44 protein-coding genes (2 of these 44 running past the window's edge) are annotated in these 57,671 nt (G+C 62.4%); 18 read left to right on the top strand and 26 right to left on the bottom strand.

Annotated features, from left to right (window positions below):
* Positions 1-274: the final stretch of an NAD(P)H-dependent flavin oxidoreductase gene (locus AB4Y44_RS01050; RefSeq protein ID WP_368698456.1), read on the top strand. It extends 692 nt beyond the left edge of the window; the window shows 274 of its 966 coding nt (coding positions 693-966); its start codon lies beyond the left edge, outside the window; its stop codon occupies positions 272-274.
* Positions 275-293: 19 nt separating this feature from the next.
* Here the strand turns inward: AB4Y44_RS01050 and AB4Y44_RS01055 are convergent, their stop codons facing one another.
* The 3 genes from AB4Y44_RS01055 to AB4Y44_RS01065 form a co-directional block, all read right to left on the bottom strand.
* Positions 294-1,268: a LysR family transcriptional regulator gene (locus AB4Y44_RS01055; RefSeq protein WP_368698457.1), complete on the bottom strand. Its 975-nt coding sequence runs from the start codon at positions 1,266-1,268 to the stop codon at positions 294-296.
* A 185-nt stretch (positions 1,269-1,453) separates the two neighbouring features.
* On the bottom strand, positions 1,454-2,551 hold the full coding sequence (locus AB4Y44_RS01060) for a porin (protein WP_342919545.1): 1,098 nt from the start codon (positions 2,549-2,551) through the stop codon (positions 1,454-1,456).
* Positions 2,552-3,085: 534 nt separating this feature from the next.
* A complete protein-coding gene (locus AB4Y44_RS01065; RefSeq protein ID WP_368698458.1) occupies positions 3,086-3,544 on the bottom strand; it encodes a hypothetical protein in 459 nt (152 codons plus the stop codon).
* A gap of 687 nt (positions 3,545-4,231) precedes the next feature.
* On the opposite strand from AB4Y44_RS01065, the gene AB4Y44_RS01070 reads away from it, so the two are divergent.
* Positions 4,232-5,278: a bile acid:sodium symporter family protein gene (locus AB4Y44_RS01070; RefSeq protein WP_342919547.1), complete on the top strand. Its 1,047-nt coding sequence runs from the start codon at positions 4,232-4,234 to the stop codon at positions 5,276-5,278.
* A 240-nt stretch (positions 5,279-5,518) separates the two neighbouring features.
* Positions 5,519-7,366, top strand: a complete 1,848-nt coding sequence (locus AB4Y44_RS01075) for an EAL domain-containing protein (protein ID WP_368698459.1) — start codon at positions 5,519-5,521, stop codon at positions 7,364-7,366.
* Between the two features lie 107 nt (positions 7,367-7,473).
* On the opposite strand, the gene AB4Y44_RS01080 is transcribed toward AB4Y44_RS01075, so the two are convergent.
* The gene (locus tag AB4Y44_RS01080; protein ID WP_035512102.1) at positions 7,474-7,629 is read right to left on the bottom strand and encodes a DUF3309 family protein; all 156 of its coding nucleotides are present in this window, start codon (positions 7,627-7,629) and stop codon (positions 7,474-7,476) included.
* 229 nt (positions 7,630-7,858) lie between these two features.
* On the opposite strand from AB4Y44_RS01080, the gene AB4Y44_RS01085 reads away from it, so the two are divergent.
* The 7 genes from AB4Y44_RS01085 (at position 7,859) to AB4Y44_RS01115 (ending at position 17,280) form a co-directional block, all read left to right on the top strand.
* On the top strand, positions 7,859-8,914 hold the full coding sequence (locus tag AB4Y44_RS01085; protein WP_368698460.1) for a LacI family DNA-binding transcriptional regulator: 1,056 nt from the start codon (positions 7,859-7,861) through the stop codon (positions 8,912-8,914).
* A gap of 73 nt (positions 8,915-8,987) precedes the next feature.
* Entirely contained in the window at positions 8,988-10,322 is a 1,335-nt protein-coding gene (locus AB4Y44_RS01090; protein ID WP_368698461.1) for an AGE family epimerase/isomerase, read from the top strand.
* A 16-nt stretch (positions 10,323-10,338) separates the two neighbouring features.
* Positions 10,339-11,322 (top strand): carbohydrate kinase, encoded by a 984-nt coding sequence (locus tag AB4Y44_RS01095; protein ID WP_368698462.1) that lies wholly within the window; start codon positions 10,339-10,341, stop codon positions 11,320-11,322.
* 210 nt (positions 11,323-11,532) lie between these two features.
* On the top strand, positions 11,533-11,754 hold the full coding sequence (locus AB4Y44_RS01100) for a hypothetical protein (RefSeq protein WP_342919553.1): 222 nt from the start codon (positions 11,533-11,535) through the stop codon (positions 11,752-11,754).
* A gap of 219 nt (positions 11,755-11,973) precedes the next feature.
* Positions 11,974-12,219: a hypothetical protein gene (locus AB4Y44_RS01105; RefSeq protein ID WP_342919554.1), complete on the top strand. Its 246-nt coding sequence runs from the start codon at positions 11,974-11,976 to the stop codon at positions 12,217-12,219.
* A 312-nt stretch (positions 12,220-12,531) separates the two neighbouring features.
* Positions 12,532-13,398 (top strand): ion channel, encoded by an 867-nt coding sequence (locus AB4Y44_RS01110; RefSeq protein WP_368698551.1) that lies wholly within the window; start codon positions 12,532-12,534, stop codon positions 13,396-13,398.
* Positions 13,399-13,656: 258 nt separating this feature from the next.
* Entirely contained in the window at positions 13,657-17,280 is a 3,624-nt protein-coding gene (locus tag AB4Y44_RS01115) for an indolepyruvate ferredoxin oxidoreductase family protein (protein WP_368698463.1), read from the top strand.
* 62 nt (positions 17,281-17,342) lie between these two features.
* Here AB4Y44_RS01115 and AB4Y44_RS01120 read toward each other — a convergent pair whose 3' ends face one another.
* Together AB4Y44_RS01120 and AB4Y44_RS01125 are read right to left on the bottom strand one after the other, a co-directional pair.
* The gene (locus AB4Y44_RS01120) at positions 17,343-18,044 is read right to left on the bottom strand and encodes a copper homeostasis protein CutC (RefSeq protein WP_368698464.1); all 702 of its coding nucleotides are present in this window, start codon (positions 18,042-18,044) and stop codon (positions 17,343-17,345) included.
* Between the two features lie 48 nt (positions 18,045-18,092).
* The gene (locus tag AB4Y44_RS01125; RefSeq protein WP_368698465.1) at positions 18,093-19,358 is read right to left on the bottom strand and encodes an EAL domain-containing protein; all 1,266 of its coding nucleotides are present in this window, start codon (positions 19,356-19,358) and stop codon (positions 18,093-18,095) included.
* A gap of 518 nt (positions 19,359-19,876) precedes the next feature.
* Here AB4Y44_RS01125 and AB4Y44_RS01130 point away from each other — a divergent pair.
* Positions 19,877-21,544, top strand: a complete 1,668-nt coding sequence (locus AB4Y44_RS01130; RefSeq protein ID WP_342919558.1) for a Na+/H+ antiporter — start codon at positions 19,877-19,879, stop codon at positions 21,542-21,544.
* A gap of 88 nt (positions 21,545-21,632) precedes the next feature.
* Here AB4Y44_RS01130 and AB4Y44_RS01135 read toward each other — a convergent pair whose 3' ends face one another.
* The 6 genes from AB4Y44_RS01135 to AB4Y44_RS01160 form a co-directional block, all read right to left on the bottom strand.
* Positions 21,633-22,937, bottom strand: coding sequence for a solute carrier family 23 protein (locus AB4Y44_RS01135; RefSeq protein ID WP_368698466.1), 1,305 nt, complete (start codon positions 22,935-22,937; stop codon positions 21,633-21,635).
* Positions 22,938-23,307: 370 nt separating this feature from the next.
* A complete protein-coding gene (locus AB4Y44_RS01140) occupies positions 23,308-23,931 on the bottom strand; it encodes a DUF2239 family protein (RefSeq protein ID WP_368698467.1) in 624 nt (207 codons plus the stop codon).
* Between the two features lie 90 nt (positions 23,932-24,021).
* A complete protein-coding gene (locus tag AB4Y44_RS01145) occupies positions 24,022-25,536 on the bottom strand; it encodes a diguanylate cyclase (RefSeq protein WP_368698468.1) in 1,515 nt (504 codons plus the stop codon).
* Positions 25,537-25,787: 251 nt separating this feature from the next.
* Positions 25,788-26,567 carry a putative DNA-binding domain-containing protein gene (locus AB4Y44_RS01150; RefSeq protein ID WP_368698469.1) on the bottom strand — a complete coding sequence of 260 codons (780 nt, stop codon included), beginning with the start codon at positions 26,565-26,567 and terminating at the stop codon, positions 25,788-25,790.
* On the bottom strand, positions 26,564-27,412 hold the full coding sequence (locus AB4Y44_RS01155; RefSeq protein WP_368698470.1) for a DUF692 family multinuclear iron-containing protein: 849 nt from the start codon (positions 27,410-27,412) through the stop codon (positions 26,564-26,566). The genes AB4Y44_RS01150 and AB4Y44_RS01155 overlap by 4 nt, the downstream gene beginning before the upstream one ends.
* 40 nt (positions 27,413-27,452) lie before the next feature.
* Complete coding sequence (locus AB4Y44_RS01160; protein ID WP_342919564.1) at positions 27,453-27,707, bottom strand: DUF2282 domain-containing protein; 255 nt, start codon at positions 27,705-27,707, stop codon at positions 27,453-27,455.
* A gap of 274 nt (positions 27,708-27,981) precedes the next feature.
* On the opposite strand from AB4Y44_RS01160, the gene AB4Y44_RS01165 reads away from it, so the two are divergent.
* The gene (locus AB4Y44_RS01165) at positions 27,982-28,290 is read left to right on the top strand and encodes a DUF4148 domain-containing protein (RefSeq protein ID WP_368698471.1); all 309 of its coding nucleotides are present in this window, start codon (positions 27,982-27,984) and stop codon (positions 28,288-28,290) included.
* Between the two features lie 273 nt (positions 28,291-28,563).
* Here AB4Y44_RS01165 and AB4Y44_RS01170 read toward each other — a convergent pair whose 3' ends face one another.
* Entirely contained in the window at positions 28,564-28,857 is a 294-nt protein-coding gene (locus AB4Y44_RS01170; RefSeq protein ID WP_342919566.1) for a hypothetical protein, read from the bottom strand.
* Between the two features lie 159 nt (positions 28,858-29,016).
* On the opposite strand from AB4Y44_RS01170, the gene AB4Y44_RS01175 reads away from it, so the two are divergent.
* A complete protein-coding gene (locus AB4Y44_RS01175) occupies positions 29,017-29,463 on the top strand; it encodes an SRPBCC family protein (RefSeq protein WP_133185444.1) in 447 nt (148 codons plus the stop codon).
* A 46-nt stretch (positions 29,464-29,509) separates the two neighbouring features.
* On the opposite strand, the gene ggt is transcribed toward AB4Y44_RS01175, so the two are convergent.
* The 7 genes from ggt to AB4Y44_RS01210 all read right to left on the bottom strand — a co-directional run bounded on the left by ggt (position 29,510) and on the right by AB4Y44_RS01210 (position 35,196).
* Entirely contained in the window at positions 29,510-31,102 is a 1,593-nt protein-coding gene (gene ggt / locus AB4Y44_RS01180; RefSeq protein WP_368698472.1) for a gamma-glutamyltransferase, read from the bottom strand.
* Between the two features lie 69 nt (positions 31,103-31,171).
* Entirely contained in the window at positions 31,172-31,972 is an 801-nt protein-coding gene (locus AB4Y44_RS01185; protein ID WP_133185447.1) for an amino acid ABC transporter ATP-binding protein, read from the bottom strand.
* Between the two features lies 1 nt (position 31,973).
* Entirely contained in the window at positions 31,974-32,741 is a 768-nt protein-coding gene (locus AB4Y44_RS01190) for an amino acid ABC transporter permease (RefSeq protein WP_042265588.1), read from the bottom strand.
* Between the two features lie 15 nt (positions 32,742-32,756).
* Positions 32,757-33,575, bottom strand: coding sequence for an ABC transporter substrate-binding protein (locus AB4Y44_RS01195; protein ID WP_342919569.1), 819 nt, complete (start codon positions 33,573-33,575; stop codon positions 32,757-32,759).
* A gap of 62 nt (positions 33,576-33,637) precedes the next feature.
* The gene (locus tag AB4Y44_RS01200) at positions 33,638-34,321 is read right to left on the bottom strand and encodes a GntR family transcriptional regulator (protein ID WP_368698473.1); all 684 of its coding nucleotides are present in this window, start codon (positions 34,319-34,321) and stop codon (positions 33,638-33,640) included.
* 202 nt (positions 34,322-34,523) lie between these two features.
* Positions 34,524-34,748: a SymE family type I addiction module toxin gene (locus tag AB4Y44_RS01205; protein ID WP_368698474.1), complete on the bottom strand. Its 225-nt coding sequence runs from the start codon at positions 34,746-34,748 to the stop codon at positions 34,524-34,526.
* A gap of 94 nt (positions 34,749-34,842) precedes the next feature.
* A complete protein-coding gene (locus AB4Y44_RS01210; protein WP_368698475.1) occupies positions 34,843-35,196 on the bottom strand; it encodes a helix-turn-helix domain-containing protein in 354 nt (117 codons plus the stop codon).
* 1,633 nt (positions 35,197-36,829) lie between these two features.
* Between AB4Y44_RS01210 and AB4Y44_RS01215 the strand changes: the two genes are divergently transcribed.
* The 5 genes from AB4Y44_RS01215 to AB4Y44_RS01235 all read left to right on the top strand — a co-directional run bounded on the left by AB4Y44_RS01215 (position 36,830) and on the right by AB4Y44_RS01235 (position 45,163).
* Positions 36,830-38,194 carry a tyrosine-type recombinase/integrase gene (locus tag AB4Y44_RS01215; RefSeq protein WP_368698476.1) on the top strand — a complete coding sequence of 455 codons (1,365 nt, stop codon included), beginning with the start codon at positions 36,830-36,832 and terminating at the stop codon, positions 38,192-38,194.
* A gap of 72 nt (positions 38,195-38,266) precedes the next feature.
* Positions 38,267-39,691, top strand: a complete 1,425-nt coding sequence (locus AB4Y44_RS01220; protein ID WP_368698477.1) for a tyrosine-type recombinase/integrase — start codon at positions 38,267-38,269, stop codon at positions 39,689-39,691.
* Between the two features lie 382 nt (positions 39,692-40,073).
* Positions 40,074-41,000, top strand: coding sequence for a DUF4007 family protein (locus AB4Y44_RS01225; protein WP_368698478.1), 927 nt, complete (start codon positions 40,074-40,076; stop codon positions 40,998-41,000).
* On the top strand, positions 40,993-44,328 hold the full coding sequence (locus AB4Y44_RS01230) for an ATP-binding protein (RefSeq protein ID WP_368698479.1): 3,336 nt from the start codon (positions 40,993-40,995) through the stop codon (positions 44,326-44,328). Before AB4Y44_RS01225 ends, AB4Y44_RS01230 begins: the two co-directional genes overlap by 8 nt.
* The gene (locus AB4Y44_RS01235; RefSeq protein ID WP_368698480.1) at positions 44,321-45,163 is read left to right on the top strand and encodes a hypothetical protein; all 843 of its coding nucleotides are present in this window, start codon (positions 44,321-44,323) and stop codon (positions 45,161-45,163) included. The genes AB4Y44_RS01230 and AB4Y44_RS01235 overlap by 8 nt, the downstream gene beginning before the upstream one ends.
* Position 45,164: 1 nt before the next feature.
* Here the strand turns inward: AB4Y44_RS01235 and AB4Y44_RS01240 are convergent, their stop codons facing one another.
* The 6 genes in view from AB4Y44_RS01240 to AB4Y44_RS01265 are tightly spaced (at most 53 nt apart) and all read right to left on the bottom strand, a layout consistent with a single transcriptional unit that may run on beyond the window.
* Positions 45,165-46,247, bottom strand: a complete 1,083-nt coding sequence (locus AB4Y44_RS01240) for a hypothetical protein (RefSeq protein ID WP_368698481.1) — start codon at positions 46,245-46,247, stop codon at positions 45,165-45,167.
* Positions 46,248-46,250: 3 nt separating this feature from the next.
* Positions 46,251-48,020 carry an ATP-binding protein gene (locus AB4Y44_RS01245; RefSeq protein ID WP_368698482.1) on the bottom strand — a complete coding sequence of 590 codons (1,770 nt, stop codon included), beginning with the start codon at positions 48,018-48,020 and terminating at the stop codon, positions 46,251-46,253.
* A gap of 8 nt (positions 48,021-48,028) precedes the next feature.
* On the bottom strand, positions 48,029-49,600 hold the full coding sequence (locus tag AB4Y44_RS01250) for a DEAD/DEAH box helicase (protein ID WP_368698483.1): 1,572 nt from the start codon (positions 49,598-49,600) through the stop codon (positions 48,029-48,031).
* A gap of 53 nt (positions 49,601-49,653) precedes the next feature.
* Positions 49,654-55,062, bottom strand: a complete 5,409-nt coding sequence (locus tag AB4Y44_RS01255) for an FtsK/SpoIIIE domain-containing protein (RefSeq protein ID WP_368698484.1) — start codon at positions 55,060-55,062, stop codon at positions 49,654-49,656.
* Positions 55,056-56,609 (bottom strand): hypothetical protein, encoded by a 1,554-nt coding sequence (locus tag AB4Y44_RS01260; protein ID WP_368698485.1) that lies wholly within the window; start codon positions 56,607-56,609, stop codon positions 55,056-55,058. Before AB4Y44_RS01260 ends, AB4Y44_RS01255 begins: the two co-directional genes overlap by 7 nt.
* Positions 56,606-57,671 carry the 3' portion of a hypothetical protein gene (locus AB4Y44_RS01265; protein WP_368698486.1) on the bottom strand. The gene runs 842 nt beyond the window's last position, so only the last 1,066 of its 1,908 coding nucleotides appear in the window; the start codon falls outside the window, past its right edge; the stop codon is at positions 56,606-56,608. Before AB4Y44_RS01265 ends, AB4Y44_RS01260 begins: the two co-directional genes overlap by 4 nt.

Here is a 57,671-nt window from a genome sequence, read left to right on the forward strand (position 1 = left end):
TATCGTCTACACGAACCTCTTCACGGGCGTGCACGGCAATTACATTCGCGAGAGCATCGTGAACGCCGGGCTCGATCCCGATGCGCTGCCCGAGTCGGACAAGTCGAAGATGGATTTCGGCGCGGGCACCTCGAAGGCGAAGGCCTGGAAAGACGTGTGGGGCGCGGGCCAGGCCGTGGGCCTGATGGACGACGTGCCTTCCGTGGCGGATCTCGTGGCGCGCTTGAAGCACGAGTACGAGGCGACGAAGGCACGGCTCGGCGTGGGCCGCTGAGCGCGAGGCGCGCCCGGCTTCAGCTCCGGGCAGACGCAGTCCGTCCGGCATCGGCATTGAGCGCCGCCGCGCGGATCGCCTCCACGCCCGGCCACAGTTCGCGCTCCGAAAAACGCGCGGCCAGGAAATCGACGAACGAGCGCACCTTCGCCGAGAGATGGCGGCGGCTCGCGTACACGGCGTAGATCGGCAGCTCGCGCGGCGGCAGTGCGTCGACGAGCAGCGGCACGAGACGCCCTTCGGCGATATCGTCGCCCACCACCTCGGTGCCGAGCATCGACAGCCCGCCGCCTTGCAGCACCACCACGCGTAGCGCTTCCAGGTGATTGACGATGAGGTTGCCGCCCGGCTTGGGCTTCACGCCGCCCGCGCCCTCCGCGAACGGCGCGAGTTCCTGGGCCGAGGCCCCCGCGTACTGAACGAAGTTGTGCCGCGCGAGATCGGCCACGCTTTTCGGCGCGCCGTGGCGGCGCAGGTACTCGGGCGAGGCGCACAGCACGATGTGCGCGGTGGCGAGCGGCCGCGCGATCAGCGAAGACGACTTGAGCCCCGACGGCGCGGCGCGGATCGCCACGTCGAAGCCCTCGTCGATCAGCTCGACCACGCGGTCGGACAACGTGATGTCGACGGTCACCTGAGGAAAGCCGGCGGCGTAGTCGGCGACCGCACCCATCACATGACGCAGCCCGAACGCCGTGAGCGACGACACGCGCAGCCGCCCCTGCGGCACCACGCTCGCCGCGCCCACCGCCTGGCCGGCCTCGTCGAGTTCGGTGAGCGCCTGGGCCACGCGCTCGTAGTACTCGCGCCCCGCCTCGGTGGGCGCGACGCGGCGCGTGGTGCGGTTCAACAGGCGCGCGCCGAGCTGCTGCTCCAGGTGCATCACATGCTTGCTCGCCATCGCGGCGGACATGTTCATGCGCTCGGCCGCCGCGACGAAGCTGCCCGCCTCCACCACCTGGCGAAACACTTTCATGCTGACTAGGGTATCCATTGCGGGGCCTTCAACTCGAACATAAATAAACGGGAATCAATCGACGATATTTTCCTCGTTTTATCAAATGCGGGTGTTGAAAAGCGCAGGCGCGCTTTGGATCAGGCGGTCCGAAAAGCAAAAACCCCGCGCTGCGTGCAGCGCGGGGTTTTCGCGTCGAACTTCGAGCTGACAGGCTGCGCCGCTTAGAACTTCGCGCGCATGCCCACGCCGTAGGTCTGGCCGCTCGACATGTTGTCGAAGTGGTCGTACATGTACGCAGCGTAGATATCGGTGCGCTTGGAGAGCGGATAGTCGTAGCCGATCGCCGCCGTCTGGCGCGTCTGGTTCAGGCCGCCGCCGTCACGCGAGTACGCATACGAGGCCATGACCGTGCCCGGGCCGGCCGGGACCGTCACGCCGCCCTGGGCCGTGTTGACGTGCCAGCTGCCCACCTGCTGCCAGTTCGCCGTGTACATGTACTGGCCGAAGAACTTCACGTACTTGAGGTCGTACGAGAGGCCGACCTGCGCCACGCCCTGGCTCTTCAGGCCGATGATGGTCGTGTCGCCGCTCACGATGCTGCCGATGTCGCCCGGCGTGTTGTTGAAGTTCACGTACTGGTAGACCGCCGTGGCCGCGAACGGGCCATGGAAGTACAGACCCTGCACGCTCCACTTCTTCGAGCCGTTCTGGCCGGCCTGGTTGCCGAACGCATACATGGCCGAACCCGAGAGGCCGTTGAAGTTGGGCGTCGAATACTGCACGGCGTTGTTCCAGCCCGAGTCGCCCACCACACCCTGGTCGGTCGTGTAGGTCGGGAACGTCGAGAGGCCGAGGTACACGTGGTACACCATCGGCGAGAAGGTGTACGAATCGATGAACGGGTTGAAGAGAATCGTCGAGACGAACAGCTGCGTCGTCAGGCGCCCCGCCGTGACCGTGCCGTACGGCGATTCGAGGCCGACGTACGCGTTGCGCGCGAAGAACGTGTCGCCCGCGAAGCGGCCGAACTGGCCGTTCTGCGCGCGGAAGAAGCTTTCCAGCGTGAAGATCGCCTTGTAGCCGCCGCCCAGATCTTCCGATCCCTTCATGCCCCAGTACGACGTGGACATGCCCCCGCCGCCCACGTTCCAGGCGGTCTGGCCGCCCGGAAATTTCGTCGCCCCGACCCACTCGTCGACCTGGCCGTAGAGCTGGACGCTCGACTGCGCAAACGCCGACGACGACGCGGCGGCAAGAACAGCGGCGAGCGCGCTCGCCTTCAGGGTAGTGCGCAGCGCGCGGCTGACCGTTGTATTCATGGGTTCTCCAGTCTTTGTCAAAAAAGGGTGTCGGGCGGCTGAGGCGCTCGTGCAAAGCTTTATTTTTTCGTCGTTCGCAGGCGTGGCCGTTCTGGGCGGATCCATCTTTGCGGACCATTTTTATGGTCAAAAATAACCGGTGTTATTGCCGGTATATCGGGCGCATTAGTTTGCCGCCGTTAGAACCTGGTTTGCCGCTGTCGACGCCGCTTCGCGTTGCGCCGCGTCACGATGAATCGCAGCCCGCCGGTCCGCGCCTAGCGGGCCGCTGCCGCACGCGCGGGGCTGCGAATGACGCGCCGCCGAAACGAAAGCGAGATTTGAGACGAAAGGGTTCTGCACGACGAGAGATTTCCAAAAAAGTGTGGTATCCACGCGTCAGTTTTCGCGGCGTGGACGAACGCACCTTGTTTTGGACGTGTTTCGGCGCCGCTATCAGGTCAGTGCCTGAAGCGAATCCTCAAGAGAATCCAATGAAGAAAGCGGGAAAAAGCGTGCAGGGGAAGAAAACAAAAGCGGGCCGCGAGGCAGCGCTCAATTACGGTAAGGCGAAGGCATGGGCGGACGCGGCACCTCGCCGCCGTTGCGCGGGAAGGGCCGGTAGGTGCCGCCGCGCTCCTCGTTGTAGCGCGCGACGTCTTCGCGAATCGAGCCCGCGCGCACCGGCGAGTCGGCCGGCGGATGCGGCACCGGGCGTGATTCCGCGCTCACGGGCGTGATGGGATTGCCGCCACGATAGCCGCCGTAGCCGCCGAACGGCGTGCCATAGCTGTAGTCGCGATGGGGAGCCTGCTGCTGGACCTGACCTTGCCACTGGTTCGGCGCACGGTTGCCGCCGCGCTCATACCGGCCGCCCTGGTCGGCCACGCGCATGGGCGAAGCGGCACCAGCGTACGCGGCGGGGCCACGGCCGCGTTCAGGGCCACCGTGGTAGCCGCCGCCCCACGCCATGCCGCCGCCGCGCGGGGCGGGTATCGAGTGCATGGCGGGCATGGAAGGCGCGCGCGCAAAGCCGCCGCCCCCGCCGTGCCCTGGAAAACCGGGCTGAGCATGGGCGAGCGCAACGAGGGCCGCTAATCCAGCCCCCAAGCCCCACTGTCCCAGTTTTGACAACCCTACGTGCATTGTGACGTTTCACCTGCCCGACATTTGCGCCTGGCACCCGCCACTCGGGCCATGGCGGGCCAGTCCCGGGACGCTCGCCGCGCGAGCGCGTAACGATTGCCGCCACAACGGTCCGGGCGTCCCTTTGACGGTAATTTATGGGTGTGCCGAATGGGTGTCGAGCCAAAAGATGTTATGCCGCCCGAAGGGTTGTAACACCATGTTACTGCTGGGTTTTCCGGCTCCGGGCACACCCTGGGAAGGCCGCCTGGCAAGGCTCTCCGGGTGGGTCTGGGAACGGTTCGTTTTATGCCTGATTCACGTCTGAAGATTTGAAGAATGCGCGGAGTCCTGACGACTTTTGCGGCCCGGGAATACCCCTCGCACGTCGATGAGGAATCCGGCATAAAGGGGCATTGATGCTGGCAATACATGCGTATCCTTCATTAATCAATGCTTCAAATGAATTTGCTTTTTCAATCGGCTTGCGCCGACAATAGACGTCCCGATTCACCCGTTGCACGCACATCGATCTGCGCGCAGCCAGGCGCCCAGGCGCGCACTTGAGATTGTCCGATGGCCCGTCCGAAATTCCTGCCCGATAACTTCACCCTTTGCCTCGTCGGCACGGTGATTCTTGCGAGCCTGTTCCCGGTGCACGGCCAGGCCGCCACGGGTTTCAACTGGCTCACCAACGTGGCCGTTGGCCTGCTGTTCTTCCTGCACGGCGCCAAGCTCTCGCGCGACGCGATCGTCGCTGGAGCTACGCACTGGCGGCTGCACATCGTCGTGCTGCTCAGCACCTTCGTGCTCTTTCCGGCGCTGGGCCTCGCGCTCAAGCCCGTGCTTTCGCCGCTCGTCACCCCGGCGCTCTACGCGGGCGTGCTGTTCCTCTGCACGCTGCCTTCCACGGTGCAGTCGTCGATCGCCTTCACCTCGATCGCGCGCGGCAACGTGCCCGCCGCCGTTTGCAGCGCTTCGGCGTCGAGCCTGATCGGCATCTTCGTCACGCCCGCGCTCGTGAGCCTGATCGTCACGAACCAGAGCGCGAGCGGCGGCTCGGCCTGGCACACCGTATGGAACATCGTGCTGCAACTGCTCGTGCCGTTCGTGGCGGGCCAGCTGCTGCGCCCCGTCATCGGCCGCTGGATCGAGCGCAACAAGGGCGTGCTCAAGTTCGTCGATCAGGGCTCGATCCTGCTCGTGGTGTTCGGCGCGTTTTCCGAGGCCGTGAACGAAGGGCTCTGGCATCACATTCCGCTCACCGCGCTCGGCGGCCTGCTCGTGGTGAACGCCGTGCTGCTCGCGCTCGCGCTCGGCATCACGATGTTCACGAGCAAGAAGCTCGGCTTCTCGCGCGCCGACCAGATCACCATCATTTTCTGCGGCTCGAAGAAGAGCCTCGCGGCCGGCGTGCCGATGGCGAAGGTCATCTTCGCCTCAAACGCCGTGGGCGCGGTCGTGCTGCCGCTCATGCTGTTCCACCAGATCCAGTTGATGGTGTGCGCGGCGCTCGCCCAGCGCTGGGGCGCCCGCGACATGAGCGCCGAGCGCGCCGCCAGCGCGGGCGACGAATCGCGCGCCGGCGCGAGCGAGCGCGCCGCCGCCGCGGCGCGTCGCTGAGCGTCGCTCAATACATCTCAATACGGCATGCTGGGCGGCGAGAAGCCGCCGCCCAGCTGCAGCCAATGCCGCGGCTAGTGCCCCGTCTCCCCCTCCCCCGCCTGCCTTCCCTCCCCGCGTCACGCGCGCATCCGCCGCACGCCCAAAGATTGGGCATCGCGACGCTGTCACCAAAATTTCATTTAATTCATCCGATGATATGCCGTTAAGTTCATCGTCTTCGCCCGTTCCGGCCTGTCCATGTCTGCTCCCGCGCCACTCCTGCACGCGGCGCCCGGCGTCGGGGCGCTGATCGCCCAGCGCCAGCTGCGCGCCGTCTTCCAGCCCATCGTCGATTTCGAGGGTGGCGCGATCCTCGGCTACGAGGGCCTCATTCGCGGGCCGGCCGGCTCGCCGCTCGAAACGCCCGCCGCCCTCTTCGCGCGCGCCGGTGACGAACAGTGCACCGCCGCGCTCGAACGCGCAGCCGCCCGCACCTGCATCGAAACGTTCGCGAAACTCGACTGCCCCGGCAAGCTGTTCCTCAATTTCAGCGCCGACGCGCTGCGCCAGCTCACCGCCGACGGCGACGCCGCGCTCGCCCTCTTCGACGGCCCGATCGACCCCACGCGCGTCGTGATCGAGCTCACCGAGCAAAGCGCCATCCACGACCTGCGCAATTTTTCGCCCGTCGTCGAGACGCTGCGCGCGGCCGGCGCCCAGTTCGCGCTCGACGACTACGGCACGGCCAACGCCAGCCTCAACCTCTGGGTGCAGTTGCAGCCCGATGTCGTGAAGATCGACCGCTTCTTCATCCACGACATCGCCAGCGACGCGCTCAAGTTCGAAGCCGTGCGCGCCGTGCAGCATTTCGCGCAGGCGAGCGGCACACGGCTCGTGGCGGAAGGCATCGAGAACGCGGCCGACCTGATCGTGCTGCGCGACATGGGCATCGACTGCGGCCAGGGCTTTTTCTTCGGCCGCCCCAACGTGGAGCCGCTGCGCGTGCTTGCCCGCGAAGCGCGCGAGGCGATTCGCGCGGACCATATCGCCGTGTTCCCCGAGGCCACGCGCAGCGCCGCCACGCAGCCCGCGGGCGGCGGCGCCCCCGCCAGCAAGATGCTCGTGCGCGCGCCCGCGCTGCCGCGCCAGGCGACCAACAACGACGTGCTCGAACTGTTCAACGGCCAACCCGAGCTGCACGCGGTGGCCGTGGTGGAAGACGAAGCGCCTGTCGCGCTCATCAACCGGCGCGCGTTCATGGACCGCTATGCGCTGCCGTATCACCGCGAGCTGTTCGGCAAGAAGCCCTGCCTGCAATTCGCCAACGCGAAGCCGGTGCTGATCGAGCAGTCGATGACGGTCGAGCAGATGGCGACGCTGCTCGTCAGCGACGACCAGCGCTATCTCGCCGATGGCTTCGTCATCACCGATAACGGCCGCTACGCCGGACTCGGCACCGGCGAGAGCCTCGTGCGCGCCGTAACGGAGGTGCGCATCCAGGCGGCGCGCTACGCCAATCCGCTCACCTTCCTGCCGGGCAATATCCCCATCAGCTCGCATATCGAGCGTCTGCTGTCGCACGACGCGGGCTTTCACGCGTGCTATGTCGACCTGAACCAGTTCAAGCCCTTCAACGACCAGTACGGCTACTGGCAGGGCGACGAGGTGCTGAAGTTCGCGGCGACGGTGCTCGCCGATGCCTGCGACCCCACGCGCGACTTCCTCGGCCACGTGGGCGGCGACGACTTCCTGATCCTGTTCCAGAGCGAGACGTGGCGCGAGCGCGCGCGCCAGGCGATCGAAACGTTCAACGAGGGCGCGCAGCGCTTCTACGCACCGGGCGACCGCCTCGCGGGCGGCATTCACGGCGAGGATCGCCACGGCAACGCCACCTTCTTCACCTTCGTGACCCTGGCGATCGGCTGCGTGCACATCGCGCCGGGCGAAGGCGCGCAGCACAGCAGCGACGCCATCGCCTCGCTCGCGGCCCTCGCCAAGCGCCGCGCGAAACAGGAAGCGAGCGGGCTAGTCGTGATCGACGGCAGCGCGAGCGCCAACCTCGTGCCCACGCTCGCCTCGACACCAGGCGAAGCCGGCTGGTCATAGCGGCCTGCCCCTCCCCTGCGGCAGCCCGGAATGTGAACGGGCCGGCCGCGCGGCTCATGCCGCGCGCCGGCCCGTTTTGCTTTCGCCGCTGTGCTGCTGCACCGTCGCTAGATCGTCCCCATCAAGACCAGCACGACCACCACGACGACGATGATGCCGAGCGTGCCCGAAGGCGCGTAACCCCACGAGCGGCTATGTGGCCACGCCGGGAACGCGCCTATGAGCAGCAGGATCAGAATGACCAGAAGCAGGGTGCCGAGCATGATGCCTCCGTAAGTCGACTGTTAGTGTCCGGCTTTCCGCAACCGTCGTGCCCGCGCGCGTTTAGTCAATTTTACTAAACACAAATGTTTGCGTTTATTTCATTGTTTACTGGTATTTACCTGGAATTCGAGGCGTAGATTCGGGTTTTTCGGACAGATTTTTACTATACAATCGCCGCACACCTGACCACACCCGGAACGCTCACCGCGCCACCGCCAGCCAGGAATCATGGGGACAACCATTCGTGACGTCGCGCAAGCCGCCAACGTGTCGATCGGCACGGTGTCGCGCGCGTTGAAGAACCAGCCGGGCCTGTCCGAGGCCACTCGCGAGCGCATCGTCGAGGTCGCGCGCACGCTCGGCTATGACTGCGCGCAACTGCGTCCGCGCATTCGCCGGCTCACCTTCCTGCTCCATCGCCAGCACAACAACTTCGCGGCCAGCCCGTTCTTCTCGCACGTGCTGCACGGCGTGGAAGACGCCTGTCGCGAACACGGCATCGTGCCCGCGCTGCTCACCGCCGGCCCCGCCGACGACACCATCCAGCAGTTGCGCCTGCACGCGCCCGACGCCATCGCCGTGGCCGGCTTCGTCGAGCCGGAAATGCTCGCCGCGCTCGTCGCGCTGCAACGCCCGCTCGTGCTGATCGACCTGTGGGCGGCTGGTCTGCGCTCGGTGAACATCGACAACGCGGCGGGCGCCGCGCTCGCCATGCAGCATCTGTTCGAGCTGGGACGGCGGCGCATCGCATTCATCGGCGGCTCGCTCGCGCACTACAGCATCGCGCAGCGCGCGCTCGGCTACCGGCGCGCGTTCTTCGAGGCGGGCCTGTTGTTCGACCCGTCGCTCGAAACGACGATCGACGGCGGGCTCGATCCCGACACGGGCGCGTCGCTCGCCATGCAGCGCTTGATCGACGCGGCGCGCGCCGCCTCGCGCCCGCCGCCCGACGCGCTCTTCGCCTACAACGACGCCGCCGCGCTCGCGGCCATGCGCGTGTGCCTCGCCAATGGCCTGCGCGTGCCCGAAGACATCGCCATCATCGGTTTCGACGATATCGCGGGCGCCACGCACGCCACGCCGCCGCTCTCGACGATCGCCGTCGACAAGGAAGCACTCGGGCGGCGCGGTGTCGAGCTGCTGCTCGAAGAGACGCCTGCCGCGAGCGAAATCCGTTTGCCGGTGCAGCTCGTCGCGCGTGCCAGCACGCTGGGTGCGGCGGCATCGAATCTCGTTGCCGCGCACGCCGTTCATCATGCTGCAAGCGCACCGCAGAGCGCCTGACGCGCGCCGTCGAAACACGCCGAACACACATCGAAATTACGCTGAAGCCACGTCCAGGACAGAAGAGAAAGCCATGACGATGACCGCCGACACCGCCACCTCCGCCACCACACAACCCGTCGCCGTACCGGGCGTCGCGAGCTTTCGCGACCGCGGCTTCCTGCTCGGCCACGTGCAGGACACGCTGCGCTTTTACGCGCCGAACGTGCTCGATCCCTCGGGCGGCTTCTTCCACTACTTCCGCGACGACGGCTCGATCTACAACGCGCACTCGCGGCACCTCGTGAGCAGTTGCCGCTACGTCTTCAACTATGCGATGGCGTATCGCGAGTTCGGCGATCCGCAGCATCTCGAATACGCGCGCCACGGCCTGCAGTTCCTGCGCGAGGGCCACTGGGACCCGCATCTGCAGGGCTACGACTGGGAGCTCGACTGGCGCGACGGCAAGAAGCGCGTGCTCGACGCCACGCGCCACTGCTACGGCCTCGCGTTCGTGCTGCTCGCTTACGCGCATGCGGCGATGGCCGGCATCGAGGAAGCGCGGCCGATGATCGGCGCGACCTTCGATCTGATGGAACATCGCTTCTGGGACGGCGCGGCGGGCCTCTACGCCGACGAGGCGAGCGCCGACTGGATCGTCTCGGGCTATCGCGGCCAGAACGCCAACATGCACACGACCGAGGCGCTGCTCGCGGCCTACGAGGCGACGGGCCACCTCGTCTATCTCGACCGCGCCGAGCGCGTGGCCTCGAACATCACGCTACGCCAGGCGAAGCTTTCGCAAGGGCTCGTGTGGGAGCACTTTCACGCGGACTGGTCGGTCGACTGGCACTACAACGAGGAAGACAGCTCGAACATCTTCCGCCCGTGGGGCTTCCAGCCGGGCCATCAAACGGAGTGGGCGAAGCTGCTCTTGCTGCTCGAACGCCACCGGCCGCTGCCCTGGCTGCTGCCGCGCGCGATCGAACTGTTCGACGCCGCCATGGCGCACGCCTGGGACAACGATCACGGCGGTCTCTACTACGGCTTCGGCCCGGACGGCACCGTGTGCGATCACGACAAGTACTTCTGGGTGCAGGCGGAAACCTTCGCCACGGCGGCGCTGCTCGGCAAGCGCACCGGCAACGAGCGCTTCTGGGACTGGTACGACGAAATCTGGCGCTACAGCTGGGCAAATTTCGTCGATCATCGTTACGGTGCGTGGTATCGCATCCTCACCTGCGACAACCGCAAGTACAGTGACGAGAAGAGCCCCGCCGGCAAGACCGACTATCACACGATGGGCGCGTGCTACGAAGCGCTGAACGCGCTGCCCGGACGCGGCATGGCGCCGGTCGTGGGCCGCGAGGAAGCGACCGCCGCCTTTGGTGGCGCGAACGACATGACGGGCACGAGCGGCCAGAACTAGAGAGAGGAACACGACGATGAGCACCTGCAGCACCGGCCCGGACTTTTCGTCCGGCTTCCCGGCCTTCATCTCGGCCGGCGACATCCTCACCGATCTCGTGCGCACCCCCGCGCCCGAGGGCACGCCGCACACGTCGCAGCCCGGCGCACCGGGCATGGACTCGCACTGGCGCGCGCACCCTGGCGGCGCGGGCTGGAACGTCGCGCGCGCGGTCGCGCGCCTCGGGCTGCCCACCGCGAGCGTGGGCGCGCTCGGCGTAGACAACTTCTCGGACGAACTCTGGAACGCGAGCGTGGCCGCCGGACTCGACATGCGCTTCATGCAGCGCGTGGAGCGCGCGCCGCTGCTCGCGATCGTGCATCAGACGCATCCGCCCGCGTACTACTTCATCGGCGACAACAGCGCCGACCTCGCCTTCGATCCCGCGAAGCTGCCCGAAGGCTGGCGCGCGCACGCCAAATGGGCGCACTTCGGCTGCATCAGCCTCGTGCGACAGCCGCTCGGCGAAACGCTCGCCACGCTCGCCGCCGAGCTGCGCGCGGCCGGCGTGAAGATCAGCTTCGATCCGAACTACCGCAACCTCATGGCGCACGGCTACGAGCCGATCCTGCGCCGCATGGCCGCGCTCGCCGATCTCATCAAGGTCTCCGACGAAGACCTGCGCATGCTGTTCGCCGGCAAGAGCGAGGCCGAAGCCATCGACGCCATGCGCGCGCTCAATCCGGCCGCCACGCTGCTCGTCACGCGCGGCGCGCAGGCGGCCACGCTCCATGTGGGCAACGAGGTGATCGAGGCGGCGCCGCCGCGCGTCGAAGTGGCCGATACGGTGGGCGCCGGCGACGCGTCGATCGGCGGCCTGCTGTTCAGCCTCATGAGCGCGCCGCAACGCAGCTGGCGCCAGCATCTCGCCTTCGCACTCGCCGCGGGCGCGGCCGCGTGCCGCCGGCCCGGCGCGCATTCGCCGACACTCGACGAAGTCGTCGCGCTGCTCGCCGACTGAAGGCGCACGCGGCGCGCAGTCCGGCGCACCGTCTGGACACCGCGCGGCGCTGACACGAAAGCGCCGCGCAGCCGTAATATGCGTGTCCCGCAGCCGCGCGGGCAACGTGCTAGCATGGAATCTCCCTCTTGTTGCGGGTCAGGCGCGACGCTTGCGCGCCTTCATCCACGTGACCCGTCGAGGGGAGTTTCCTTCCACGAGGAGCACGCTATGGAAGACGTCAGCTACACCAAGGGGATCTACACGGCCGTCGCCTCAGTGCGGTCCATGAACGCCGGCCAGTACCAGGGCCTGGTCTCCCTGGCGCGCGACGACGGCGAGGAACTCGAAAACGCGGTGTACGAAGTCGAAGCCGCATCGGGCACGCCGGAAGAGGCTCTCGAAGAAGCCAAGGCGCTGGCGCATCGCATACTCGGCGAGCTCGAACTGTAAGTCGTCGCGGTGTGCCCGGTGCCCGCTCAGGGACTGCCGGCAGCGCTGCATGAGACGGGGTGCTCTGCATGGGGCCAGAGTAAGGGCTGTGCATGGCCCCGGAGTCAGTGCTGAAACCCTAACTCCGGCCGACAGCTAAAGCGCCAACTCTGGTCGACAGCTGTGCATGGGACCAGAGTAAGCGCTCAAGCGCCAACTCTGGTCGACAGGAGGTTAGCCATGTCCGAACAGCTCTTTCTATACGGCGTCTACGCCATCCACGTGCATCCGCTCGAACTGCAGGGCGCTCGCTGGGACGCCGAGTATCAGATCACGCATCGCGACAAGGCCGTGCAGACGTGGGTCACGGTCGGCGGCAACGCGGGCTTCGAGGCGCCCACGCAAGCCGTGGACGCGGCGCGCCGCCAGGCCATCGCCGATATCGAACACGGCGCGGGCATTCCGAAGCCGCACGGGTTTCCGTAAGCCTTTCGTTCGACGCCGCTCCTGCCGCGTCTCACTCCTGATCTCGTCGCGCCAACCGTGCGCCTTGCCAGCGCGCGTTGGCGCGTGCCCGCTTGTCCTGTCCCTGCGGCATTGCTACGCTCTTCTCCTTACTTCAGATCCGCAGGGACCATCATGACGTCCGAGACGCCGGAGCGCTTCGCCAACCAGGAAGCGGCCCAGCAAGCCGAATTGGCATCCGGGGCTTCTCCGGGCGTGGACGTGGACGCCTGCAAGGCCGAAACGCCCGCGGGGCCCAGGCAAAAAGCCAGACGCGGCACGCCGCGCAAGCTGATGATCGGCACGCGCGAGGTGCTCGTCTACGGCATGCCGCAGTCCTGGGACGACTTCTATCACACGGCGCTCACCATGCGCTGGCCCACCTTCTTTGCCTCGCTCGCGGCCCTCTTCCTGCTCATGAACGGCGTGTTCGCGTGCCTCTACCAGCTCGGCGCCGCGCCCATCGCAAACCAATACCCGACGGGCTTTCTCGGCGCGTTCTTCTTCAGCGTGGAAACGCTCGCCACCGTCGGCTACGGCGACATGCATCCGCAAACGCTCTACGCGCATATCGTCGCCACGCTGGAAATCTTCGTCGGCATGTCGGGCATCGCGTTGGCGACCGGCCTCGTGTTCGCGCGCTTCTCGCGGCCGCGCGCGAAGATCATGTTCGCGAGCCAGGTGGTAGTGCATCCCATCGAAGGCCGCATGACGCTGATGGCGCGCGCCGCCAACGCCCGCCAGAACGTGATCGCCGAAGCGGGCGCGAAGCTGCGGCTGATCCGCATCGAAACCTCGTCGGACGGCTTTCGCGCGCGGCGCATCCACGATCTCAAGCTCGTGCGCGACCAGCATCCGCTCTTCACGCTGGGCTGGAATCTCATGCACGTGATCGACGAGTCGAGCCCGCTCTATGGCGTCACACCCGAGATGCTGGCCGAGCAGCACGGCACGCTGCACGTCGTGATCGAGGGCTCCGACGAATCGACCGCGCAGACCATGCAGGCACGCTTTAGCTGGTCGGACCGGCAGATCCGCTGGGACTACCGCTACGTCGACCTGATGAGCGACGCGGACGGCGTGAGCACGATGGACTACACGCACTTTCACGACGTCGTGCCGTTCGATCGGACAAAGCCTTACGCGCCTCGGACGATCTGACGGATTGTCCCGAAGGCCGATCCAGACGGGATCGCGTCGAGGCAGAGAAAATCTCTCTCCAAATTCGCCCGGCGCGGGCAGGCTCTCGCGCGAATAGGTGGCAGCGCCGGAGAGTTAGCAAAAAATTTCCGTCATTGGCGAGAAAAAATAGAGTCTCTTGCGCCGCTCTCCCCGGAGGGCGTACGACAGCAAAGCTATACATGGGATCGCAGCCAGCGCTGAAGCGCCAACTGCGTTCGACAAATGGAGACTCCCCCAATGACCGCGCGCCCCGCGTTCGGCGATACGTCCTCGCCGCTTGATACGCCGCCCCTCGCTGATTACAAGCTCACCGACAACCTCACCGCCACGCGCGGCCGCATTTTCCTGACCGGCACCCAGGCGCTGATCCGCCTCGCGCTCATGCAGCGCGCGCTCGACCGCGCGCATGGCCTGAACACCGCGGGCTTCATCAGCGGCTATCGCGGTTCGCCGCTCGGCATGGTCGACCAGCAGGCGTGGAAGGCGAAGAAACTGCTCGAAGCCGCCGACGTGCGCTTTTTGCCCGCCATCAACGAGGAGTTGGGCGGCACCGCCGTGCTCGGCACACAGCGCGTGGAAGCGGACTCCGAGCGCACCGTCGAAGGCGTCTTCGCGATGTGGTACGGCAAGGGCCCGGGCGTCGATCGCGCCGGCGACGCGCTCAAGCACGGCAACGCCTACGGCTCGTCGCCGCACGGCGGCGTGCTCGTGGTGGCCGGCGACGACCACGGCTGCGTGTCGTCGTCCATGCCGCATCAGAGCGACTTCGCGTTGATGGCGTGGCACATGCCGGTCGTGAATCCGTCGAACATCGCGGACATGCTCGAATTCGGCCTGTATGGCTGGGCGCTCTCGCGCTACTCGGGCGCGTGGGTGGGCTACAAGGCGATTTCGGAAACGGTGGAGTCGGGCTCGACCGTCGATCTCGATGCCATCAAGACCGATTGGCAAGCGCCGGAAGGTTTCACCCCGCCGCCGGGCGGCCTGCACAACCGCTGGCCCGATCTGCCGAGTCTCGCCATCGAGCAGCGCCTCGCCGCCAAGCTCGACGCCGTGCGCCATTTCGCGCGCATGAACAGCATCGACAAGTGGATCGCGCCGAGCCCGCACGCGAATGTGGGCATCGTCACCTGCGGCAAGGCGCACCTGGACCTGATGGAAACGCTGCGCCGTCTCGATCTCACCGTCGACGACCTCGATCGCGCGGGCGTGCGCATCTACAAGGTGGGCCTGTCGTTCCCGCTGGAGATGTCGCGTATCGATGCGTTCGTCGCGGGCCTCACCGACGTGCTCGTGATCGAAGAGAAGGGCCCGGTGATCGAGCAGCAGATCAAGGACTACCTCTACAACCGCAAGGAAGGCGCGCGCCCCACGGTGATCGGCAAGCACGCCGAAGACGGCACGCTGCTGCTCTCGGAGCTGGGCGAGCTGCGCCCCTCGCGCATCCTGCCCGTGTTCGCCGCGTGGCTCGCGAAGCACCGGCCCGCGCTCGACCGCCGCGAGCGCGTGGTCGATCTCGTCGCGCCGCAAATCCTCTCGAACGCCGCCGACGCCGTGCGCCGCACGCCCTACTTCTGCTCGGGCTGCCCGCACAACACGTCGACCAAGGTGCCCGAAGGCTCGATCGCGCAGGCCGGCATCGGCTGCCACTTCATGGCTTCGTGGATGGAGCGCGACACCACGGGCCTGATCCAGATGGGCGGCGAAGGCGTGGACTGGGCCGCGCACTCGATGTTCACGAAGATGCCGCACGTGTTCCAGAATCTCGGCGACGGCACCTACTTTCACTCAGGCATCCTTGCGATTCGCCAGGCAGTCGCGGCGAAGACCAACATCACCTACAAGATCCTCTACAACGACGCCGTGGCGATGACGGGCGGCCAGCCCGTGGACGGCAGCATCTCCGTGCCGCAGATCGCACGCCAGGTGGAGGCCGAAGGTGTCTCGCGCTTCGTGGTGGTGAGCGACGAGCCCGAGAAGTACGACGGCCATCACGGCCTGTTCCCGAAGGGCACGACGTTCCATCACCGCAGCGAACTCGATACGGTCCAGCGCGAACTGCGCGAAACGCCGGGCGTGACCGTGCTGATCTACGACCAGACCTGCGCCGCCGAAAAGCGCCGCCGCCGCAAGAAGGGCGAATTCCCCGACCCGGACAAGCGCCTCTTCATCAACGAGGAAGTGTGCGAAGGCTGCGGCGATTGCGGCGTGCAGTCGAATTGCCTTTCGGTCGAACCCGTGGAAACAGAGCTGGGCCGCAAGCGCCGCATCGACCAGTCGTCGTGCAACAAGGACTATTCGTGCGTGAACGGCTTCTGCCCGAGCTTCGTGACCGTCGAGGGCGGCAAGCTCAAGAAGGCCGCGGGCGCGGCGTTCGATCCGCAGGCGCTCGCCGCGCGCGTGAACGCGCTGCCCATGCCGGCCACGCATCTCGACAACGCGCCCTACGACATCCTCGTGACGGGCGTGGGCGGCACCGGTGTCGTGACCGTGGGCGCGCTCATCAGCATGGCCGCGCATCTGGAAGGCAAGAGCGCTTCGGTACTCGACTTCATGGGCTTCGCGCAGAAGGGCGGCTCGGTGCTCTCGTTCGTGCGCTTCGCGGCCACCGACGCGCTGCTCAACCAGGTGCGCATCGACACGCAGCAGGCCGACCTGCTGCTCGCCTGCGACATGGTGGTGGGCGCGAGCGCCGATGCGCTGCAAACCGTGCGCCACGACCGCACGCGCATCGTCGTGAACACGCATGAGATTCCGAACGCGTCGTTCGTGCAGAACCCCGAAGCGAACCTGCACGCCGATGCGCTGCTCGCGAAGATGCGGCACGCGGCGACCGGCGGCGCATCGAACGCGCAGGATCCGCTCTCTGCATGCGACGCCCAGGCGCTCGCGCAGCGTTATCTCGGCGACACGATCGGCGCGAACATCGTGATGCTCGGCTTCGCGTGGCAGCTTGGCCTCGTGCCCGTTTCGCTCGCGGCGCTCACGCGCGCCATCGAGCTGAACAACGTTGCCGTGCAGGCGAACCTGTTCGCGTTCTCCATCGGCCGTATGGCCGCCGCCGATCCCGCTGCGCTCGAAGCGCTCGACACGCAACGTGCGGCGGCCGCGAAGGCCACGGCGCGCAAGCTCACGCAAACGCTCGACGAACTGATCGCCGAGCGCGAAGCGCGTCTGCTCGCTTATGGCGGCGCGAGCTACATGAAGCGCTATCGCGCGCTGGTCGATACCGCGCGCAGCGCCGACAAGAGCGCGGAGAAAACGCTCGCACGCGCCGTCGCGACCACGTTCTATCGGCTGCTCGCCGTGAAGGACGAGTACGAAGTCGCGCGCCTGCACGCCGACCCGGCGTTCCGCGCGGCGCTCGAAGCGCAATTCGAAGGCACGGCGGGCAGCGATTTCACCGTGAAGTTCAACCTCGCGCCGCCGCTCATCGCGCGTGAGAAGAACGGCCAGCCTCCACGCAAGATGCAGTTCGGCCAGTGGATGTGGAGTGCGTTCGGGCTGCTCAAGAAGGGCCGCAGCGTGCGCGGCACATGGCTCGATCCGTTCGGCAAGACACTGGAGCGCCGCATGGAGCGCGCCCTCGCCGGTGACTACGAGGCGACGATGCGCGGTGCCTTCGCGAGCCTCACTGCTGAAAACGCCGACGACATCGCCAAGCTCGCGAATCTGCATCAACGCGTGCGCGGCTATGGGCACGTGAAGCTTGCGAACCTCGCGGCAGTGAAGCGCAGCGAGCGCGAACTGGCGGCGCGCCTTGCCATCGACGTGAAGACGAGCGCCGCGGTCCAGGAAGCCCTCGCGTCGTTCAAGGGCGCGGGCGCGTTGCGCGGCATTCCGGTGGTCGTGGCGAAGTAAAGGTGAAGTGAAGCTGGCAAGCGCGCGCCGTTCATCCGAATAGCGCGCGCTTTTTTTATGGGTCAGGCGTCGAGCAGATTGCGCACGCGGCGCACCTTGTTTTCGTCGACGGGAGCGAGCCCCTTGCTGTCGATGCGCACGCCCGAGCCGAAGTGCACCGCGCGCACGCGCGTCGCGCTCACGAATGGCGCCACGCGGTCGAGCGTGAGTCCCGCGCCCGCGAGCACCGTGCAGTGCGTGTGCGCCGCGCGCTGCACGAGCGTGTCGATTTGCGCCTGCGCGTCGAGCACCGAAGGTTTGCCGCCCGAGGTAAGGACGTTCGTCACGGCGTCGAAACCGAGCAGCACGTCGAACGCTTCGTGCAGATCGCGCGCTTCGTCGAACGCGCGATGAAACGTGAGCGGCATGCCGTCGGCGGCGTCGATTGCGCGCTGCAGTCCGCCGCGGTCGACTTCATGCGAAGGCGTGAGCATGCCGATCACGACCGCATGCGCGCCCGCCAGCTTCGCTGCGCGCACGTCGCGCAGCATCACCGCGTAATCGTTCGCATCGTAAATGAATGAGCAGCTGTGCGGCCGCACGATCACGTTCACGGGAATCGCCACCGCCGCGACCACGGCTTCGATCATGCCGATGCTCGGCGTGAGGCCGCCCTCGCCCATTGCGGTCACGAGTTCGAGACGATCCGCGCCGCCGCGCTCGGCGGCTTGCGCATCGGCGACCGTCGTCGCGATGACTTCCAGCAGGACCCGTTCGTGTTGCATGTTGGCGCGCCATGTCGTGAGGAACACGACATGATCGCAGATGCACGCCTATTCGAACCAGTCGATGTCGCCGCACAGCACGCACAGGCGCTCGCCCACCGGCACCGCCATCGAAAGCGTCAGGCACGGCAGCGCCTCGTTGATCGACAGATACGGCCCGGTCACGTGCACGCGCCCGGGCGTGACGAGCGCCGTGCGGAAGTACGGCCTGCGCAGCCAGCTCGCCCCTTGCGCGTCCTCCAGCGGCAAAAAGCGCGCGTCGCGCTCCGCGCGATCGACGCGCAGCACCACGTTGCGGCCCGCCTGCCGGCCGTTCGAATCGAGCAGATAGCAGCGCGCCGCATGATCGAGCGCGAGGAAGTTCCAGCACACCTCCTCCATCGATTCGCCGGCCGAAAGCCGCTCGGCCGCGCGCTCGAACGCACGCAGATAAGGCACGAGGCGATTCGTCTCGCCGCGCTCGCGCGTTTCGGTCTGCTGACGAAAACGCTCGGTCGCCTCGGCGATCACGCCTTGCGCCTGGGCGGCGTCGGCGAGTCCGGGCGCGGGCCGCGCGAAGAAGAAGCCCTGCACGAAGTCCGCGTTGCACGCGAGCGCGAGCTGCGCCTCGTGTTCCGTCTCCACGCCTTCGATCAGCACGAGCTTGCCCGCATCGTGCAGCAGCGCCACGAGCGCCGGCAGCGTCGCGGCCATGTCGGCGCGATGCTGTGCGTGCATGAGCATGATGCGGTCGAGCTTCACGATGTCGGGATTGAGCTGCCACACGCGGCCGATATCGACGTTGCCCGCGCCGAAGTCGTCGAGCGCCACGAGGAAGCCGCGCTCGCGAAACGTCGCCACGGCCTGCGCGAGGGCGTCGAGATCGGTCGCGTCGTCCTCCAGTACCTCGAGCACGACGCGCCGCGGCGCGATGTTCAGCCGCCGCAGGTTCGCGAGCAGCGCCGCCGAGTGATACGGCTCGATCAGCGTGCCCGGATGCACGTTGAGGAAGAGCCACTCGCGCTCCGCGCCGAGCAGCGCGAAGTTCTCCAGGTGCAGCCCCTGGGCGAGCCGGTCCACCAGCAGCGCTTCGCCTACGCGCGCGGCGTCGCCGAACACGTCGAGCGGCGAAACCGGGCGGTCGAGCGGGTCGTGCGCGCGCAGCAGCCCTTCGTAGCCCACCGCACGCATGTGCGAGAGGCTGAACACCGGCTGGAACACGCTCGTGAGCGTGAGGTCGCCGTGGTGTACGCTGTAGCGCTGCAGCCCCGAAGTGACGCTGAGATCGAAGCCGTGAGGGGCCACGGCTGTTTTGTCCTGTTGCTCTGTGATCATGCCATCCTCTAGCGCGTAGGAAGGACGCTGCAGTCCGCACAGCCTCTGCACAGCCCGCGCTTGTCCTCCGTAGCCTGATTTTCGTTGCGTCAGAGGAGGGATCAAGCAAGGTCCGTGCTCGCTCGCACTGCGATCTGGCACGCATCGGCAAATGCATTCGCGCCCTCGCGTGCGCAGCGATTGGGCACGCCATGCACCGCGCGAGACATCGCACGGCGCACCGATATCGTGCGCCTTTCCACGCGCCTTTGCTTCGGTGGTGGCGCACACGGGGCGGACAAATTGCCGCATTTTCGGCAAAAAGCGCGCTCGCCGCGCATTCGCCCCTGCGCGCTTCGCAGCGGCTTACAGACGCGTCAGGCTACACTGTCCCTCGACCGGCGCGCCCCTCTCTAATGCGCGCCAGAACGCAGTGCCGCACCGCGCGTGAAAAGAGGCGTCTGTCCCTCTTCAACGCTTCCCCCGCCTGGTCCCGTTTGGCCCTGTTTGGCCCCGTTTGGCCCCAGCTACGTTTTTCGATGGACATTCTCTTCACCGTTCTCATCCTGCTGCTTGCTGTCGCCGTGTCCGGCATCATCGCGCGCGCCGTGCCCCTCAAGCTGCCGCTGCCGCTCGTGCAGATCGGCATCGGCGCGCTGCTCACGTTTCCGCTCGTGAATCCGCACGTCACGTTCGATCCCGACATCTTCATGGCGCTGTTCATTCCGCCGCTGCTGTTCGCAGACGGCTGGCGCATGCCCAAACGCGAGTTCTTCATGCAGCGCCGCGCGATCCTCATGCTCGCGCTCGGCCTCGTGCTGCTGACGGTCGTCGCCGTGGGCTATTTCGTGCACTGGCTCGTGCCGCAGATCTCGCTGCCCGTGGCGTTCGCGCTCGCCGCCGTGCTTTCGCCCACCGACGCCGTCGCGCTCTCGGGCATCGCCGGCAAGGACCGCATTCCCGCGCAGCTCATGCACATCCTCGAAGGCGAAGCGCTGATGAACGACGCCTCGGGCCTCGTCGCGCTCAAGTTCGCCGTGGCGGCCGCGCTCACCGGCTACTTTTCGCTGCGCTCGGCGGCGCTCAGCTTCGTCGTGATCGCGGCGGGCGGTCTGGCGCTGGGGGCGGCGATCGGCTGGCTCTTCAGCTTCGTGTCGGCGCGCTTTCTCAACATGACCGAAGAGGGCGACCCCGCGCCCGGCGTCGTGCTCACCTTGCTGATTCCGTTCGCGGCGTATCTGTTCGCCGAGCATCTCGAGGTGTCCGGCGTGCTCGCGGCCGTATCCGCCGGCATGACGATGAACTTCACGAGCGTCGCGCACAAAGGCCCGGTGTCGACGCGCGTGCGCGCCACGAGCACCTGGTCGATGATCGAGTTCGTCTTCAACGGCATGGTGTTCACGCTGCTCGGCCTGCAGTTCCCCGGCATTCTCGGCAAGGCGCTGCTCGACGCACACCACACGAGCAACGTGCAGATGCTGCGCCTCATCGGCTATATCGCCGCCGTGCTCGCGGCGCTCTACGCCATGCGCTTCGGCTGGGTGTGGCTGCTGCGCTGGGTGGCGAGCCGCGGCGCCGCGCGTCACGGCGTGGCGAACGCGGTGCCGGGCCTGCGCACCGTGGCGATCACCACGGTGGCGGGCGTGCGCGGCGCGGTGACGCTCGCGGGCGTGCTTTCGCTGCCCGTGGCGCTCGCCAACGGCAGCCCGCTGCCCGGGCGCGACAGCGCCATTTTCATCGCGACGGGCGTGATCCTCGCCTCGCTGCTGGTGGCGATCGTGGGCCTGCCGCTCCTGCTGCGCGGCGTGCGGCGCGGCGCGCAGGGACCGCACGCGGCCGAGGAGCGCGCGGCGCGCATCCAGGCGGCGCAAGCGGGCATCCGCGCCGTGGATGCGGTGCACGAAAAGGTCAGCGAGGATCTCGACGAATCGCAGGCCGCCTACGCCGCCGACACGACCGCGCGCGTGATGGACGCCTACCGCCGGCGCCTCGCCTCGCTCGACGCCGACCGCGACCGCAGCGCGAACGCGCGCCGTTCGGACGCGCTGGAAATGGAAATGCGTCTCGCCGGCATGCGCGCCGAACGCGCGACGCTGCTCAAGCTGCGCAACCAGATGCAGATCAACGACGAAACGCTGGCGAAGCTGATGCGCGAAGTCGATCTGTCGGAAACGGCGATGACGACGCGCGGGCGCAATCGCAACTGAGGGCGCGCTTCGCGCAAAGCGGAAAACTGGGAGAGGGAAAACGCGGCGCCGAGGACCGGCGCCGCATGTCGCGGTAAGGCGGTGGGGCTTAAACCGCCGCTTCCTGCGCCGGTTTGCGGCGCAGCAGCGCGTAGAGAATGATCGCGCCGAACGTGGCGGTGCCGATGCCGCCCAGCCCGAAGCCGCCGAGCTTGAGCGAGAAGTCGCCCGCACCGAGCACGAGCGTGACCGCGGCGACGATCAGATTGCGGTTGTCCGAAAAGTCCACCTTGTTGACGACCCAGATACGCGCGCCCGTCACGGCGATCAGACCGAACACGACGATCGAGACGCCGCCCAGCACCGGGCCCGGAATCGTCTGAATGACGGCGCCGAACTTCGGCGAGAAGCCGAGCACGAGTGCGATGAGCGCGGCGATCACGAACACGAGCGTCGAGTAGATCTTCGTCACGGCCATCACGCCGATGTTTTCCGCGTAGGTCGTCACGCCCGTGCCGCCCGCGAAGCCCGAGACGATCGTGGCGAGGCCGTCGCCGATGAACGCGCGGCCCACATAGCGGTCGAGGTTGTAGCCCGTCATCGCGGAAACCGCCTTGATGTGGCCGAGGTTCTCCGCGACCAGAATCACGGCGATCGGCACGAGCAGCGTCATGGCGTGCAGGTCGAACACCGGCGCGGTGAACTTCGGCATGCCGAACCAGGCGGCGTTCGCGACGATCGAGAAGTCGATCGGCTTGCCGAGGCCCATACCGTTCGTGACGATCGCGTAGATCACATAGGCGATCGACAGGCCGACGAGAATCAGCAAACGCTGCAGCATGCCGCGCGTGAACACGGCCACGCCACCCACGCAAAGCACGGTGACGATCGCCATCCACGAGTCGAAGATCGAGCCGCTCACGCCCTTCACCGCGATGGGCGCGAGATTCAGCCCGATCACGCAGACGATCGCGCCGGTCACCACCGGCGGCATGAGCGTTTCGATCCACTTGGTGCCGACGGCCGAGACGAGCAGGCCGATCAGCGTATACGCCACGCCGCACGCGATGATGCCGCCGAGCGCGACCGGAATGTTGGGATTGGGGCCCTGCCCGCCGTAGCCCGTCACGGCGATCACGAGACCGATGAACGCGAAGCTCGAACCGAGATAGCTCGGCACGCGCCCGCCCACCACCACGAAGAACAGCAGCGTGCCGACACCCGACATGAATATGCACAGGTTCGGGTCGAAGCCCATGAGCAGCGGCGCGAGCACGGTCGAGCCGAACATGGCGACGACGTGCTGCACGCCCATGGCGAACATCTGCGGCCAGGGCAGGCGCTCGTCGGGGGCCACGACGCCGCGGGTGTCACCCGTCTGCGCGCGCCAGCGGGGGAAATAGGAGTCGGACATGGGTTCCTCTTGTCGGCGTGATTTGCGATCTGGTTGTGGTTTTGATTGTTGGCGCGCACGCGTCGATGCAACGGCCGCCCTTGATGCAGGTCAGGCGGGAGTGTACGGAGCCGCAATCGGCGTGGCAAGCCGGATGTCGGGCGTCCGAAGCAATCGCGGCAACCGTCGACGTGAGTCAGGAAGTCAACACCGAATGGAGTTTCAGACTCCTCCTATATTGAGGGCGGGATGCCGGATCTAGACTGGCCTTGCTGCGTGACCCCCACGAGAGTTCATGCAGAGTTGGTAAGTTGTAACTCTCCGACTTCCCCGCTCCTGCTCCCCGCTGGAGCGGTTTTTTTTGCCCGCGCAATTTGAGCCTTGCGCGCGTTCAGGCGAATGCAGCTTGCGCCAGTTCCCGCGCGTAGTCGCGCACGTCTTCCGGCCAGGGCGCATTCGCCGCTTCGAAGCGGCTACGCTCGCCCGCGTACAGCGCGCGCAACGCCTCTTCGTAATGCGGCAGATTGCCGGCCAGCGCAGTCATGAAGCGGTGCGCGGCTTCCTGGGCCGTGCGCACGCGTTCGCTTGCGTCGCTCGCGTGGCGCGCGGCGTCCACGAGCCGGCGCAACACCACCGAGGCCCCGCCAGGTTGCGCGCCGAGCCAGTCCCAGTGGCGCGGCAACAGCGTCACCTCGCGCGCCACCACGCCGAGCTTCGGGCGGCCGCGGCCGCGCGGGGCGTCTTCCGGGGCGGCTGCGTCGATGACGTCCGGCACGGCTGCGCTTTGCTCGCGACTGGCCTGTGCGACGATGCGCGCCTCGATGTCCTTTGCCGTGCCGCGCAGATCGAACTCGAGCGGCCGCGCGTCGCGGTCGTCGAAGACCAGCAACGCTGCGCCGTTTTCGTTTCCTTCGCGCTCGAGTTCCGCCTTGACCGCCAGCGCCACCTGAAGCGGCGCGCCGCGCGCGATCAGGCGCGTGCCCGCAAATGCCGTACAGTTGTTCGCCACCACCATGGTGTTCTCCGTCCTGGTATCCAATGATGGACGGATATTACCCGGGTAAAATAGATTGCGCAATATCATCCGGGTGAAATTTGATCACGGTCAGCCGGAGCGGCCTTCGACATCCGTGCCGCGCGCGTCGTCGGTCGTGGCGGGCAGCCATGCCGCCACGCGGTTGCGGCCCGAGCGCTTGGCCGCGTAAAGCGCCGCGTCGGCGGCGTCGGTCAGCGCGCGCCAGTCGGCAAACGCGCTTTGGGTCGTGCAGGCCACGCCCACGCTTGCCGTGAGCACACCGTTCGGGCTGTCGGCGTGCGGCAGCGCCAGCGCCTCGATCGCGGCGCGCGCCTTCTCGGCCAGCGCGAGCGCCTGGGCCTCGCCCGTGTCGGGCAGCAGCAGCACGAATTCCTCGCCGCCGTAGCGCGCCGCACAGTCCGCCGCGCGGCGTGCGTGTGCGCCGAGCGCGTGCGCGACGGCCACGAGCGTGCCGTCGCCCGCGAGGTGGCCGTAGCGGTCGTTGTAGAGTTTGAAGCGGTCCACGTCGAGCAGCGCGAGCGCGAGCGGGCTGCCCGAACGGCGTGCGCGCGCCCATTCGTGGTCCGCGCGGGTTTCGAAGGCGCGCCGGTTCGCGAGCGAGGTGAGCGCATCGGTGCCCGCCTGCACGCGCAGCTCCGCCTCTACGGCGCCACGCTGACGCAACTGGCGCGTGAACATCAACGCGAGCGCAATCAGCGAGATGTCGAGCACCGCCGTGAGCGTGCCGATGATCCAGGCGCGCACACGCCATTCGCGGTAGATGTCGTCCGCCGCGACAGCGACGCTGAACACGAGCGGATAGCCGTCCACGCGCCGCAGCGCAAACCAGCGCCGCACGCGGTCGACCGGGCCGAGCGAGAAGACGCCGCTTGCCTGCGAGCGCTGGAAACGCTGGAACAGCACGGATTCCGCGACGCTTTTGCCGATCAGCTCGGGAACGTACGGGCGGCGCATGAGCAGCGTGCCATCGGCGAGCGTGAGCGCCAGCGTGCCGTTCGTGCCGATGTCCACGCCGCTGAAGAGCTGCCGGAAATAATCGAGCCGCATCGTGCCGACCACCACGCCCGCGAACGAGCCGTCGGGGTTCGAGAGACGGCGGCTCATGCCGATGGTCGCGTTGGCCGGCCCGTCGCGCGGAATGAACGGGTGGCTCAGAAAGAGCCCTACGTGCGGCGAGTCGCGCTGCGCGATGAAATAGTCGCGGTCGGCCACATTGAGCGCGCGCGGCGGCACCGAGCGCGAATCGAACACCACGTCGCCCGCGGCGTTGGTGACGAAGATCGCGCCGAGATTCTTCGCCGTGGCCGAGCGGTCGAACAGCACATTCTGGCGAATGTCGGGAGGCAGCGAGGCGAGCCGCGGATCGTCGATGGCGTCGATGACGGCCTGCAGCGAAAGGTCGTAGACGTCGAAATTGCGCGCCGTGTCGCGCTCGAAAAGCAGCGCCATATTGGAGGCGGAAGCACGGGCGCTCGCGAGCGCGTCGTGCCGCATCTGCGCCATGACCCACGCGGCGATCAGCGTCAGCACTGCGGCCAGCGCAATGCCGATGGCAAGCACGGCGTTCGGTCGGCGGATCATCATCTCGGGCCTTCGGGGGCTGGCCTTGCAGCGGCGCCGGTTGCCGGGCGCCTGCTGTGCGTATGCATTCATCCTCGCATGGCATGTGACGCGTGGCTATGCGGGCAAGTCCGGTCGAGGGGGACGTTTGGGGCGCGGCTCGATTTTGCGCCCTATTCTCCTGAATAATGTGTGTTTCGAGTGGCGCATTCCCTTGTTAGTTTGGATTCCTCTGCTTTATCGTGCGACTACGTGCGCGCTTGTCATGCCGCAGGTCAGTCGTCGCGCACGCCGACGAATGCGCGCGCCTCGATCCACGCTCGCCACTGGCCGCCGAAGTCGAAAGCCGGGTCGATGTCGAAGGCTTGTGCAAGCGCATCGTCGAGCGTGGCGCCGTCGCGCAGCGCCACAAAGGCCGCGTGGGCGGCATGCGTGTGCACGAGCGGCGTTGGCCGCCATTGCGGCCGGACCACGAGCGCCCACGACGGCACATCCACCCGCTCGGGCCAGACGCCGCCCGGCTGATGCGCCCGCCAGATCGCCACGGCATCGAAGCGTAACGCGAGCGCGGCGCAGGCGGGATGCACCGCGAGACGCGCTTGCGCCAGACGCTCCGCGCCGAGCGCTTTCCATTGCTGCGCGTTAAGTGGCGTGGCGTTCGATGCGTAACTGGCCGCGTGCAGCGCCCATTCGAGCCGCGCGACATCGCCGAAATACGCATAACGTACATCGGTCTCGTAACGCTCGACGAATTGGGGCAGTTGGGCGCCGAAGCGGTTCAGATCGGCATCGCGCGAAGGATGCGCGCGTGCGTAGGCTAGCGCGAGCGCATCGAACCAGGCCTCCCCGGCCAGGGCCGCGAGCACCGGATACGCGTTCGCGAGCGCAAGCCGCCGCGCCGCGCGCGCATTGCCGCGATACAGGCCCATGCGCTCGTGCAGCAGCGCGGCATCGGCGGGAAGCAGCTCGTTGGCGAGCGCCTCATCGGCGCCGGGGTCGTCCAGTGCGGCGGCGAAGGCTCGTTGCGTCGCTTCCAGCGTCTTGCGCCCAGTCATGAGCGCAGCTCCGTTGCGTGATGCGCGTGCTTCGCGTAGCGTTCGCGCGCGAGACGCACCTCGTCGAGCAGCACCTCGAGCGCCGGCACCGCCGTGTCCCACTCGATGAGCGTGGGCGGCGCGCCAAAACGCTCGAGCGCGGCCTCGTACAGCGACCAGACCGCCGGCGCGACGCGCGAACCGTGATCGTCGATCACGGCGGCGGGCGTCACGCGATGCCCCGCGAGATGAATCTCACCGACGATCTGCGGCGGCAGTGCGGCCATAGCCGCCAGTGGATCCTCACCGTGGTTGCATTGATTCACGTACAGATTGTTCACGTCGAGCAGCACGCCGCAGCCCGTGCGCTGCGCGAGCGCCGCGAGGAATTCCGCCTCGCTCCAGGTATCGCAGCGAAATCGTACGTAGGTCGAAACATTTTCGATCAGCACGGTACGGCGCAGCGCGTCCTGCATCTGCGAGACGCGCGCGCTCATGTGATCGAGCGAGGCTTGCGTGAGGGGCATCGGCAGCAGATCGTGCCGCGCGCCTTGCGCGCTCGCGCCCCAGCATAGATGCTCGGAAACCACAGCGGGGTCGATGCGCGCCACGAGCCGCGCGAGCCTCGCCAGATGCACCGTATCGAGCGGCGCAGCCGAGCCGAGCCCGAGCCCCACGCCGTGCAGGCTCACCGGCAAATCGCGGCGCACGGTTTCGAGCACGTGCAGGTCGTAGCCGCCTTCCCCAAAGTAGTTTTCGCTGTGGACTTCGATCCAGTCGACCGCAGGCGGCCCCGTCATGAAGGCCTCGTAGTGCCCGTGACGCAGGCCGATGCCCACGCCACCGAGTGCGCCTGGCGCGCTCATCCTGCACATCCCGCGTTGCGCGCCGCCTCAGCCGCGAGACTCATTGTTCCGGCGTGCCGCCTAGCTTCTCGCACGTGCCCTTCGGCATGGTCTTGAAGTCGCCCTTGTCGTGATCGACCTTGGCCTGGCCCGCGCAGTCGTGCACGCCGGTCTTGCTCGAACAATCGTTCTGGCCGGCCTTGGCGACGCCGTAGCAATTCACGGTGTCGTCCGCGTGGGCCACGCCCGCGCCGGCCGTCGCAAGACCCGCGAGCGCGGCGGCGATCAGTGCCTGGCGGCCGAGAGAGTTCTTCATGGCGTTTCTCCTTGAACGTCGAAATGGGATTCGCAGCAAGCGATCGGGCGACGCAGCCGTCGCACCGCGCGGCCCTGGGCGCCCTATTTTGCCCCACCTGGCTGCTTTCGGCCCGGCCGAAGCGCCAAAGATAGCCAGAATTATTGCGATTACCGTAATGATGTTTGCTGGATTGCGGTATTTTTCTTTGAAGTGCACTGCAATAAAGTGTCATCAACGGTTCGAACAACATGATTGTTACGGATCGACGATATAATTTTTGGAGGTTGTTACCATGAAGAATCTGATCGCTGCTGCACTCGCTGCTACCGTCCTCGCCGCTCCGGCCCTGTCGTTCGCACAAGCCGAGCAAGCGCCCCTGACGCGTGCTCAAGTTCGCGCCGAACTGGTCCAGCTGGAAAAGGCCGGCTACCGCCCGAACCTGTCGAGCCCGTACTATCCGGCAGACCTGCAGGCTGCCCAGGCGCGCGTCGCCCAGCAGAACGGCGCAGCAGAAGCCACGGCCTACGGCGCATCGACGAACGGCAGCGCCCAAACCGGCACCCGCGCACCGAACATCAAGCCGACCTACTTCGGCCAGTAATCGCGGCTCACACGTAGTGCCGGCGCACTACGCGAGCAACGCCAGGCGGGCCCGCTCTCCCGATTGGGAGACAGCGGGCCCGCCGTTCATTTCTGCGCCGCGCGTGCAACGCACGCGGCAGAAATAAGCGGCACGCCCACGAAAACCTCCGCCGCCGGAAATCCGGTGGCTTTGCCCGGACTGCGGTCCGGGCCTTTTTCCCCTTCCCTCTCGCGACGCATGCGGCCCGTTTTTTAGCGCGGGCCGCGCGCGAAGGCGATGCACTCGCAGGGCTTAAAAGCCGTGGGTGACGAGCGAGAGCACGGAAAGATCGGGGTGCGTGCCGTCGATGATGCTGCGGCCCACGTGCACCGCCTCTTCGGTGGCGTCCTGCTCGCTGCGCCAGGTTTCGTCGCCGTCCGCGTGGTAAGTGACCGTGTGGCCCGGCTTCGCGGGATTCGCGCCGGGGTGGCAAACGTAGGCCGTATAGGTGTAGCGGTTCGCGCCTTCTTCGGCGGGCGTGGCGCTGACGTGAATCTCGAAGCCTTCGTAGTCGACCTGATGCATCGCAAGCGGTTGAGCGCTCATGGTGGCCTCCGGGTGCCGCGGGTTGGCGGCTGCGGGCTATCCGGCCGATGGGTATGCGGCCAGGTGTTCGGTATTGATTCGGTATTGGGAAGTTTAGGCGATGGGTCCCGGGCGGGTGGCCTACTATTGCAGGGCATCCACCACTCTGGGAGCTGAGATATGGCATCGAACACCGTCCGCCTGCATCGTGTGCTGCGCGCGCCGCCCGAGCGCATCTATCGCGCCTTTCTCGACGCGAGCGCAGTCGTGAAATGGCTGCCGCCCAACGGCTTCACCTGCACGGTTCATGAACTCGACGCGAAAGTCGGCGGCCGCTACCGGATGTCGTTCAAGAATTTCACGGCCGGCCACGGTCATTCGTTCGGCGGCGAATATCTCGAACTCGTGCCGAACGAGCGTTTGCGCTACACCGGTGTGTTCGAAGACCAGCACCTGCCCGGCACCATGCAGACGACGGTGGAACTGCGCGCGGTGTTCTTCGGCGCGGAAATGACCGTCGTGCAGGAAGGCATACCGGAGATCATTCCGGTCGAGGCGTGTTATCTGGGCTGGCAGGAGTCGCTGGCGCTGCTCGCGAAGCTGGTCGAGGCCGAGATCAAGCAGTGACGAAAAAGGGGCGCTCGCGCCCCTTTCTTTTCGACCGCGTGCCGCTTCAATACCCGAGCGCGCAGCCGTCCTTGCGATGATCGGATGCGCCGGTCAACACGCCCCGCTCCCAGTCGATGCGGATCGCCTGCGATCCGCCGATCGGCCCCGCAGCGGGCACGAGCCTGAAGCCGCGATCCGCGAGCACGGCGCGCGCGTTGGCGGGCAAGGTCGATTCGATTTCCACGGTGCCAGTGCCCGGGCGAGGAAAGACGCGCGGCAGATCCATCGCGGCCTGCATGTCGAGGCCGTAATGCAGCACCTTCGAGAGGAAGTGCGCGTGGCCCATGGCCTGATAGTGGCCGCCCATCACGCCGAAGCTCATTTGCACGCGGCCGTCACGCGAGACCATCCCGGGAATGATGGTGTGCATCGGACGCTTGTGCGGCGCAATCGCGTTGGGGTGTCCTGGCTCGACCGAGAAACTCATGCCGCGGTTGTGCAGCATCACGCCGGACTCCTTGCCCATCAGTCCGCTGCCGAATGGATAGAACAACGAATTGATGAAGCTCACGCAGTTGCGATCGCGATCGACGACGGTGATGTAGACCGTGTCGCGGTGCTCGACCTGGGTGAGCGCGGCGGCCGGGTCGAGGACGCTTTCGAGGTCGATGCGGCTGCGCAGGCTGTCCACATAGTCGTCGGAAAGCAGGCGATCGACATCGACGCCGCCATGGCGCGGGTCGCCCAGCACGGCGTCGCGTACCGCGTAGGCGAGCTTCGCCGACTCGATCTCGCGATGCAGACGATCCGGGTCGAGCGGGCTGCCTTCGGCGTCGTATTTGTCGAGCAGGCGCAGCAACAGCAGCGCGATCACGCCCTGTCCTGCCGGCGGGCATTCGATCACGTCGTAGCCGCGGAATTTCGCGCGGATCGGAGTGACGTATTCGCCACGGAATTCGGCGAAGTCTTCCAGCGTGTGCAGTCCGCCGTGCGCCTGTAGCTGCGCGACGAGATCGGCCGCAACGGCACCGCGGTAGAACGCGTCGCGGCCCGTTTCCGCGATGGCGCGCAGCGAGTTCGCGAGGCGCGGTTGACGATGCGTCGAGCCCGCGCGCGGCGCAGCGCCATCCACGAGCATGGTGGTGCGCGCTACGGCGTCGCGCGAAAGCGTTTCCACTTCTGCCGCCCAGTCGTGCGCGGTGCGCGGCGCGACGGCGTAGCCTTCTTCAGCGAAACGGATGGCCGGAGCCAGTACGTCGCGCAACGGCAAACGGCCGTGATCGCGATGGAGCGTGGTCCATGCATCCACTGCGCCCGGCACCGTGACGGCGTGCGGCGAATGACGCGCGATGGTTTCCACGCCCATGGCGCGCAGACGCTCGGCGCTCGCTGCGGCGGGGGCCCAGCCGGAACCGTCGTAGGCGATCACGTCGTCCGTGCCGCCGCGCGAATAGAGCGCGAAACAGTCGCCGCCTACGCCCGTCGAGCCGGGTTCGACCACGCACTGCACCGCGCACGCGGCAATCGCGGCATCCATGGCGTTGCCGCCGGCGGCGAGAATCTGGACGGCGGCGAGCGTGGCGCTCGGGTGCGAAGTCGCAGCCATGCCGTTGCGAGCCATGACGAGCGAGCGGCCCGGCCTTTCGAAGTTACGCATCGAAGCGTTCTCCTCTTCTGGTGTCCTGATGATGTGTTATTTCACGTGACGCAGCATTGCGGCTATTGCCTACGCAGATGCGGGCATGGCCGTTCGCAGCGTGCGCTTCAAGAACGTCTGCGTACGCGGATGCGAAGGCGCGGTGAAGATGCGCTCGGGTGGCCCCTCTTCGATCAGCTCGCCCTGGTCGAGCACGACCACGCGATCGGCCACCTCGCGAGCGAAGCCCATTTCATGCGTGACGACGACCATCGTCATGCCGTCTTCCGCAAGCTCCTTCATGACCTGTAGCACTTCGCCTACGGTTTCGGGATCGAGCGCGCTGGTGGGCTCGTCGAAGAGCAGCACCTTCGGCTGCATCGCAAGTGCGCGGGCGATGGCGATGCGCTGCTGCTGGCCGCCGGAAAGCTGCGACGGATAGTGGTCGGCGCGATCGGCTAGGCCCACGCGGGCGATCAACGCCTTTGCCTGCTTGATCGCCTCTTCGCGCGGCATCTTCAGCACGTGGATGGGCGCCTCGATCACGTTCTCCAGCGCCGTCATGTGCGGAAACAGGTTGAAGCGCTGGAACACCATGCCGATATCGCGGCGCTGCCGTGCGAGCTGGCGCGCGGAGTCGCGCACCAGCGTGCCGTTCGGGCGCTCGACGAAGCCGAGCAGATGGCCGTTCACGCGCACCCGCCCGCTGTCGTACGACTCGAGCAGATTGAGGCAACGGATGAACGTGGTCTTGCCCGACCCCGACGAGCCGATCAGCACCACCACTTCCCCCTTCGCGACACTCAACGAAATGCCGTTGAGCACCTTGGTCGAGCCGAACGACTTGTGGATGTCCGACGCCTCGATGACGATTTCGCGTGCTTCGTTCATGTCAACGCCCCCGCAGCAGTTTCATCGTTTGCGCGCCGAACAGACGCGTATTCGCAGCCGGCTTCGCCTCGCCGCGGCCGAAGTGCGCTTCGAGACGCCGCTGCACGAAACCCCAGAGCGTGGTGAGCGCGAGGAAGTAGATGCCAAGCACGAGATATAGCTCGAACACGCGGAAGTTCACCGAGGTGATCATCTGCGTGCTGAGCAGCAGTTCCGGCACGCCGATCACGCTCACGAGCGTGGTGTTCTTGAGCATCACGTTGAACTCGTTGCCGAGCGGCGGCACGATCACGCGGAACGCCTGTGGCAGCACGACCCGGCGCATGAGCAGCACCGAAGTCATGCCAAGCGAGCGCGACGCTTCGTACTGCCCCCTGTCCACCGAACTCAAACCCGCGCGAATGATCTCCGCCTGATACGCCGCCGAATTCATGCCGAGCGCAAGCACGGCTGCCTGAATATTGCCGGGCAGCGAGATGATGCCGAAGTCGAGATCGTGAAAATGAAAGATGTTCGCCGCGGCAAACGCGGTGTACAGGAACACGATCTGCATGAGCAACGGCGTGCCGCGCATGACCCAGATATAGCCGCGCGCGAGATACTGCACGGGCAGACTCGACGAAAGCCGCATGAGCGCGACGATCAGGCCGAGCGTGGCGCCGAACACGATCGCGCAGGCGCTGATCGAGAACGTGAGCCACAACCCGTGCAGATACGCCGGGCTTGGGTCCAGCAGGAATTTCCGGAAGATTTCCCAACTGAAATTCATGGCGTCACCCCGCGCTCACAGGCGATCGTTTTCGAGCTTCCAGGTGGCGAGCATCTTGCCGTAGCGATCGCTCTTCACGAGATCGGCCACGGCCTTCGCCACGGCCGGCGAAAGCGGCTCGCCCTTGCGCGCGCCAATACCGGTCGCGATGCGATTGAAGCCCGGAACCGCCTCCTCGAACATGTCGCCCGAGACCTGCTGGAAGTGCGCGGCGCTTTCCGAGGTGGTGCCGTAGGCATCGACCTGATTCAGGCGGAAGGCCTGAAATGCATCGGCATCCGAACTATAGACGACGATGTTCATGGGCGGCTTGCCCGCAGCCTTGAGCTTCTCGTTTTCCTTGTCGAGCAGCGTGCTGATGGTCGTGCCGTTGAGCACGGCGACCTTCATGCCCGAGAGATCGTCGAGCGAGCGCACGTGGTGCGGGTTGCCACGCGGCACCATGATCGACTGGCTCGAATACATGTAGTCGACGATGTCGATGATCTGTCGGCGCTCGGGCTTGTCGAAGAGCTGGCCGATCACGAGATCGCATTGCTTCGCCTGGAGCGCCGGAATCTGCCCGCTGAACGACATGACCTTCCACTCGACCTTGAGATTGCCGAGCTGCTTCGCGACGTCATGCGCCACGTCGACGGAGAAGCCACGCGGCTGCTGGTTCTCGTCGTAGGACGCGAGCGGCGGCGCGTCCATACTCGAACAGTAAGTGAGCGTGCCGCCTTTCACGAGACCCAGATCGGCGGCCTGCGCCGCGGAGACGCCGGCAATCTGCGCGAGGAGCGCGAAGCCTGCGCAGGCGGCGAGACGAAGACGCTTGGACTGATTTGCTGACATCGAGAGGCTCCTGGCTGAATGTAAGCTGCGTGAGAAACGACGACAGTTAGGACGCCGACGCGTTACGCTCGTGACGCGGGCGATTCGAGGAACTTGATGATCTGGGGAACGGTTGATTCGAGGTGCTCGCGCAGCGCCTGCTCGGCTTGCGCGGGGTCGCGGGTGCGTAGCGCGTCGATGAGGATCTGGTGGGCGTCGCGTGCGCATTTGCGTCTGAAGGTGGCTTGCTCGATCCACAGACGCATGGGGCCTTCGATCAGCGTGTAGAGCGAGTGAATCTGCTGGTAGAGGCGCGTGCGGCCGCTGATTTCGCACAAGTATTCGTGGAACGCACAGTGGCGTTGGACCCAGGTGTCGGTGTCGCCTACGCAGGTGTCCATGTCTTCCAGCAGGCGTTGGAGCTTCGTGAGATGCGCTTCGGTGCAACGGGGGGCGGCGACGCGCATGGCCAGGCATTCGAGCGCGATGCGCATGTCGAAGATGTCCTGGACTTCTTCTACGGTCAGGCCGCGGACGATTGCGCCGCGGTTGGGGCGCTGGATGATCAGGCCTTCGGTTTGAAGTCTTTTTAGTGCCGCTCGCACTGGCATGCGGCTCATTGAGAGTTCTTCGGCAACAGTTTCGGCGACGATACGCTGGCCTGCCGCGTAGCGGCCTTCGATGATGGCTTCCAGAAGGAAGCGGTAGGCCTCTTCCTCGGCGGTTAAGGCTAGGCCGGCGGTGTTGCGGACGCTGGTGGCAGGCATTTTTGTGCGCTTGATCCGTTTTGTGCGGTGCGGAAGGATGCCATTGCGGTTGCTGAGTCGTTGGGGCAGATTACTCTAAATGGATTTTTGGATCCAGTCTTTCAAAAAAGATTTAGGAGTGGGCTGTTGAAGTCGTGAAGGCCACGAACCTTGTGGGTTCGTGGCCTTCTTTGTGGGGTGCGGGCTTTGTCTGACGGGCGGATCAGTCCGGGGTGATCACCAGCCTTTTGTCTTCTACCGTGATTCGGACGCGCTGGCCTGCTTCAAAGCCTGCGACTTCGAGCCATCGGCCAGATAGCTTGAGCCAGGGGTAAAGCGGTGGGTCATTTCTTGCCCGAGAACTGTACTTGCGGTACCGCCAGGACTGCTGGATGGTTACGCGGCGCTCGGGATGGGCGTGCAATGCATTAAGATTGGCGTCAGCCATGGTCAACTCCTTCGTCGAGTTGGTTTTGGTTAGCGGGCCGTGAGTGCTGGTAACACTCACGGCCCGCGCTTCGTTTACTGCATTGAGACTCCTTCTACCTCCGTGCTTGGGCGAGCACGGTGTCCAACATTTGTGAGACGAACTGCTGTTTGGGTTTGGGTAGTTGTTCGATTGCGGCGATTTGACGTTGTAGGCGGGACATTGATCTGTAGCCTGCAACCGGCATGCCGAGCGGCTTGCCCAACAACTCATCGACAGTGAGCATCAACAGCTCCGCTATCATGGGCAACATGGACGCCGGAACGCGTGAGCGCCCGCCTTCATAGTGAGCAAGCGTTTGCTGGGCGATGCCGAGTGCGTCGGCCAATTGCTGTTGGGTCAGGCCGTGCGCCTTGCGCGCGCTGGCAATGCGCTCCCCGAGCTCGCGGAAGAATTGTTCATCTTTCATGTTTGGGCCTCGCGGAAAAGCGCATTTTCCAACACCGAATATATAGGGATGGTTATGTCATTCTATATAGCATCGGAGTACGAAGTACTGGATTTTGCTTATCTAAATTTACTTCTTATGGTTATTTGACTCAAGACAGATCGATGATGTGCGCCGAACCGAAGATGCGCTCTTGAATGAAAGCACACTGTGAGTATGGCTCCCGTCACTGCCGGCTCGCCCTCTACGTGGCAGGTTCCCTGAAGCCCAGTGGTCAAAACCAGCGATGCGGTTATGCGAAGAAATCCAACGCGTACAGTGTGATCGACATCACCATCACAATGCAGGTCCCACCTGTCCATTTGCGTACGGGCCATCTCTTCCACGCTACTGCATTTAGAATGGCAAGAGAAATCGCTGGTCCCAGTAGATAGGTGATGAGAAAGGGCAAGATCCACCAAGGGACAGCGCATTTTCCGAGTTCGTGGCAACCGCTAGCCACAGCATTCGGGTGCATAGTCCAATGGAAATACTTCAGAACGTGCAGACACACCCACGTTAGGGTGAATCCAGAGACGAACCCCACAAGGCTAACGAGACACCTTGTCAATTGCCCCCAAGAGAAGATATCTTTTGCCTCCAAGCCATGATCAACTGACGAACTGTGCCACTGTTAAGGCCACACTGCGGCGTAAAAACCAAAGTAATAAAGGACCGTGAAAGTGGCGAGCAGGGCTATCGAGGTGACGCGTGAGGACGCAACGGCATTAGCCTCTTTGAATCCAGCGACAGCCCACAGCAAGCCAGGCCCAACAACGAATGCGGCAATAACTATGTAGCCCCACGCCGACACTTTGCAGTGCTCGATATCCCAACACTCGTGCCAACTGGTACTACATAGTGGCAGTGATAGTTGCCGCGACAATTTACTGAACCACAACGCTGACTGCCACGACAATAGAAGTCCGACAGACAGGTAAACGATCGATAGGACGACACGCTTCACTTGATTTCCCAAAAGAGAATTTTCTTAGCCTTTCCCAAGTCATGCATACCACGCGGAAGATACACCCAAGGTAAAGCGCATGAACGAATTCACACGACCCTCTGTACCTTGCGACGTCAGTGATAGTCAGGCCGCTAATGTGGACATGAAATCGGATACGTCCGAAAAGGAGGACTACACGGTATCTATGATTCGGAGGACATCGGATGCTGCGTGCGGTTCGACACTCGTCAATTGCGTCGCGTTGCACGACGGGTTTCGCCATGCCATCGGGCGTTGCGGAATGTCTTCGAAAGAGGTGGTCCCCCAGCGCGCCGATGCTGTCCACGCACGAGGGAGAGCGGATGCCACTCGACTACTCGACTGCAATGCGAACCGGCGCGTGCCAGCCACGCGCTTCATGGCCTGATCAAACTGTCACGCGAAGGGGCGGATGAGGATCGAACTCACGACCTTCGCATTGCGAATGCGAACAAGTCGACATTGATTCAGATGGATTAGCGCATACCGAAATCACCAATTACATGAATTTAAACGAATTTCTCTGAACCCACCTCTCATTCCTGTTGATCGAAATTCCTCCGTTGGCGCATAATCAGGTTACATGGCGGTTACATGGAATCGGCGACTTATGGGTAAGGAGGTTGGGTGGCGAAGGTCAACTTCACTGCGGCTCGTGTAGAGGCGCATCGCTGCGAAGAGGGTAAGTCGCAGTCATTTCTTTGGGACAGTAAAACTCCCGGGCTCGGCTTGCGAGCCACGCCTAGCGGAGCCAAGGCTTACATCTATCAAGGGAAGATCCATGGCTCGACGGTCCGGATGACTATCGGCGATCCGCGGAGCTGGACGATCGACAAGGCGCAGGAGCGCGCTCGCAATCTCCAGACGCTTATCGACGGCGGAGTTGATCCGCGCGAGCGAGAGGCCGAGCAGAAGGCCGAACACGAAGCCCGTCAGGCCGCGAAGCGTCGTCAGGACGTGACTGTCGGCGAAGCATGGGAGCATTATCTAGAGCATCTGCGAACGAAGATCTCCCCCAAAACGAAAAAGCCGCGGTCCGAGCGATACATCATCGATCACATCAACCTTTCCTCACCTGGCGGCGGTATTGCGAAACGCGGCGGCAAAGAAAAGGTGCGCGGGCCATTGGCGCCGCTCATGCCGCGGAGATTGACCGAGATCACGGCAACGTCGATGTCGGAGTGGCTCGAGTCTGAGATACCCCGGGGACCGACAAATGCCGGTCATGCCTTTGGTCTATTCAAGGCATTCATCCGATGGTGTGACAGTGACGAGGCATATGCCGGAATCATTCCGCACGACGCCTATTCGTCGCCGAAGGTCAAAGGCATTCTCCCCCGCAGCGCCGCGAAAGACGACTGCCTACAGCGGGAGCAGCTTTCTGTTTGGTTCAGCGCGATACGTGGCATTGCGAACCCAGTCATCAGCGCATACCTGCAGGGCCTCCTGATCACAGGAGCCCGCCGGGAGGAACTAGCCGCATTGCGCTGGGACGATGTGGACTTCCGCTGGAGGAGTCTTACGATGAACGACAAGGTGGAAGGGACAGGTGGTCGAACTATTCCGCTCACCCCATACTTAGCGAGCCTACTGCGTCATCTTCAGCGTCTCAACGAGATGCCCCCAAATAGACGCCAGGCCGCTCGGCTCTCAGAAAGGGGCGAACGATGGGAGCCTTCCGAGTGGGTGTTCGTCAGCAAAACCGCGGCGGACGGCAAGATAGCTGAGCCGCGTCATGCGCACAATCGAGCGTTGACTCCGACGGGTTTGCCTCACCTTTCCCTGCATGGCCTCCGCCGCTCCTTTGGCACGCTTTCGGAGTGGGTCGAGGTTCCGGTCGGTGTCGTCGCTCAAATCCAAGGGCATAAGCCGTCCGCGCTTGCTGAGAAGCACTATCGCCGCCGCCCTCTCGACCTGCTACGTGTATGGCACGACAAGATTGAGGCCTGGATGCTTGAGCAGGCACAGATTGAGTTCGGACCGTCAAAGTGATGGTCTAAGCACAAGCACATCGGCTGAACACCAACCGAAGGGTTAGTGTTCAGCCATAAATTGAGGTCCATCATGCCTCTTACCGATCTGGAAGTTCGACGTGCAACACCACGGGAAAAAACATACCGGATCTATGATGGTCGCGGTATGTATCTTGAAGTTGTGCCCACAGGCGGAAAATACTGGCGCTTAAAGTATCGATTCAATGCTCGCGAAAAAAGGCTGTCGTTTGGTGTTTATCCGGACGTAACGCTAGCTCACGCACGCAGGAAGCGGGACGAAGCACGGGCCATGCTGGCTGATGGAATCGACCCAAGCCAAGCCAAGAAGGAGAAAAAACGACTCGCCCAATTGAGCTCAGCAAATACATTCAAGGTCGTTGCGCTGGAATGGTTTGAGAGACAAGCGCCAGGATGGACCAACAGCCACTCGGAAAAAATTATGGGGCGCCTCATGAAAGATGCGTTTCCCTTGCTGGGGCCGCGCCCGATCGCAGAGATAACTGCGCCAGAGGTTCTCGAAGTGTTGCGCCGTGCCGAATTGCGTGGCGCAAACGACACCGCACATCGGCTCCATCAGACTTGTGGGCAGATCTTCCGTTACGCGGTTGCAACTGGACGGGCGATGCGCGACGTGAGCGTTGATCTCCGCGGCGCTTTGCGGCCCAATACACACACGCACTTCGCGGCCCTTACCGACCCTGACAAAGTGGGTGAAATGTTGCGGGCGCTAGACGGATTCGCCGGCACGTTCGTTGTTGGCGCTGCATTGCGTCTAGCGCCTCTGCTGTTCGTCCGCCCCGGGGAGTTGCGTCAGGCGGAATGGTCACAGTTTGATCTGGATCGTCGCGAGTGGCGCTACGTCGTATCGAAAACGAAAACGGAACATCTTGTCCCACTCGCGACTCAGGCTGTGGGAATTCTGAGAAAGTTGCATGACCTCACTGGAAACTGGCGATTCGTATTTCCTGGCCGAGATCGCAGGAAGCCAATGAGCGCAGCGGCAATAAACGCCGCATTACAGCGACTAGGATTTGACACAAAAACCGAGATCACGGGCCATGGCTTTCGCGCTATGGCGAGAACGATTCTTCATGAGCGCCTTCGCTTTCCGGCGGAAGTCATAGAGCATCAACTTGCACATCGAGTGCCGGATATTCTTGGCACTGCTTACAACCGGACGAGATTCCTTGAGGACCGAGTCAAAATGATGCAGGCTTGGGCTAACTATCTCGACCTACTGAAAACGGGACTTGAAAGGAAGAATGAGGAAGCCGGAGACATGAAGGCCGCGACGATCCACGTCACCGAAGGCCTCCACGGCCAAAATCTGCTTGAAGCGTTCCTATCCGGCGCTGATATCGGTAGCGGTGATTCCGACAATAGTGCCCACCCACTCTCCTACTTAGCTGTCGCGAAGCTTCTCCGCTATTTAGCTCACGCGTTTGCAGTTGCGCACTACGCCGATAGACTCAACCATAAATCCAAGGCGCATTAACGCAGTCTGTGGCCAAAACGAGCCGCCGCGATTTTCACGAGATCGTCTCGACGTTTCTTGCATGAGCTCGCGCCGGCACCCAACAGAACTGCATGGCAGCTGCTCTCACCGATCTCACCTGCGCCACAGCCCCGTCCGTTAGTTGCGCATGGCAGTGCCAAAACAAATCGAGATTCGCTTGAGCACGCCGAATGCTCGCGGAGCGCCTGACAACTTCTCCAGTTGCGGCACTTCACGCGCCCCAATTTTTTTGTCAGCATTGGCGCTTGAACGAATCGACGCGCCTCCCGAAGAGATTAACTACTGAATTTCAGCAACAATTTAAAAGACCTATCCCCTCTGCAACCTTACCGAACTGGTGGATTCCACCAGTTCGGCTAAAATGACGAGCATGATGCCCGACCACAGCGCTCCCAAAACCACGCCCGCTCACTTCTCTGGCCACGAGACGTTTCCTTTGCGTCAGATGTGGCTCAAGAAGGTTTGCCATGAAGCAATCGACGGCCAAATTAGCAAGACCGTCTTCACCGATGGCGACGCTATTGCGACCTTTGGGGTTGGCAAAAACATGGTGGCCTCGATTCGGCATTGGGCGTTAGCTTGCGGTGTCATGTCTGAATCGGGCGATCATTTCAGAATGAGCAGTCTTGCCTACGATATTCTTAAGGACAGCGGGCTTGATCCTTACGCCGAGAACCCGTCATCGGCATGGCTTGCACATTGGCAACTCGCTGGTCGATGCTATCGCTCGACGACTTGGTATTGGTTGTTCAATCACGTAACAGCTCCCTCGTTTACGCGCCAGGAGCTTGAAGAGCCGTTGGCGCGCTATGCGCGCCAACTCGACCCCAAGCACCGCCTTTCAGCGTCGACGCTGTCTAGAGACTTGGAGACATGTCTACGTAGCTATGCGCCGCGTGCGGCTGGGGGATCGCCAGAGGATTTCGCCGAACCATTGCTAGGCGAGCTAGGTCTGCTGCAAGAGATTCACAAGGGCCAATATGCGTTTCGGCGCGGCCCTAAAGCTTCCTTGCATGACGGCATCTTTGCCTACGCCTTAGTCGATTTCTGGAACCGCGAAGCGGGTGGGCAAAGCTCCCTAGCCTTTGAGACCATTGCTTACGCTGATGGCTCCCCCGGTCGCGTTTTCAAACTTGACGAGGAGTCGATCGCCCAACGGCTGATCGCGCTCTCGGACTTCACCGATCGCAAACTTGAGTGGACCGACTCTGCCGGCCTTCGCCAAGTCCACCGAAAGGACCTGACGAAGGACAACCACAAAAACATGATCAGACGCGCCTATGACTGACAAAAAGCAAGTGGCTCTGTCGGACATCGTCCAAATTTCGCGCCAATATCAGCGCTCTATCCGCGTCGACGCCGACATTGGACGTGTAGACGCCTTGTCCGGCTACATCTGCCACGCCACTGCTGGCGCCGTAGTCGATAGCATGTGCGTGCAACTCTCGGGGACCAACCAACGCAGTTTTACCTGGACCGGCCCCTTTGGCGGAGGCAAGAGCTCACTGGCCGTCGCGCTGGCGAGTGCGCTACATCCCGATAAGAACCTCCGGGTGAAAGCGCGTGAAGCGTTGCACTTGAACTCCAAGCCCGCCTTCGATAAGGCCTTCCCGGTCCGTAAAGGATGGTTGATCGTGCCAGCCGTGGGACGACGCGGGAGCGTCGTCGCCGCACTTAATGCAGCCCTTCGGCAAGCGCAGGGCAAGACGGTGGACGGCCGCAACAAGCCTAACGGCCAAACCCTTATCGCCGAATTGCTCGAGGAAGCGCAGAGCCGTCCACATGACGGTGTGCTGGTCCTCATCGACGAGATGGGAAAATTCCTGGAAGCCTCAGCGTTAGGTTCGGGGGATGATGTTTATTTTTTCCAAGAACTCGCCGAAGCCGCCGCACGCTCAGACGGTCGTTTGGTGGTCGTCGGCGTACTGCATCAATCCTTCGCGCAGTATTCCGCTCGGCTTGGCATCGATACTCGTGAAGATTGGGCTAAGGTACAGGGTCGCTATGTCGACTTGCCTTTCGTAGCTGCCAGCGACGAAATTGTAGAACTTATCGGCCGTGCGATCGAAGCCGATCGGCAGCCGGACTGGATTGCCGAGGCGTCAAAGGAGATCGCCGACGCTATCCGCTCGCGCCGCCCCGCTGCAGGGCAAGGGCTTGCTAACGCGTTGGCCGGCTGTTGGCCGCTTCATCCGGCCATGGCTGCACTACTTGGGCCAATCTCCAAACGTCAATTCGGACAGAACGAGCGCAGTACATTTGGTTTCCTGTCGTCAGTAGAGCCGTATGGCTTTCGCTCCTATCTGAACTCGACCTCTGTCAGTGAAGCAACTTGGTATCGCCCCAGCGACTACTGGGACTACCTTCGCTCAAATCTTGAGCCTGCAATCCTCGCGTCCCCTGACGGTCATCGTTGGTCGCAGGCGGTCGAAGCTGTCGAGCGGGCCGAGGCTAAGTCGGGTGATCCGCTGCTGGTGTGTCTGATCAAGAACATCGCGATCATCGACCTCTTCCGTAACGGTTCTGGCTTAGCCGCCGACGCTGCCGTCATCAAGGTGCTCTTTTACGACAAGGCACAAGAAGAACTCGACGACGCGCTGCAACAGCTCTCCGCTCTCAAAATCGCTCTTTACAAGAGCTATACCGGAGCCTGGTCGGTCTTCGAAGGCAGCGATTTCGACATCGACTCGGCCATCGCACAGACTCTTGCCGCCTCGCCTGGCGTTGACTACGCGCGCCTTGTGCAGCTCATGGGATTACATCCGGTAGTCGCCAAGCGCCACTACCACGAGACGGGTTCCATGCGCTGGATGGAGCTGTCTCTGTGCAGCATCGAGCAGGCCGAGAAAATCTCAGCCGAGTTCCGCCCTCGAAAAGGTGAGTTCGGAGCCTTCATCCTAGCTCTGCCCGACAAGGGCATGAGTCCACGCGCCGCCCGCGTCCGCGCGCAAGCGTGCTCGAAACTCCGCCCTTGGCCCGTGCTGGTCGGTATCCCGGATAACCATACCCGTATCGCCGAGCTCTCTGCTGAGCTGGTGGCATTGGAACAGGTGAAAGAGCGCCACGAGCTGTCCGGCGACGCTGTAGCTCGCCGCGAAGTGTATGCGCGGTTGACCGCAACTCGGGCGAATCTGGAAGACCAACTCCAAGCCGCCGTGTCGTTGGCGAAATGGCACGACGGGACGGATCACGTTGTGGAACACGGGTCGAAGCTATCGCCAGTGGCATCGCAACTCGCTGACGAACTATTCAGCGCGTCGCCGCCCGTATGGAGTGAGCTGGTAAATCGCGATAGCGTTTCGAGCAATAGCGTGAAGGCCCGCCGCGATTTGCTTCATGCGATGATCGACTCCGAAAGCCAAGAGGCTCTCGGCTTTGAAGGCTTCGCAGCCGAGCGCGGGCTTTACGAGACGCTACTCAAGAGCACAGAGCTGCACCGCCAGGACACCTCTGGCGTGTGGCGGTTCATCGCGCCGTGCGATGGATCGGCGGACGGATTCAAGCCACTGTGGGACGCTGCCCGAGCGCTCTTTTCTGACGGCAACACGCGGGTGGGCGCTCACGAAATCTATGCATTGTGGAGCGCACCTCCCTTCGGGATGAAGCACGGCATCCAACCGGTGATCCTCACCGCATTCATGCTTGCTCACAAGGCCAACATCGCCGTCTACAAGGACGGAATGTTTGTGCCACGGCTCACCGATTTCGACATCGACGAATGCCTGCAGGACCCGGATCGTTTCTCGCTGCGTTGGGTGGCTATCGACGAGGATAAAAATCAAATCCTCAGTGGCATTTCACAGCTGTTAGCAGAGGTTGGCGAGACTACGGACGCGGCCGATCCACTCGAAGCAGCACGCGGATTGGTGGCCATGGTCTTCAACCTGCCAGAGTGGGCTCGAAGAACACAACGCTTGGGTGACACGGCCAAGGCCATGCGCGATATGCTATTGAAGGCCAACGATCCCCACAAGGTATTGTTTGTCGACCTAGCGTCGCTGCTCAACGCTGCCGACGGCAAATCCTACGTAAAAGCGCTTAGAGCACCGCTGCAAGAAGTCGCCGGCTCATATGGAAAAATGCTCGCCGAGGTCGAGAGCAAGATGCTCGAGGCGCTTGACGCACGGCCGGATGATCTAGAAACGCTACGCCAGCGCGCTCATGCAGTCTCCGGCATTTCCGGCGATCTGAGATTGGATGCGTTTGCGACCCGCCTCGCCAATTTCGATGGCGCCAGAGTCTCTCTTGAGGGCATCCTTAGTTTAGCTGCAGAGAAGCCTCCCCGCGACTGGGTCGACAGGCACATCGACGCCGCGAACTTGGAACTGGCAAAATTTGCCCGGCGTTTCCGCGAAGCTGAGGCGTTCGTGACGGTCCAAGGCCGAGAGGCACACAGCGAGGCCATCGCTGTAGTCATCGGTGCCGGAGCGAACACCAAGACGATCTCGCGCTCATTTGCGATTTCGGATCGTCATCGGCAGATCGTCGAGTCCAAGGCCGATGAGGTCGTCTCGATGCTGGAGCGCCAAGGGTTGGGAACTGAAGTATTGCTAGCCATACTGGCCAAGGCCGGAATGACGCTGGCGTCTGTTGACAAAGAGGTTGCCAATGGCTGAGCGTCATGTACTAGGGATTTCCGGTGGGAAAGACAGCGCCGCGCTCGCGGTCTACATGCGCGACCGACACCCCGAGCTGGATATCGATTATTTCTTCACCGATACCGGCGAGGAGCTACCTGAGGTTCATGAGTTCCTCGGCAAGCTCGAGGGCTATCTAGGAAAGCCAATTGCTAGGCTCAACCCCGGCCGCGACTTTCGCTTCTGGCTGCGTCAATACAATCACTTTCTACCCAACCCACAAAGCCGCTGGTGTACGCGAAAGTTGAAGCTTGCGCCATTCGAGGACTGGGTAAAACCTTGGCTGGCAGCCGGCGACAAGGTCACTTCGTACGTGGCCATCCGCGCGGACGAAGACTATCGCGAAGGCTATGCAGCCAAGGCCGACAATTTGTTTGTGAAATTGCCCTTTCGTGAGGCTGGCATCGACAAGCCGGCGGTGATCGACATCCTGGAGAATTCCGGTGTCGGTTATCCGAAGTACTACGAGTGGCGCTCACGCAGCGGCTGCACGTTCTGCTTCTTTCAGCAGAAGATCGAGTGGGTGCGCCTGAAGGACAAACACCCTCGAGCTTATGAAGATGCGAAAGCCCTTGAGAAGGATGCGTTGGAACACGGGGCGCCCTTCACTTGGTCGAAGGGCGAATCGCTATCTGACATGGAGGAGCCCGAGCGTATAGCTGCAATCAAAGCGGAATACGAGGTCCGTCGAGAGCGGATGCGCAGGAGCATTCCCATCAACCCGTTACGGCCCGTGAGGGCATGCCCCGAAGACATCGACGATGTCTATGGCGAGGACGAAGGTAATGGGTCTTGCAACATCTGCCACAAGTAGTTCAAAGCAGATCCAAATACGCGTCCATAGCGGATAGTGCAACTTGTCTGGAGTTGTTCGTTCCTAGCACAGAAGTTTCCTCTATACCGATTTGCACCGGTGCCCTTTTCACGGAAGCCATTGCTCGTTGAGCACCATATTTGACGTACAACTCGATATGGTGCTTTTCACGTGGCCATTCGTCGGTTTTATAAGCAACTCCGTCAATCGGCGTGAAAAGCACGCACATTTGAATGGATGATTGCGGGGGCACAGCGAACTCTCCAAATGGCCTTCCCTGCGATCTTCGTTCGCGAAATTGCCCCCCTACGTCCGGCAATACAAGAGCCGGCCTATATCGCATCTCGCGATTACTGGAACATACCCGGAGCAAGAAGAACTCCACAACTGCGGTGGACGCACCGCCATTGATCACCGTGAGCGGCAAATTCAGCTCAAAGGCACGCTGGCTTATTGTTGCAGGGCTCGCGAATTCGACCGAACTCCAAAGGACCGCACAGTTCGCGGACATTCTTTGTTCGACCGCTTCCGGATACGCCGCCGCGATCCATCGGAGTAACCAGCCGTCAAACTCGTCTCGCGATAGTCTATGCCCTCGAACTGCACCGTCCAAAAGACGAGCAGTCACTATGTAGATCAAAGACTCCCGAATGGGTAGCGACAGCGGAGCAATTCCCTTTGCGCTTAAGTACCGATCGACCTTTGTAATAGCCTGCTCAATCAAAGCCAGCGTGTCCATAGACTTCGGAACCGGCACCTCAACCTGGCCGAACGGGGCATCATCAAGGACTGCTGCCGCAATAGGCCCTGCAAGTATCAGTTGATAGCTATCCGCCGGTCCTGACGCTTCGAGCTCTTTACACCAAGACACGACGTCTCCGCGGCCGATCTGGTTTTTTGACGATTTGATCTGTTGGACTCGGATCTTGCCATCCGAATACTCCCAGCGGATGTCAACTTTGTCATTCGATGAGTCAGGTTCAATAACGACGACTTTCCAACTCGAATTTTCAAGCTGTAAAGAGTCAAGCAGGCATATGAGCGCTTGCACCGCAAAGCCTCTTATAGCTTCCCGTCCGCCCATGCCTCAGTCCTCAATCTCAAAGAAATCCCAGGCCACTCGCCCCCACTGCAAGCGAGTATCTTCGATTGTTAAGCGCGCCTTCTCGCTAGGGGCTTCATCTTCTAGGCGGGCCCAAGCTGCGATTAGTGAAAGCACTTCCTTTGCAGCTTGGCTTTGCGCATCGTCCTCACCCTGCAGCGCCTTGAAAATGCGGCCATGAGCAGGATGCCGGGTATTGAGTGTTACCAAAATCACACCACCGGCAGTGTTTACATCAAATATTGTCAGACCTGGTGTATCTGCATGCCTAAATCGAAATTTTATCTTCTTACTTACATAGTCGACAGCGATGTCATGCGCTTTCGCCCCATCCACACCGTCTTCAATGATGTCTGGGGTGAGAGCATCAGCCCGTTCACTCTCAGGCCTTTGCTCCTCCTTGTCACTTCTACCGGTATCGCCTAGTCGGTCACGGCGACGAGCCACTGAATCAGTCGCTGCCTGCTCGGCTTTGCTTTCCGCACGCTCCCTCTGATTTTGGATGCGATCGCCCTCCCGCATTTTTGCGACTTGACTTCGCATCGCCTTTAGGAGTTTCTCAATCTCCCGGCTAATTCGATACATCGGAAGTCGTGGGTCTCGGTCCAGCTCGAGCATCTCAAGGTACTTTCTCTCAGTCATTCCCTCGGCCTGTGCGTCCTCCTCTGAACTCAAGCGCATGAAGCCCGTTGCAGACTGCTTATTGTTTGTAACTCCGAAAACGTCATCCAAGCCAGGCCCAAACTGAACTTCAACACCCCACCACCGTTCACGGGAATCGTACGAGTTGATAAAGCTATTGTTTAGCTCAAGCTCGCGCCCGGAGCGCACCACCGAGATACCCTGATTTTTTGCCGCGTGATGTCCAATTGGCTTTGATCCCCCTTCACGACGCGCTTCCGGTTTACAAATTGCAGCGCGAATCGTCACCGGGTGTTCCACGCCATCATGACCGATCAACAAAACTAGATCCTCACCAAACGGCGTGAAGGCAGGCTTCTGATCAAACGGTTGCGGAGCGTTCGACCCCGGCATCAGGTAGAGCGGATCGTTGGGACGGACAAAACTCTCGAACAGCGACGAATATTCCGTCCCCTTGCATTCGTATGCTGCGAGGCGTATGCGCACAGACTTTCTGCTAATGAAGTGACGATGAACGCGTCCGGTAATAAATTCCGTATGGCGCAAAAGCGTAGCGCTCTGTTTCCAAGAAACGCGATCCAATTTGCTCCAAACGACGAGAGTTCCGTGCTCCTCCACTTCCCCAGCAATGAGCGTAAGCCACTCCGTTGGAATTACAGCGAGCTCGGGAACGGGCACCTCGGTCATCTCGCCAGCCCTAATCTGCTCAACGTCCAGATACGCATGGTAGACGACGCCTTTAGTCCATGTATAAACGTCGACCCGTTTGCACTGCGAGATGGACGAATTAGGCAACCCCATCCCAAACTTCCCTATGCCCTTCTGGAGCTTAGGGTCCAAACGTGTACCGTTCCCGAACTGAAGTGCCTTCCGAAGGACGTCCTGAGTCATTCCAGCCGCATTGTCATAAACTGCCATGCGAGCTATTTGGCGTCGGTTCCCGTTTGTAGCCTCGTCAACACAGATTACCTCTACCTCCGTCCTGCCGCCGATCTCCTCGCCGGCTTGAATGGAGTTATCGATTAGCTCCGCGAGAGCGTGTGCAGTATCACGATATCCCGAGCTGCGCATTGCGGAGATTGAGAGATTTTGCGGAATGATTAGAAATGTCATAAATTTCCTTAAATGCCAAAACCGCTCAATACAGTCAAATTTTTAACTAACGCCTCACCGTCCGGGACAGAATCAGCTACAACAATCAATCGCAATTGATTTGCCTCTATATCCTGCACATCCAATAAGCGACCCACCATAGATAGAAAAACCGCCTTCGATAACGTGGGCACAGCAATAATAGCAGTGGAGAGATTCGGAACCAAATTACCCGACAGAAGAAACCCGTGCACGCATAACACCTTGGCTTGCTCCCGCGCATTGAATTTTTGAATTGCAATTTTCCTGTATTCCATCGACTCTTCAGCCGTAATAGATACCGCATCTACACCATAAAGAGCCAAAAATCCTACAAACAATTTTGCGTGTTCAGCAGTCGTAGCAAAAAAGACAAGTCGCCCCAACCCTTTAGACTCTTTGACAAGCAACTTCAACAAAGATTGATTGCGCTCGACGTCTTTACTTAGTCTATCCAAGTATTCGGGATCAAAATTAAGGGCAAGTGGCTCTTCATTCTCCGAGCATTCTGCGCTCAGCTCGAACAGCTCGCCCGTAACGGCCCTTATTCCGCCAGAAACACCTAGATACCCAATTGAGCCACTGCCATTAATCGCCACACAGGAATCGTTGAATATGCGCTTCAGGCTTGACTGAGGGCCATCAAAGTCCAATATCTGGGTTGGCGATGCAAGAATCCCTACGACACTCGTCGCACCACTAGCAGACATTTTCTCAACGATTGCACTCACCGAGGAGTGCTTCACATTCTCGGCATCCGCTAAAACGATAACGCTGGCCTTTGAACCCAAGGTCTCCAATCCGGGCGCTTGTTCATCAAAGGTAACGATATCGGCGATAACAATGCAATTCTCCAACCCTTCCAAGTCACGTATCGGCCGATTGCCGTACAGTCGATAAATGGTAACGTCTCGTGAGCCCAGTTGCTCCCATATCTCCGTCAACTCTCGAAAGGCTTCCTCACACAGCGCTTCGCCCGGTGCAAACCACACGATGACCCGCCCGTCCGGCTCGGACCGAAACATATCCAAAATTGCCGTCGATACCAACCGCAGCTTTCCAGCGCCAACGGGCATGTGCACCAAAGCACATGCAGGTGGTTTCCCAATAATGCGTCGGAGTTCTCGATAGGCATTGAGCTGGTCCGGGCGAAGTATGTTCCTAGCGCTTACCTTCCGCGACCCTTCTCGATCTTGCGGGGACTGCCCCGGATCTCGACTGGCGATCCCGTACCATTGCTCCAGCACGTGAAGCCTCTGGATATCAGTATCGAAGTTTGCATGATTGAGTGTCATGCGCGCAGCGATAGGCGGAAGCTCCAGAAGCTCAACTAGGTTGTCTGCCTCGGAGGCTTCGAGAGTGTCGAACACGAGACCACGAACCTGCGGATCACGCAACACACGGTTCTCCCCCAGTCGACTGACAATCATGTAAGCCAGTCCCCTTTGAGTTAACGCCTCGCTTCCCACCCTCTCGATTAAAGAAATTGCCTCTGCCCCTAGTAGGGGCCTTAATAATTCAGGCGCACTCCGAGCCAGATGCTCAAGAAGTTTTTTCGTCACTGACGTCCCTTTCGATCTACAAAGCCCTTATTCGCCGACCATACTTTGTGCATTTATTGATTGTCCAATTGGATTGCATTCACTGCTTCAGCAATATCGTCATCGGACAGAAAAGGTGCCTGTGCGAATATAAGACCTTGCTCGCCATTCAACTTCGCCGCCAAGTGCCCCCGGCCGAGTAAAAGCTCTGCCCCGGGTCGATCAAGTGCAATTTTGGAGGTTGCCTCACTAGACACCTTAAGAATCAGCCGATTACCCAGATTCTCGCGAAGCTGCATCGGCATAACGTCCTTGTCGGGTCGCTGTGCGGCGAATATTAGATGGATCCCCGCCGCGCGAGCCTTAACGCCTAGGCGCTGAACCGCCGCCCCCACCGCCGCCTTGTAGGTATCGTCCAACATCCAGTCAGCGAACTCGTCATGGACCAAAAAGACCATCGGCAGCCGCTCTTCGGCGGAGACCTTTGCGTTATAGGTCGGCAAGTCGCGCGCGCGGGCCTTGGCAAATGCCCGGTACCGGTCCTCCATTTCTTGGACCAAAGCCCCGAGCACCTCTGCGGCCTTATCCTTGGTAGTCACGATCTCGTCGCGCATGTGCGGCAAGTCCGCGAGTGGTGCGTAGTCCACCCCCATCTTGGGATCGATCAAAAGAATCTGGGCCAGCTCTTTTGAGTTGGTCGCGGCGATGTCCAAGATAAGAGCTTGGATGAGCACTGACTTGCCACTGCCGGTCGCGCCGGCCACCAGCGAATGCGGCTCATGCGACGAGAGGCCGCCGAATTCGGAACCGAGGTTCAAATACAGCAGCGCTCCGTTGATTTCCTGAAGCCCCAACAGAAACGAAGTGTTGATACCAGCGACGTTGCGATTGAGTTCGCGGCGGGACCACAACTCCCACAGCGACACCGCCTGCCTCTTCGCTCCGGCGACGGTCACCACTATCTCGCCTGGTTTCGGCTGAACCGTCACTAAGTTGATCGCGTGAGTAGTCAGTAACTGCGTGCGCTTGTTCTCGATATCCTCGACACGCATCCTGTCTGAACCTGCCAATCGAACTAAGCAGCCATTGGGCGTCAAGCGCACACCCAGAATCGCAGCCTGCAGACCATAGCTATTCAGCGCTGCCTTCAGCTTCTTTTTCACCTCTTCTGCCCAAGCCTCTCGCTCGGCGTCCGCTTGTGCTCCGCCCGCGAATTTGGCAGCCACCAGAGCAGAAAGCGATGCGCCAAGATCGATAGGCACCGCAGGGACTAAGGCTGGCGCCGATGCATCAACGATTTTTGACACTTCGGCCTGATCTTGCGCGAACGTCTCGTGCTCGGTCGTCGGGTCACCCGATTGGCTCAGTCCGCCGGCATCCGAAACAACGATTGAAACCTCATCCTCGGACGACTCCGCGGGGCCGCTGGCCAGCTGTCCTATCGCCGCGAGCCACGGTACCCGAGCAGCTGGCTTCTTGAAATCGTGCCCAGCCCATGGTTGATGGGGCCCAAGTCCAGCCCGAGCCTCGAATCCGCCGTCCCCCTTCGCATAGGCCTCGCCAAGCTTTCGAAGATCATGTCTGTCAAAAACCTCCTGCCAAGCTTGCACGCCTTCAGCGTCGTCGAGCAGCTCTTGGTCGGAGGCAGATGCGGAGCCTGCATCCGAGGTATGAACATAGACCTGCGAGTAGCCGCGGAGAGAAATCTCCACGTCGCCTTCACGCAGCTTCGCCCTCGCCCGCTCCATCAGATCCGTCATGCCAGGTGGGATATCGGCGTCGATAAGCATATCCGCCAAGCGAGCGAGCCACACGTCGCGATCGAGGCGACCCGGGTCGCCGAACAGGGCCTCGCGGAACATGCCCAGCGTTGCCAAGAGTTGGTCCTTAGAGTCACGGCGGGCCTTAGCCAATCCGTCTGCCCCAACATACTTCGACTCGACGATCGAAATAACGACACGGATTCCATCGTCTCGCTCCTCGACATTCAGCGCGAGGATGTCGGCGATGCGACTTTCAGGTTGCGACAGCCAACTCGCGTAGTCGTCGAGCAGGAAGTACGCAGTCAGTACTTGACTACCAGCGGCGGAAGCCTTGAACTCCTCCGCGAGCAAGTAGCGGCTGAGGACCAAGCCGATCATTTCGCCTGCAGAGACACCGCGCTTAGCCGCGCGAAGCACAATGTCACCGGAGACAGAAAGCGCATCGCGCTTCGCCTTGGCGACGGCAGCCTCAAGTTGTTCGGGATCGAGCTGCAGATTTAGCTCTTCCAAGCGACGGCGCACAAGCACGCCGAGTAGCCGTAGCTCAGAGGTCGAGCTGACGATCATGTTGCGGCCGTTAGTCGAGCCACGACGGTAGCGCACCACCGTAATGTCATTGTGTTGGAGCTGACGTTTATCGAGCAGCTCATCGTAGGTCGCCACCCATTCTGCTAGATCGTGCGCGTCCTTGATCATGCCAGCCAAGGCAGCGCTTTGAAGCGAGATACGACGCGCGGGCAGGTATCTCTCGTCGGGCGAAGCATCAGTTTCGCGGTCGACAGCTGCAACGGCGGAGACATAAGCCCAGCCCGACGCGGTCTGCCAAGGGCATGTCAAAAATGTCGTCGATTTGAGTTCGTTCTCGCCCGAGACACTACGATAGGACCATCGCGATGGGGCATGATCCAAGTTGGGACGGTCGTTGGTCCAAGGAACAGGGAGCCATTCCGACTGCGCCGCACGGGCGACCACGTCATGCAAGAAAGCCACGTCGAAGGCTTTAAATCCCTGCTCACTTTCACCGGGTGTAGCCGAGATCGGAGTTACGGAAATGCGCAACTTCGAGATGAAATTGTCGCTCGTCTCGCTAACCACTGGCAGGTCAGGATCATCGCCAGCCTTGTTCACCAGCTCGCCATAAACGCTTCGAAGCTTTGCCGGATCCGAGTGGCGCACCGACACGCTGCATTGGAGCTTTCCATCGGCTTGAATCGACGACAGCTCCCGTACAGTCGCAAGTGGCAACTCCGCGGCATCGGCGTTGTAGAGCACTACGCTCAGATTGGAAGCCTCATGCGGCTGCAATCCGACGTAGCGCTCCAAAAGCTCACGTGCTTGCTTTGCGGCGGCGGCTGGCTCGACATCGGTCATCGCGTCTTCAGTACCGCGTGTGGGCGACTCCAAAAGACTATAGCCGTTGACCGTGCTGCTTTCTGAGACGAGCGCTGAGGTACTCGTGCGCTTGAGGATAGCGATCTCGGGATAAAACGGGTGTGCAATCTCGTCGGAGAGCTCCCGCATGAAGATTTCGCGGTCGCCATAGAGGATGCTGTCGCTTGACAGCAGGTGAGTAGCAAAGCCAGCCACGCGCCGGGACTTCACCGCCAGCGCCTTCATGCGCTCAGGATGCCACGGAGGGATGATCAACGCCGGATTGTCGCCAGCCACGCGGACCGTACCGACCGAGAGGACCTCGGAGACCAAGCGCGCACGGCAAACGTCGCCGCGTGCATGAGCCATCAAGGACGTCAGCAGTGCGCCAAAGGACTCCGCCTGGCGCATAACGGCCTCACCATGGACGCCAGTGGAGACGAAGTCCTCCATCCCCTTGATGTACTGGCCTTCGAACTCGTCCCACGCGCCTCGAATCTCGTCGCGTTGCTGTGGCGTGATCCGGCCATCCTCCGAAAGCTCCTTGATTCGCCCTTTTATATCCTGCCGAAGGCTGCGCAGCTTGTTGGCCGCGGGGACTAGCGAACCGGCGTCTGTCGAATAAGTAGCCTCCAGGGTCCCGGTGTCGAGCAGCGATACGTTCTGGACGCCGCCTTTCTTGCTCACGAGCCTGCGGGAAACCTCGGTGCAACCGACGCCACCCTTCTCAAGGAGGCGGCGCATGTCAGCAACCATCGATAAGCCTATCGACGTCGGCTTGTAGCTCCACAGGAGTTGGGTCTTGGCCAAGATCGTTTCTTTACCGTTCGCGATCTGCACCAACGCGACATCGAACTTGATCTGCAACGCTGCCCGTGAAAGCGAGGCGTTCGGTCGAATCTTGTTCTTCTTGTCGTTGCGCAGTTCCTTTTCCTTGGCGAAAAAGGCTTCGTAGTCAAAGAGCGGGTCGGGCAAATTCGCGTTGCCAAGGCGCTCGACCTTCCAATCCGCCCTGGAACCCATCAGCTCCTTCAAGCCACGGTACATCGCTGAGAAGTACGTTCCAGCGTCGTAGTTGAAGCGCTCGCGCCACTCCTTACGCCCTTTTGTGACAGTAAAGCGCAAGATGCGCTCACCCTCTGGATCACGCAGGCCCGCATGTAGGCTATTGACCACGCGTGCAAAGCCGTCAAAGAAGTCATTGCACTCGATGGGTTTGCCATACAAGGCCTTTTCCCAACGTGCACAGAGCTTCGCGTCTTGCTCGAGCAATCGGCGATGCTTGACGAAGAACTCCTCGTCTTCCTCATTAAAGTCAGAACGGCGTTCACGCGATTTCAGATCATCCAGGAGTGCGCGGCTCTCTGCATCGAGGGAATTCTCCTGATCGCAATCGTGGTCGAAAAACCGGATCGTAGAGTCTGCCAAACCAAACTGCTTTTCCTTGGGCTTGTCGAAGGCCAAGTAAACGCCGTCACCTTCCCATTCGAATTGCGCCAGTGTCGTGGCCGCCTCTTGATCGCCGGCGGGAGCGGCTGCGAATTCCTCCAAGGCCTGCCGCGCGCCATCGGTAATATCCGACTCGTTAGCTTTGATGCGCTCTAAAAGCTCTTCAGCGTCGAGCAACTGGCCGTTCTGCCGTAGCTTCTTGAGCAGTGGAGCACGCTGCATGAAAAGTTTGATGAAGGCCTTCTGCCACGGCTTGCGTTGCATCCCGAACGTCTTGGCGTTCGAGAAAAAAGAGCTATCCCTAGGGAGCCCCACTCGAGGCAGGGCGAAACCGACTGCGTCGCGGATGGCCAAGCCGCGGATAGACATGGCTTCGACAAGGTCGGAACAAAACTCGCCAAGCTGGACAAGCGAAAGCTCGGAGGAGGAAAGCAGTCCGCCAATCGCAGCATGAAATACTGCGCGGTCGTCCGGGACCGGCGAAAGGCCGCCCGCATACAACGCAGCCTCCACCCACGGCTCGGGGTTGGCGCGCATCTCTTTGGCGCCAATGGCCATTACATGGCCTAATGTGTCTGCAAGGTTGTGTTCGTTCCCATTGGCGGTAAGAATCGCCGCCTTGGAAGTCACAGCGTTGTTGCGCACGTACCCTGCGTTGTGTGAGATCAGGATCTCTGCTGGGAGGCCTTGGCTTTCGACCAACGCCTCCGGGATCATAAGCTCAACGCGCGCGAGCAGGTCGGGATTGGCCAAGACTGCCCGCGCCACTGCGGCGATTTGGCCAGCCGAGAGCTTGTCAAGCCGAAAGAGCGCCGCCGAATCACCCGGTTGGTCCGGATTCGAAATGCGCTTGGCGAGAATGTCTGCGCCGACGCGCCCAATAATGCGATCGGTCAGCATTCCGCCTCTCCCTTGAACGCGAACGGATTTTCAACAAACGAGCAGGAATCAGAAAGCCTACGGACCAGACCCAATCCAACAAGTCTGGCTTCGAGGTTGTCTCGATTCTCGCTGAGCTCCTCTTGGTCAACCAGCTTGGCATCGACCAAGCGCACACCTTCTGCGTCACCCAACACTAGACCATAGCGCCGCTTGGCTTCGGCAAGAAACTCATCAAATTGCATGCGATCTTCGACAATGGCGACCACAATCGACTTGAGCAACCTGTCATTGGGCGCGTACCGTGTTCGGCGAGATAGCCGTCGCGAACTGAGTCCGATCGCGCGCGACCAAGACGCGTGAATCTTTCCGACGTGCTGTTCGTGTCGTGCGAGTGCGAGCTCAACGAGATCCCCGACGAGGGAGTCTGGACTCTTTCCGGTGTAGTCCTCGTCGTCGCCCCCATCTAGTGACGGCCACTGGAAGCGTTCGCGCATAAGCTTCACTCGCTCAGCCTCTGGGAATTCATTCGAGCCCGCGTCGTTCCAGAGTGGGTCCTGCCGAATGGACTCGACATATGCGCGCACTGCCTTAGCGGGCAACCCCTGGTTGAACTGGTAGCTATCCCCCGAGAGTGCTCTAACCTTCGTGCGCTCCTTCGAAACGATTTCGCAGACGATCTCAACGGGATCATCGTCGCGCGCAATCCGCTTGGCCCGCTCCAGGAAGTAAAGGAGCATATTCAGGCCAGAGATGGCAATTAGGTGCTCCAAGGCATCGTAGATCGGCATGTCCCTGCCGAGAATGGATAGCCAGTCTTCACAAATTCGGTCAAACCGTGCGTTAGCAACCTCGGGCAAATAGCCGGAAGACCGCGGGTCGTCGGCTAGCTGAGGTGCACCTTGCAGTGCACGCGCGAGTCGATTCATTGGAGCCTCGCGGTCAAATAGGCGCCTCGCCAAGGTGTCGCCGAGCTCCGCTCCCCGTTTCGCTCGCGTGAGCATTAGATAGAGCAACTCGCCAGTGCGCGCGAAAAAGCGGCGGTCGTTACTCATCTTGCCGCGCGAGTCAATTTCCAAGTCCTCGTAGAGGGCATCGGGACCGAAGGGAAAGACGAACTTCGAACTCCAACGCTTGTTGCTACGGGACTCGAATGAGGAGGAGCGCAACAGCTCGATGGCCTTGGCAAAATCGTCAAAGTTTGAGAACGAGTGACGCAGGTAGACCATGTCGTCGTCGCCGTTACCCGTCTTGCCCTGGTCAAACTTCTCAAACCACTGCTTCCATTTCTCCGCGTCTGGCAGAGCACTTTCGGCAATGGATTCGACGTAAGGGTTGTTGAAGAGCAGGCCGCGCAGCCGGATTTGACGTTGCGGTTGAAATTTGACCGCGCCACCCAAACCTTCTTGAGGGCGTAGAGGCTTGCCCAGGTTCGAACCGAGCACGCCCAAAAACTCAAGCACAGTCAAATGCGGAAGCTGCTCGTCGTATAGGCGGTGGCCCCAGATGTTCTCGTCGACGCAAAAATCGACGCTCTTGATCTCTGGGCGCTTGATGATCTCGCTCATGCTGGGGCTCTCACAGTTACGGGACGAGCGAAGCCACGGCCTCCCGGTTCGATGTCAATGAAATTCAGCGTGAGCGCGGATGCCTCCCCACCGACTTCGTCGTCGTCGCCGGCGAGTCTTGCGTTGCGAACAATCTCCGCCTTTCGGAGCAATTTGGCCTTAAATGCCAACAGATCTTCGAGGCACTCATTGGAGAAGCTCGCTGGCAATGCACCGGCTGCTACAAGCGACAGGAACTCGTGACGGATAGGAGTGAGGTCAAATGCAACGGAATTGCCTGGACCGGGCGAGAGCGAAACATCGAGTTGCGGGCGGCCAGTCCCTTCGTCGAGCTTGATTGCCATGCCTACCCCGCCCTGCCGGCGGGATGGCGTCTCATGGTCGCAGAGCACGCTAACGCGGCTTTGCGTGAAGCCTCCGGAGCTGGCAATGAAGATACGGTCGACATTTTCCAACAGCAAGCCGGTCATGACGCGATTAAGCCCTTTGGCGATGCGCCCACGGATCGTTTCGCTGACTGGTTTCTTAGACTTCAACGATTCGATCATGTCCAAGTAGTCGCCAGCGAAGTGGAAAGCGGTCATGGACCAGCGGGGATAGCCGGCCTCCATGTCCGGCACGGTGAAATAGAGCCGGCGGCGCTGGGCCTCAAGCATTTCCAAGAACTCGGAGGAGCCGCCTTCAAGGCGAGCACCCTCGTAACCCTCCAAATAAGCGTTTTGGGCAGCACGAAAGTTTGGAGTTGCTCCGTAGACTTGGTCGCCACCAACTAGCCGATCAAAGTCGGCCTGAAGCCGAGAATCGTCCTTTCCGTAAACTAGAAGGCCGTCAGCGGCGTTGGTGGTTTCCTCGCCTACGCCGAAGCTGGCCATTGCCTTGAAGACGGGGCGATCAGAAGCTCTCCGCTTCGGCAAATTTGCCCCGAATGCATTGGCGTAGATACTCGCTTTGCCGATGTTGCCGCCATCTACGATTTTGGCCACATCCGCACAGGTCATCAGGTTCTCCTTGGCATCTTTAGCGTCGGAGTAGCCCAAGACCATGTTAGAGCACAGAGCAAGC

It is taken from the genome of Paraburkholderia sp. BR10937 (genome assembly GCF_040965695.1).
GTDB lineage: Bacteria > Pseudomonadota > Gammaproteobacteria > Burkholderiales > Burkholderiaceae > Paraburkholderia.

Bases quoted from the DNA above. Each gene is read 5' to 3' on its own strand.
- AB4Y44_RS01055 (WP_368698457.1), bottom strand. From the start codon at position 1,268: ATGGATACCCTAGTCAGCATGAAAGTGTTTCGCCAGGTGGTGGAGGCG.
- AB4Y44_RS01060 (WP_342919545.1), bottom strand. From the start codon at position 2,551: ATGAATACAACGGTCAGCCGCGCGCTGCGCACTACCCTGAAGGCGAGC.
- AB4Y44_RS01065 (WP_368698458.1), bottom strand. From the start codon at position 3,544: ATGCCCGCCATGCACTCGATACCCGCCCCGCGCGGCGGCGGCATGGCG.
- AB4Y44_RS01070 (WP_342919547.1), top strand. From the start codon at position 4,232: ATGGCCCGTCCGAAATTCCTGCCCGATAACTTCACCCTTTGCCTCGTC.
- AB4Y44_RS01075 (WP_368698459.1), top strand. From the start codon at position 5,519: ATGTCTGCTCCCGCGCCACTCCTGCACGCGGCGCCCGGCGTCGGGGCG.
- AB4Y44_RS01080 (WP_035512102.1), bottom strand. From the start codon at position 7,629: ATGCTCGGCACCCTGCTTCTGGTCATTCTGATCCTGCTGCTCATAGGC.
- AB4Y44_RS01085 (WP_368698460.1), top strand. From the start codon at position 7,859: ATGGGGACAACCATTCGTGACGTCGCGCAAGCCGCCAACGTGTCGATC.
- AB4Y44_RS01090 (WP_368698461.1), top strand. From the start codon at position 8,988: ATGACGATGACCGCCGACACCGCCACCTCCGCCACCACACAACCCGTC.
- AB4Y44_RS01095 (WP_368698462.1), top strand. From the start codon at position 10,339: ATGAGCACCTGCAGCACCGGCCCGGACTTTTCGTCCGGCTTCCCGGCC.
- AB4Y44_RS01100 (WP_342919553.1), top strand. From the start codon at position 11,533: ATGGAAGACGTCAGCTACACCAAGGGGATCTACACGGCCGTCGCCTCA.
- AB4Y44_RS01105 (WP_342919554.1), top strand. From the start codon at position 11,974: ATGTCCGAACAGCTCTTTCTATACGGCGTCTACGCCATCCACGTGCAT.
- AB4Y44_RS01110 (WP_368698551.1), top strand. From the start codon at position 12,532: ATGATCGGCACGCGCGAGGTGCTCGTCTACGGCATGCCGCAGTCCTGG.
- AB4Y44_RS01115 (WP_368698463.1), top strand. From the start codon at position 13,657: ATGACCGCGCGCCCCGCGTTCGGCGATACGTCCTCGCCGCTTGATACG.
- AB4Y44_RS01120 (WP_368698464.1), bottom strand. From the start codon at position 18,044: ATGCAACACGAACGGGTCCTGCTGGAAGTCATCGCGACGACGGTCGCC.
- AB4Y44_RS01125 (WP_368698465.1), bottom strand. From the start codon at position 19,358: ATGATCACAGAGCAACAGGACAAAACAGCCGTGGCCCCTCACGGCTTC.
- AB4Y44_RS01130 (WP_342919558.1), top strand. From the start codon at position 19,877: ATGGACATTCTCTTCACCGTTCTCATCCTGCTGCTTGCTGTCGCCGTG.
- AB4Y44_RS01135 (WP_368698466.1), bottom strand. From the start codon at position 22,937: ATGTCCGACTCCTATTTCCCCCGCTGGCGCGCGCAGACGGGTGACACC.
- AB4Y44_RS01140 (WP_368698467.1), bottom strand. From the start codon at position 23,931: ATGGTGGTGGCGAACAACTGTACGGCATTTGCGGGCACGCGCCTGATC.
- AB4Y44_RS01145 (WP_368698468.1), bottom strand. From the start codon at position 25,536: ATGATGATCCGCCGACCGAACGCCGTGCTTGCCATCGGCATTGCGCTG.
- AB4Y44_RS01150 (WP_368698469.1), bottom strand. From the start codon at position 26,567: ATGACTGGGCGCAAGACGCTGGAAGCGACGCAACGAGCCTTCGCCGCC.
- AB4Y44_RS01155 (WP_368698470.1), bottom strand. From the start codon at position 27,412: ATGAGCGCGCCAGGCGCACTCGGTGGCGTGGGCATCGGCCTGCGTCAC.
- AB4Y44_RS01160 (WP_342919564.1), bottom strand. From the start codon at position 27,707: ATGAAGAACTCTCTCGGCCGCCAGGCACTGATCGCCGCCGCGCTCGCG.
- AB4Y44_RS01165 (WP_368698471.1), top strand. From the start codon at position 27,982: ATGAAGAATCTGATCGCTGCTGCACTCGCTGCTACCGTCCTCGCCGCT.
- AB4Y44_RS01170 (WP_342919566.1), bottom strand. From the start codon at position 28,857: ATGAGCGCTCAACCGCTTGCGATGCATCAGGTCGACTACGAAGGCTTC.
- AB4Y44_RS01175 (WP_133185444.1), top strand. From the start codon at position 29,017: ATGGCATCGAACACCGTCCGCCTGCATCGTGTGCTGCGCGCGCCGCCC.
- ggt (WP_368698472.1), bottom strand. From the start codon at position 31,102: ATGCGTAACTTCGAAAGGCCGGGCCGCTCGCTCGTCATGGCTCGCAAC.
- AB4Y44_RS01185 (WP_133185447.1), bottom strand. From the start codon at position 31,972: ATGAACGAAGCACGCGAAATCGTCATCGAGGCGTCGGACATCCACAAG.
- AB4Y44_RS01190 (WP_042265588.1), bottom strand. From the start codon at position 32,741: ATGAATTTCAGTTGGGAAATCTTCCGGAAATTCCTGCTGGACCCAAGC.
- AB4Y44_RS01195 (WP_342919569.1), bottom strand. From the start codon at position 33,575: ATGTCAGCAAATCAGTCCAAGCGTCTTCGTCTCGCCGCCTGCGCAGGC.
- AB4Y44_RS01200 (WP_368698473.1), bottom strand. From the start codon at position 34,321: ATGCCTGCCACCAGCGTCCGCAACACCGCCGGCCTAGCCTTAACCGCC.
- AB4Y44_RS01205 (WP_368698474.1), bottom strand. From the start codon at position 34,748: ATGGCTGACGCCAATCTTAATGCATTGCACGCCCATCCCGAGCGCCGC.
- AB4Y44_RS01210 (WP_368698475.1), bottom strand. From the start codon at position 35,196: ATGAAAGATGAACAATTCTTCCGCGAGCTCGGGGAGCGCATTGCCAGC.
- AB4Y44_RS01220 (WP_368698477.1), top strand. From the start codon at position 38,267: ATGCCTCTTACCGATCTGGAAGTTCGACGTGCAACACCACGGGAAAAA.
- AB4Y44_RS01225 (WP_368698478.1), top strand. From the start codon at position 40,074: ATGACGAGCATGATGCCCGACCACAGCGCTCCCAAAACCACGCCCGCT.
- AB4Y44_RS01230 (WP_368698479.1), top strand. From the start codon at position 40,993: ATGACTGACAAAAAGCAAGTGGCTCTGTCGGACATCGTCCAAATTTCG.
- AB4Y44_RS01235 (WP_368698480.1), top strand. From the start codon at position 44,321: ATGGCTGAGCGTCATGTACTAGGGATTTCCGGTGGGAAAGACAGCGCC.
- AB4Y44_RS01240 (WP_368698481.1), bottom strand. From the start codon at position 46,247: ATGGGCGGACGGGAAGCTATAAGAGGCTTTGCGGTGCAAGCGCTCATA.
- AB4Y44_RS01245 (WP_368698482.1), bottom strand. From the start codon at position 48,020: ATGACATTTCTAATCATTCCGCAAAATCTCTCAATCTCCGCAATGCGC.
- AB4Y44_RS01255 (WP_368698484.1), bottom strand. From the start codon at position 55,062: ATGCTGACCGATCGCATTATTGGGCGCGTCGGCGCAGACATTCTCGCC.
- AB4Y44_RS01260 (WP_368698485.1), bottom strand. From the start codon at position 56,609: ATGAGCGAGATCATCAAGCGCCCAGAGATCAAGAGCGTCGATTTTTGC.